The organism is Flavobacterium sp. 5 (assembly GCF_002813295.1).
Lineage (GTDB): Bacteria > Bacteroidota > Bacteroidia > Flavobacteriales > Flavobacteriaceae > Flavobacterium.
The window spans coordinates 2,364,531-2,422,201 of sequence record NZ_PHUE01000001.1; the positions used below are offsets into that span (position 1 = coordinate 2,364,531).

Here is a 57,671-nt window from a genome sequence, read left to right on the forward strand (position 1 = left end):
AGTTTGTATAGTCTTTTGATTTAGCAGAACATAAAAAATATTGATTTATAGGAGGTTTAAAATTAAACATATAAGTCATTTAAGTTTTTATATGTTCTTTATCGCAAAAATCTTATATGTTATTCTTTTAAAATTTAAACAGGCTTTTTTGCACTAATAAAAAAAATATAAAATGAAATTCAACACTAAAGTAATTCATGGAGGTCAACATCATGATCCAAGTACAGGTGCGGTAATGCCTCCTGTTTATCAAACTTCTACATTTGTACAAACTAGCCCTGGAAAACCTTTGAACCCGGATTATGAGTATAGCAGAGCGGCAAATCCAACACGAACGGCTCTGGAAAATGCATTGGCAAGTATCGAAAATGGAACACGAGGATTGGCTTTCTCATCTGGACTGGCGGCAACAGATTGTCTTTTACGATCTTTTAAAGCGGGTGATGAGATCATTGCTATGGATGATTTATACGGAGGAACGTATCGCATGTTTACCCGTATATATAAAGATTCGGGAATAAAATTTCATTTTGTTGATATGAATGATTTGGATAATTTTAAGTCGTTGATAAATACTAATACAAAATTGGTCTGGGTTGAAACGCCAACCAATCCGTTAATGAAACTAGCCGATATTCAGGAAATAGCAAAAATTACAAAAGCGAATAATATTCTTTTTGCTGTAGATAATACGTTTGCAACAGCTTATTTACAAAAACCATTAGATTTAGGAGCTGATATAGTAATGCACTCGGCAACCAAATATTTGGGAGGACATTCAGATGTAATTGCTGGTGCTTTAATTGTAAAAGATGAAGCATTGGGAGACCAATTACATTTTCAACAATTTGCCACAGGAGCAACACTTGGACCAATGGATAGTTTTTTGGTGCTGAGAGGAATTAAAACATTGCATTTGCGAGTACAAAGGCATTGTGAAAATGGAACTAAAGTGGTAGAATTCTTGAACAGTCATCCGAAGATTAAAACAGTTTATTATCCTGGATTACCAACTCATCCGTATCATGAAATTGCAAAAAAGCAAATGAGCGGATTTGGAGGGATGGTTTCTTTTACCTTTGTATCTGGTGAAAAAGAAGAGGCTGTACAATTTTTAGAAAAACTAAAAGTATTTACGCTTGCAGAATCACTAGGAGGTGTAGAATCTTTAGCCAATCATCCAGCTTTAATGACGCATGCGTCGATTCCAGAAGATAAAAGGAAAGAAGGAGGAATTACCGATGATTTAGTTCGTTTGAGTGTTGGTATTGAAGATGCCGAAGATTTAATTGCCGACTTAGATCAAGCATTAGCATAAAACTAAAAACTCCAACTTCTATCTTAGTAAAAGTTGGAGTTTTTTTTATAAAAGGAATTGTTTGTTTTTAATGGTCAAAATAGAAAATATATCCTAATCCAATAAAAGTTAACCAATCGTTGTTTTTGTTTTCTTTAAATAAATCTTCATTAGGATTTAGTCCATCAACCCAGTCCGAACTGAAGTATTGAGCTCTAATGTCAAATACAAGATCAGACATTTTATTGAGTTTGTAACGGGTTCCAATATTTAAAGCTCCAGAAAAGACTACTTTGCTTTCATTAGAATAGCCATGAGGATGTCCGTCAGATGGGATTAAATATTTGGCAGGAGTAGTTGTTATATTTCCAAGTTCTCCCAATTCAGAAGTTGCAGTAGCAGTATAATAACTAACTTGTGGTCCCAAACTGATGTAGGGTTCAAAACTTCCTACTGTATTCTCAAAATCGTGAATATTTATAAAGTTATATTCAAGTTGGAAACCTAAATTAATCAACTGAGTTGAACCTCGCATTGCTTTCAGTTGTTTAGATCCGATAGTATTTTTCTCAATCCATTGTCCGTAATGCTTCAAATTGGTTTTACTATACGAAAATTCATTTCTTATTTTGAAATGTTCTGCTAGATAGTCATTTACATAGTCAGTATAGGAAAAGTTCATATAGTCAACAAAAGAAACTCCAAATCCCATATTATTTAAATTGGTTTTTGAATCGTTACGTTGTCCATAATCAGAACGGAATTCAATTCGCCCAGCTATTACTCCTATCTCATGAGTAATTCCTGTTTGAGAAAAGGAACTAAATGGTAGAACAGTTAGTAATAAGAAAGCGATTATTTTTAGTTTAGTCATAGTAGGTGGCATTATCGAGACTTGACAAAGATATAAAAACTACTAAGATAGAAATTATTAAAAAATAAAAAATAAAAAAAAGTGTATATCTTTATAATTATTATCAATACTATATCGATTTCGTAAATACATTGTTTCATATATATGATTTTTTATAAATGACTAATAAAAAGATAATTTTACTCTAAAAAGGCATTAAAAAAGTTAAAATATTTGAATAAGATGTATATTTGCAAAACTAACGGAAGCGTTTATCTAACGTTTATAATTTTATAATTATGTCAAAAAGTATTACAGATTTTATCGAATTAGTTGCCAAAAAAAATCCAAACGAGCTGGAATTTATGCAAGCTGTTACCGAAGTTGCTGAAACAGTTATTCCTTTTATCGAAGAAAATAAAAAATATCAAAACAAAATGCTCTTGGAAAGAATGGTCGAGTCAGATCGTATCATTATGTTCCGTGTAGTCTGGACAGACGACAAAGGTGATACACAAGTAAATAGAGGATACCGTATTCAAATGAATTCGGCTATCGGACCATATAAAGGAGGAATTCGTTTTCATCCATCTGTTAATTTAAGTATTTTGAAGTTTTTAGCTTTCGAGCAAACCTTCAAAAACAGTTTGACTACATTACCAATGGGTGGTGGAAAAGGTGGAGCCGATTTTGATCCGAAAGGAAAATCAGATAACGAAGTAATGCGTTTTTGTCAAGCTTTCATGACCGAATTATCAAAACATATTGGAGCTGATACCGATGTACCGGCTGGAGATATTGGAGTAGGAGGTAGAGAAGTAGGATATATGTTTGGTCAGTTCAAGAGATTGAGAAACGAATTTACAGGAGTTTTAACCGGTAAAGGAATTTCTTTTGGAGGATCATTAATTCGTCCAGAAGCTACAGGATACGGTGATGTATATTTTGCACAAAGTATGTTGGCTACCAAAGGAGAAAGCTTCGAGGGGAAAACAGTAGTGATCTCTGGGTCTGGAAACGTAGCTCAATATGCAGCCGAAAAAGCAACTCAATTGGGTGGTAAAGTAGTAACTCTATCAGATTCTGCTGGATATATCTATGATGCAGACGGAATTGATGCTGAGAAATTGGCATACGTAATGGAAATTAAAAATGAGTTAAGAGGAAGAATTAGCGATTACCTTGCTAAATATCCAAATGCAAAATATGTAGCTGGTAAACGTCCATGGGAAGTAAAATGTGATGTTGCCTTGCCGTGTGCAACTCAAAACGAGTTAGACGAAGACGAAGCTAAAACACTTGTTGCTAATGGTTGTATCTGTGTTGCCGAAGGAGCAAACATGCCATCAACACCAGAAGCCGTTCACGTTTTCCAAAAAGCTAAAATTTTATTTGCACCAGGAAAAGCCTCAAATGCAGGTGGAGTAGCAACTTCAGGACTTGAAATGTCTCAAAACTCATTACGTTTGAGTTGGACTTCGGAAGAAGTTGACGAAAGATTAAAAGCAATCATGGCAGCAATTCACGCTTCATGTGTAAAATATGGTACAGATGCTACGGGTTTTACCGACTACGTAAGAGGCGCTAATATCGCTGGATTCGTAAAAGTTGCCGATGCAATGCTAGCTCAAGGAGTAGTATAATATACTCTAATCCTAATTCAAAATGCCTTTATCGTCAATGATAAAGGCATTTTTTTTGCTCTAAGAATTATAATTTGGGCAAAACCCCCACTAGAAAAAGGGCTATCAATAGCAGCGGGTATAGGCCCTTTTCTCTAGTGGCGGTCGGGCTATACGCGCTACTTCGGTAGCTTGCTCCTATCCCTTTCGCGGGCAAAACCATTAAAATAGAGTGTCTAACCATAATAATAGAGGTGCTTCGTACCAACAACAGAGGTACGAAGCACTAATAATAGAGTTGCGGATCACCTATAGTGTTGGTACTATGAACCAATTCTATTGGTGTTTATCACCAGTAAAACAACTAATAATGAGTTGCCAAAGACTATAATGATGAAATTGTCTATTATATGAATTGTAATTTTTGCAAAAACGTTGGTTTATAGGGAGGTCTACTCCTGTTTTTAGGGAGGTAACGTACCGTTTTGTGGGAGATGTGCAGTGTATAATAGGTGAATTTTACTCGTACTTGATGCTGTAAGGCAAAAAAACGGGACTACTATTACAAGGAGTAACACTAGACAAAGCTTCAATTATTTACCATTGAGAAATGTTATCAATTGCTACAACTTGCTACAGACAAAAGTTTATTTAAAGATTTTTTCACACTTTAGCATACAACAAAAAACAATTTTATAACGCCAATCTACCCACATCTGGGTGCATACCAGCATTTATATAGGGGAAAACAGTAAGGAACCCTCAAAACCCCGAAAAAAATAGATAAAAAATTAATTTCTTTTAGATTATATTGATATATCAATTATATTTGTATCAAATAATTAAAATATGGATATTAATAACCCCACCGGAACTGTACTTTATCTAATCGAACAAGCAATTAAGGAGTATAGAAAAGTATCACAAAAAAACATTACGAAAGTTGTAAAAGATATTACAGTTGATCAATGTCTAATTTTGATAATCCTTAACGAGGATGGCAAAATTCCTCAAAATGTATTAGCAAATCTTATATTTAAAGACAATGCGTCTATTACTAGAATGATAGAATTAATGGTTAAAAAAGAGTATTTAAACAGAACTATTCATAAAGAAGATAGAAGGAAATTTAATCTCGAAATAACTGAAAAAGGAAAAACTACAATCGAATTATTATCGCCAATTATCCAAATAAACAGAAAAACAGCACTAAATGGTTTGTCATTGGAAGAAATTGATTTACTCAATAAAACTTTAAATAAAATAATTACTAATTGTAAAATCTAAAAAAATGAAAATAGTATTGAATCTATTATTAGTTAGCATTATTAGCTGTTTCAACTTAAAAGCAAATGCTCAGGATTTAACGGAACGAAATAGACAAATAGTTGAAATAGCCGATAACATTAATAAATATTACATTTTCGAAGATGTGGCAAATCAACTTTCAAAAAAATTAAAGTCAGAAATAGAACTTAAAACTTTTGACAATCTTACGGATAAAGAATTTGCAAAATCTCTTTCCTCTTATTTAACCAAAAATGGAAATGATTTGCACTTCAATGTGTTATATCGTCCCAATGAAGAAGATGAAAAAAAAGTAAATGAAAAAGAATTGCTGCAAAAATATGATTCCATTAATAGACAATGGAATTATGGTTTTGAAAAAGTTATAAGATTAGATGGAAATATTGGCTATATCGAATATACTGGATTTCCTGAAGGAAATAAATCTGCTCAACAAATTTTAGATGCAACAATGAACTTTGTTTCAAATACTAATGCATTAATTATAGACTTAAGAAACAATCAAGGTGGTGATGGCAAAATGGTCGAACTTTTTTTAAGTTACTTTTTCGATCAAAAAATAAAATTAAATGAGACGTATACAAGATATAATGACGAGACTACAAACTATTACACAACTAAAAAAGTCAATGGTAAAAAGTATTTAGATAAACCCGTATATATTCTTGTAAACAACAAAACTATTTCTGCGGCGGAGGCATTAGCCTATAATTTACAACAAAATAAAATTGCAAAAATAATTGGAGATAAAACTTATGGAGCAGCAAATCCTGTAAAAGTATTTTTTATTGGCAAAAAATATCAATTATTCATCCCAATATCAATTGAAAAAAATGCTATCACAAAAACCAATTGGGAACATATAGGTATTGATGCAGATATAAAAATAAGTTCAGAAAAAGCATTCATAAAAGCTCAAATTATAGCACTTGAAAATGTGTTGAAGTCAAATACTAAAACGGAATTAACTGTAAATGAAATTAAAGAAAGGGTTTTAAAGTTAGAATCACAATTGTAGAAATTTTTTAGCTACAGCTAACAACAGTTTCATAAGATTTGGGCATTTGGCTTACTATTAAATTGGTTTTGTACTAGGATTTTAAGCTATTAACAGAAAAATAAATCTTAATTTAGTCCCAAACTTCGTAGCGTCAGAACGTCGTGCGACATACTAAAAACCAACAGAATGAGAGTAAAATCAGTGAGTCAAAACATATTTATCGTTTATTACATGTTTTTGATTATGGTAACAATCTCTTGTAATAAGCAAAGCCAATCAACAGAAACAAATAATATTGTACACGATAAAAACAGTGTTCAACACCTTGATAAAGGAATCAACGCCGTAAGATTAAAATACACAACAGGAGTTCGTTCAATTTTAGAGGATAGTAAAGGAAATGTTTGGTTTGGTAGTTACAACGAAGGAGTGTGTTTGCTTCATAATGGGAAGTTCCAATATTTTACAACAAAAAACGGTTTAAGTGACAATCAGGTTAGGAATATTTATGAAGATAAAAATGGTCTAATTTGGTTTGAATGTGGCAGAGGTTTGAGTACTTATGATGGTAAAGACATAAATATATACAAAGAACGAAATTACAATTCAAAGAACGAGTGGAAGTTAAATAAAAGGGATATTTGGTTTAAAGGTGATGAAATTGAGGGGTACAATAAACTTGAAAAGTATCCCGGGGTGTATCAATATGAAGGACAAAAGCTTTCCTATCGCCTGTTTCCTGTTACACCTAAACCTGGAGATGGGTTTAAATATTACATTTCAACACCCTTTGTCAAAGGTAAAAATGGAATTGTTTGGTTTGGAGCTTACGGTGCGGTAATAGGATATAATGGTTCAGATTTTAAAATATTGGATAATGAATATCTTCAATTTAACTCAGAAACTAACTATTTGCATGTTCGAAGCCTATTTGAAGACAGTAAGGGAAATCTTTGGATTGGTAACAATGGAATGGGCGTTTTGAAATATGATGGAAAAAAAGTCGTCAATTTCACTGCACAACACAAATTAAAGAAAGAGTATACGAAAGGTAATTCTCTTGAAAAGGTTTTTTCGATTGGAGAAGATACTACAGGAAACATTTGGTTTGGTACTGTAGGGTCTGGTGTTTGGAAATATGATGGTAAGTCCGTGAAAAATTTCACTAAAGAGGATGGACTTGAAAGCAATCACATTTGGACTATATATAAAAGCAAACAAGGAGAATTGTGGTTTGGAGGAGCAAATCCAAGTGGTGTATATCGATTCAATGGAAAGTCTTTTGAAAGAAAATATTAACTAGAAGTACGAACGTACAGCCGTTTGCCGTGATTAGTGTTTTAGGCTAAATTTAAAGATGGTTTTGTGGTTGGGAAATTTACTTCGTCCATTCACTATCGATTCGGGTAGGCATAATGAAAAAACCACGCATCTTTAATACCCAATCAAATTCTATTGTAAAATTCAAAAATCCTTATTTCTTTCCTTTGTACTATATTTGTAAATCAAATGTTGTTCCATGTCAAAAAGACTTCTATACCTACTTTTTTTATTCGTAGTACAAACCACTTTTGCGCAAAGTAATTTGTCTTGGCAGGGATATTTTTCTTATACCCAAATCAAAGCCCTTTCCGAATCACCCAAATCAATTTATGCAGCTTCTGAAAATGCCCTGTTTTCTAAAAATAATAGTACCAACATTATAAAAACCACCACTACAATAGATGGACTTGCTGGTGAAACTATTACGGCATTGTATTATAGTTCAACATTCAATAAAACAATTGTTGGATATCAAAATGGTTTATTAACGGTTATTAATGAAGCCGATGGATCGATGCTCAAAGTAGTCGATATTATCAATAAAAATTTACCAACCAACATAAAGCAAATCAATGGCTTTATGGAGTACAACGGAATTGTGTATGTCTCCACCGATTTTGGGATAGTACAATTTAACTTAGCTACTTTAAAATTTGGTGACACCTATTTCATTGGCGACAATGGAGCTGAAATCAAAGTATCCCAAAGTGCCATTTACAATGGATTTATTTATGCAGCCACCTCCAGCGGTATTCGAAAAGCAGACATAACCAATCCTAATTTAATAGATTACAAACAATGGCAAGTGACCAATACAGGTGATTGGTCAGGAATTGCAGCATTGGAAACTGATTTGTATGCTGTAAATGTGGGGGGCTATGTTCATAAATATGATTCGGGATCAAGTACTTTTAATGGTTTTTTATCATTGCCTGAGGCTACTACCAATTTTCGATCCACTCCCGATTATTTGATTATAACAACACCCAGTAGCGTTTTCATATATAACAAACAAATGGTTTTGGAGCGTCAAATAAATAAAGACCAAATTCTAGGCATGCGATCTGAGTTTAGTTGTGCTACTATAATAGGTTCAATTGTTTTTATAGGCACCACTGAAAATGGATTGATTACGACTTCACTTTCATCAGCTTCAACATTTGATAACATAACACCAATGGGGCCTTCATTAAATAATGTTTTCGCTCTGCAAGCCTCATCAACACAGCTTTGGGCAGTTTATGGAGATTATGATATTTTTTATAATCCGTATCCATTGGATGATTTAGGAATTAGTAAATATTCAACATCCGGATGGTTAAATATTCCTTTTGATGAAGTACTTGGAGCCAAATCTATATCCCAAATTGCAATTAATCCAACGAACGAAAAAGAGGTGTATGCTAGTTCCTTTTTCTCTGGATTGTTAAAAATACAAAACGACGTACCAACAATTTTATACGATCAAACTAATAGTAATTTAGAGTCTTTAGTTCTTAGTCCGCCAGATCCCAATTATATTGATATACGAATCAATGGAGCAGCTTTTGATAAATCTGGTAATTTATGGGTAACTAATTGCAGAGTTGTAAATGGCTTACATATGTTAAGTCCCAGCGGACAATGGAAAAGTTATGCGATGGATAAGATTTTGACAACATATAGAAATAATGATTTTGGCCGAATGGTTATCGATAAATATGGTACAAAATGGATGTCAACTAATATAAATGGTGTAATAGGTTTTAATGAAAGTAGCAACACATTCAAAAAAATCACTTTCGGTACAGATCAGGGAAATTTACCAATACAAGATGTTCGGGCTCTTGCCGTGGATACTAAAAATCAACTTTGGATTGGAACCCCAAAAGGATTGAGAGTTTTGTCTAATGTTAATGACTTTCAAACGGAAAGTCAGTTAACAACCGAAAGTATTATTATTCTGGAGGATAATCTAGCTCAAGAATTACTTTACGAACAATTTATAACCGATATCGAAGTAAATGGTGCCAACGAAAAATGGATTGCAACTGCAGATGCTGGTGTATTTTTGGTCTCTGCAAATGGTCAGGAAACCAAGTATCATTTCACAATAGACAATTCACCTTTGCCTAGTAATGTCATAAACGATATTAGCATCAATAGTAGTACTGGTGAAGTTTTTATAGCGACTTCCAAAGGTTTAATTTCATTCAAAGGTATTGCTACATCAGCAAGCGATGATTTAAGCAATGTATATGTATACCCAAATCCTGTTCGCCCGGAATATTCCGGAACAGTAAAAATAAATGGATTGCTCAACAAGGCCAATGTGAAAATAACCGATGTTGCGGGCAATCTAGTGTTCGAAGCTACATCCGAGGGCGGAACTTTAGAATGGGACACAACTGCTTTTGGCAAATACAAAGTGGCTTCTGGTGTGTATATGATTTTTATATCAGCTCAAGACGGTAGTGAAACCAAAGTCAAAAAAGTAATGATTATTAGATAGCTTGTTTATAGTTTTTATGACCTGAAACTATAAACTTTAAATAAAAAAAATGCAAGTAAAAACTAAAGCAATCGTTATTTCGGCTTTAAAATTTCAAGAAAAAAGCTTAATTGTAAAATGTTTTACGCTTTCTAATGGTTTGAAATCTTATATCGTCCGTGATGCTTTTTCTTCTCGAAAAGGGAGCTCAAAAATGGCTTATTTTCAGCCTTTGACCATTATAGAAATTGAAGCGGTTCATAAAAACAAGGGAACTTTAGAAAATTTCAAAGAAGTAAAAATTGCTTCACCTTTTCATTCTATACATTCGGATATTTTTAAGAGTACAATGGTTTTGTTCCTCTCCGAAATTTTGCACCATTCAATCCATGAAGAAGAAAAAAACGAATCGCTGTTCACCTTTTTAGAAACCGCTTTGCATTGGTTAGACGAACATGATGAAATTTCAAATTTTCATTTGATTTTTATGTTGGAAGCAACTAAATATCTCGGTTTTTATCCTGATACTTCCGATACGGATATGCCATTTTTTGAAATGACTGAGGGTGTTTTTACTCCTTTTCATGCTGTTAGTTCTCTTTCTGAACATGAAACTAATTTGTTTAAAAAATTAATTAATTTAAAATTTGACAATGATGAAAAAGTTTTTCATGTTATTGAGAGACAAATACTACTCAAAATTTTAATTGATTATTATAGCTTTCATCTCGATGGTTTCAAACGACCAAAATCTTTAGATGTTTTAAAAGAGGTTTTCTCTTGATTTTCAAGTAATTAAAATTAACAAAGTATTAACACAATTAATAACGGAACAATCGTTCCGTTATTATACATTTGTACTATCAAATTGTAATAATCATTAAAAAATAATAAAATGAACAAATTATCAAACAAGATTGCCATTGTTACCGGAGGAAATAGTGGAATTGGTTATGCAACAGCCAAAGATTTTAAAGAAAATGGTGCACAAGTTATCATTACAGGAAGAAATGAACAAGCGACAAATAAAGCAGCTCAAGAATTAGGAGTTACTGGAATTGTTTCTGATCAATCCGATTTGAAATCAATCGATAGTTTGGTTGATGAGGTAAAATCAAAATTTGGAAAAATTGATATCGTTTTTTTAAATGCAGGATTGGCTGCTTTTGCTCCTCTTGACCAAGCTTCAGAAGAACATTATGATTCAATAATGAATGTAAATGTAAAAGGAGTTTATTTTACATTGCAAAAATTACTTCCAATATTAAACGACGGTGGGTCTGTTGTGTTAAACACATCAATTAATGCATCTGTCGGAATGCCAAATTCTAGTGTATATGCAGCAAGTAAAGGAGCTTTGTTGTCTTTAAATCGCGTTTTTGCTACCGAATTGGCTCCAAGAAAAATTAGAATTAATGCTATTTCTCCTGGTCCAGTAGAAACTCCACTTTATGGGAAATTAGGATTAACTCAAGAGGAAGTGAATGGATTTGGTAAAGTTTTAGGCGAAAAAATTCTTTTAAATCGTTTTGCTCAACCAGAAGAAATTGCAAAATCGGTTACTTTCTTAGCTTCTTCAGATGCTTCATTTATCACAGGAACAGAATTGGTTGTTGATGGAGGATTGATTGTTAACGCAGTAGTTTAATTATTTTTTTAATTAAATTTGGAACAATCGTTCCGAATAACTAGCTTTGTATATAAATTATACAAAGCTTTTTTTATGGCACGTACTAAGCAGTTTAACGAGGAAGAAATTCTTGATAAAGCAATTTCGCTTTTTTGGGATAAAGGGTATAATGGCGCTTCGGCACAAGACTTAGTCAATCATTTAGGACTTAGCCGTTCGAGCATTTATGATACATTTAGCGATAAGCATACACTTTTTATAAAAGCATTACAACAATATCGCAAGCAAAATGGTGATGGTTTGAAAGAAGTATTAGTGAATTCAAAAGATATAAAAGAAACAATTAGAGCAATTTTTAAACAAGCCGTTTTAGAAACGTTGCAAGCTTCAGAAAATAAAGGTTGTTTTATGGTAAATACAACGACTGAATTGGCTATTCACGATAAAGAAATAGCGAAAATTGTAAACGATAATCGTAACGAGGTACAAGGTTTTTTCTTTGAAGCTCTTCAAAAAGGGCAGGAAATTGGAACTATATCGAAAGATAAGGATGCTTTAGCTTTGGCCCGATTTATTTTTAATAGTTATTCGGGTATTCGAGTATCTGCAAGATCTTCAGGAATGGATAAAGCGTCTTTGGATGATATTGTAAAAGTGACACTTTCGGTTTTAGATTAAAATAATAAATAAACAACGATTTGGTTTTTTGAATGGTTTTTAGATAAAATAATTAAAAGAACATTTACAAATGATTTTTTATCAAAATTCATTACTTTCGCACCACGATTAAGAAAAGGATAAAATGAGCACAAAATTTACTGAATACAAAGGACTTGACTTGCCAACAGTAGCGTCAGAAGTACTTGATTTTTGGAAGAAAGAAAATATATTTGAAAAGAGTGTAACCACTCGCAAAGGAGCTGAACCTTTCGTGTTTTTTGAAGGACCACCTTCGGCAAATGGATTGCCTGGAATTCACCACGTGATGGCACGTGCAATTAAAGATATTTTTTGCAGATATAAAACTCAAAAAGGATTTCAAGTAAAGCGTAAAGCTGGTTGGGATACTCACGGATTGCCTGTAGAATTAGGTACCGAGAAAGAACTTGGAATTACCAAAGAAGACATAGGAAAATCAATTACGGTTGAAGAGTATAACGAAGCGTGTAAAAAAACCGTTATGCGTTATACCGACGTATGGAATGATTTGACCGAAAAAATGGGATATTGGGTAGATATGGAAGATCCATATATTACTTATAAATCCAAATACATGGAGTCTGTTTGGTGGCTTTTGAAACAAATCTATAATAAAGATTTGATGTACAAAGGGTATACTATTCAGCCATATTCTCCAAAAGCAGGAACGGGATTGTCTTCTCACGAAGTAAATCAGCCAGGTTCTTACCGTGATGTGACTGATACTACAATTGTAGCTCAGTTTAAAGCGACAACTGATTCATTACCCAATTTTTTACAAGGTTTTGGAGATATTCATATTTTGGCTTGGACGACTACGCCTTGGACTTTGCCATCGAATACTGCGTTGACAGTTGGACCAAAAATTGATTATGTTTTAGTAGAAACTTTCAATCAATATACGTTCCGTCCTGTCAAAGTAATTTTGGCTAAAAATTTAGTTGGAAAACAATTCGGGAAAGGGTTTTTTGCAAGTACAGAAGCAGCTGATTTTGAAAATTTCAAAGAAGGAGATAAAAAAATACCGTATCAAATAGTTGCGGAAGCAAAAGGAGCTGATTTAGTTGGTATTCGTTACGAACAATTATTGCCTTTTACATTACCATATCAAAATCCAGAAAATGCATTTAGAGTAATTTCAGGGGATTTTGTTACTACTGAAGATGGAACAGGAATTGTACATACCGCTCCAACATTTGGTGCAGATGATGCTAAAGTAGCGAAAGAAGCTACTCCAGAAGTTCCTCCAATGTTGGTTTTAGACGAAAACGGAACTCCAGTTCCTTTAGTAAATCTACAAGGAAAATTCATCAATGGTTTAGGAGTTTACTCTGGAAAATATGTTAAGAATGAATATTATACAGCTGCCGATGGTGATGCACCAGAACGTTCTGTAGATGTTGAAATTGCTATTCAGTTAAAAGAAGAAAATAAAGCATTCAAAGTAGAGAAATATGTACACAGTTATCCACATTGCTGGAGAACTGATACGCCTATTTTATACTATCCTTTGGATTCTTGGTTTATAAAAATTACCGAGGTTAGAGATAGAATGTTCGATTTGAACGAAACTATCAACTGGAAACCAAAATCAACTGGAGAAGGACGTTTTGGAAATTGGTTAAAAAATGCCAACGACTGGAATTTATCGCGTTCTCGCTTTTGGGGGATCCCATTGCCAATCTGGAGAAACGAAGAAGGAACAGAAGAAATGCTGATTGGTTCTGTTGAAGAATTATACAACGAAATCGAAAAATCTATTGCAGCAGGTTTTCAAAAAGAAAATCCTTTCAAAGGTTTTGAAATTGGAAACATGGCTGAATCAAATTATGATTTAGTTGATTTGCATAAAAATGTAGTTGATGGAATCACTTTGGTTTCAGCATCAGGAAAACCAATGAAACGCGAATCTGATTTGATTGATGTTTGGTTTGATTCTGGAGCAATGCCTTACGCACAATGGCACTACCCTTTCGAAAACAAAGAAAAAATTGATGAGAACAAAGATTTCCCAGCCAATTTTATTGCGGAAGGAGTAGACCAAACTCGTGGTTGGTTTTATACTTTACACGCTATTGGAACTTTGGTTTTTGATAAAATTGCCTATAAAAACGTAGTTTCAAACGGATTAGTTTTAGATAAAAATGGACAAAAAATGTCTAAACGTCTAGGTAATGCTGCCGATCCTTTTGAAACATTAAAAGAATATGGTCCTGATGCCACACGTTGGTATATGATATCCAATGCAAATCCTTGGGACAATTTAAAATTCGATTTAGAAGGAATTGCTGAGGTTCGCCGTAAGTTCTTTGGAACATTATACAATACGTATTCATTCTTTAGTTTATACGCTAATATCGATGGTTTCAAATATGAGGAAGCTGAAATTCCTGTAAACGAAAGACCAGAAATTGACCAGTGGATTATATCTGAATTAAATACTTTAATAAAAGTAGTTGATGAAGCCTATGCTGATTACGAACCTACAAAAGCGGCTCGTGCTATTTCTGAATTCGTTCAGGAAAATTTAAGTAACTGGTACGTTCGTTTGTGTCGTCGTCGTTTTTGGAAAGGGGAGTACGCACAAGATAAAATTGCAGCGTATCAAACACTTTATACCTGTTTATTAACTATCACTAAATTGAGTGCCCCTATTGCGCCGTTCTTTATGGATGCGCTTTACAGAGACCTTACAAAGGCTACAGAAACCGAAAAATTTGAGTCTGTTCACTTAGCTCAATTCCCAGTTTCAGTTGAAAAGTATGTTAATAAAATGTTAGAGAGCAAAATGCAGAAAGCGCAGACTATCTCTTCTCTAGTTTTATCACTACGTAAAAAAGAAATGATTAAGGTACGTCAACCACTACAAAAGGTAATGATTCCAGTACTTGACGAGAATCAGAAGCTAGAAATTGAAGCGGTTTCAGACTTAATTAAAGCCGAAGTTAACGTAAAAGAAATCGTACTTTTAGATGATGCTTCAGGTATTTTGATCAAGCAGATTAAACCAAATTTCAAGGCATTGGGACCTCGTTTTGGAAAAGATATGGGATTGATTTCCAAAGAGATACAAAATTTAACTACAGAACAAATCTCACAATTTGATAAAGAAGGCACGTTAACCATTGTAATTGCGGGAAATAGTGTAATTTTATCATTAGAAGATGTAGAAATATCGTCACAAGATATCGAGGGTTGGCTGGTTGCCAATTCAAATGGAATAACGGTTGCGTTGGATATTACAATCTCTCCTGAGTTGAAACAAGAAGGTATCGCGAGAGAATTAGTTAATAGAATTCAAAACATCCGTAAAGATGCTGGATTTGAAGTGACAGATAAAATTAAAGTTCATTTGCAAAAGAATGATACTTTGGAAATAGCAGTTAACGCCAATAAAGACTACATTAAATCGGAAACACTGACAGAAATGCTTGTTTTTGAGGATATTATGGAGAATGGCACGGAAATTGACTTTGATGGAATAACAACAAGTATAATAATTACAAAAAATTAGTATTATGGTAGATGAAGTTGCAAGATACTCTGACGCTGATTTAGCAGAGTTCAAGGAAATCATTCAGAATAAAATCGTAAAGGCTCAAGCCGATTTAGATTTGATTAAGAGCGCCTACATGAATGACCTTAACAACGGTACGGATGATACTTCCCCAACGTTTAAAGCATTTGAAGAAGGTAGTGAAATTATGTCGAAAGAAGCTAACTCACAACTTGCAATTCGTCAAGAAAAGTTTATACGAGATTTGAAGAGTGCATTATTTAGAGTAGAAAATAAAACGTACGGTGTCTGTAGAGTTACCGGAAAATTAATTGGAAAAGAAAGACTAAAAATTGTTCCTCATGCTACAATGAGCATCGAGGCAAAAAATCTACAAAGATAAAAGTCTTTATACCACAATAATTAACGCTCCTTTAGGAGCGTTTTTTTTTCTTAATTTATTACTTTTACGCCGTTAAAATTTTTATAGATGTCATTAGTCAAAGCATACTTTCTTATTATTCTTATATTGTTGGTCGATCAGGTCTCTAAAATATATGTGAAAACAAATTTTATTTTAGGAGAAGAGGTTCATGTATTCAATTGGTTCCAGATTCATTTTATTGAAAATGAAGGTATGGCTTGGGGAACTAAAATTCCAGGAGCTTATGGAAAATTAATTCTAACTGTCTTTAGACTTTTTGCCGTAACGGGAATTGGCTATTGGTTATGGGATGCAGTAGAAAGAAAGAAAAGTTCCAATTATCTTGTTGTTGCTATTGCCTTGATATTTGCAGGAGCATTAGGAAACATTATTGATTCTGTATTTTATGGCGTTATATTTGATGACAGTCATCAACAATTGGCGACTATATTTGCAAAAGAACCTTATGGGACCTGGTTAAACGGACAGGTAGTCGATATGTTTTATTTTCCTTTCGTAAGGGATTATCCAATGCCGGAATGGGTTCCTTATTTTGGAGGTCGTAACTTTACCTTTTTTAACGCAATCTTCAATGTAGCCGATATGGCTATTTCTACAGGAGTTGGAATTTTAATAGTATTCAATAAAAAAGCATTTCAGAAATAATTGATTTTGCTTTCAAATAAAATGAAAAGAGGCTGTCCTAATAGGCAGCCTCTTTTCGTTTTATTTATTATGACCAGGAGCGTAATTTTTGGCGCTTTTTTGACCGGTCATTTTTTTGGCTTGTCCGGGAGGTACCTTTTTAGTTTTAGTGGTACCATTATTGGTTGCTACTCCAACACTGCAGTTTGCTAAAGTTAAAGCAAACAATACAATCATTATTTGTGTAGTTAAACGTGGGGCTTTAAATATTTTCATAATTTAATAATAGGTTAAGTCACAAAAGTACTAAATCCAATTTAGAGTAAAAGCTAAAAAGTAAAAACTCCACTTGGAGTAACACAATAATCCAGTAAAATATCACTCTCAAAAACATCCGAAATTAATTCTTCGGGGTCAAAGAACGAAAGTCCAATTTTAATAGTTTCGGGTTTGCATTCACTCAAGAATTTATCATAAAAACCTTTGCCATAACCCACACGGTTTCCTTTTTTGTCAAAAGCTAAAAGAGGGACAAAAACCACATCGATTTTTTTTGAAGGAACTTCAATGCCGTCAATGGGTTCGGGAATGTTGTATTCGTTTTTTTGTATTCGGGTATTATCTGTCAAAAGAAAATGAGTCATGCCTCTGGTCTCAAAATCACTTTTTGAAATCAAAATTTCTTTATCTTTTCCAGACAATAAATGGAGGATGAATTCAGTATCGACTTCTTTGTGCTCAACGATAGGTAAAAAAATATGAAAATACGTTTTATCCCAAATAGGAAGTGGTAGTACCCCATTTGCAATAGCCAAACTTTTTTCTTCTATTTCAATTTCTGAGAGTTCTTTTCGTAACTCTTTATACTTCGTCCGTAATGCTTTTTTTAACATAAAGTGATTTTTCTAAATCTGTTATAAAAGTACTCAAATGATCTACTTCTACATGATCCATAATCACAATTTTATACCATGAATTATCATCATTATGTTTTTGTGGTACTAAATCAAATTTCCTGGCTAAAGTTTTTTTGATGAATTGCGACTGGATAGTGACAATATTCATAAACGGTTCTCTAAAATAAGCGACTTTCAATTCGTCCAGTCGATCGCATAACCACTGCGTTCTCATTTGTAAAACCCGTATTTTTTCGCACCAGCCAAATGGACCATAGGCGAATAAAATCATCCAAACGGCAACGGCATTAGACCCAGATCGGCTGCCGCAAAGCGTTAGATCCATGCCTTCGATATATTCAGCCTCTTTGGTCAAAACGTTTTCTATTAATCCTTTTCTGCATAAAAAAATTCCTGTGCCATAAGGGGCTTGTAGCATTTTGTGAGCATCAATTGTTATCGAACTGATTTTTGGATTTTCAAAATTAAGCTCTGATTCTCGGTTGCTAAACGGGTAGATAAAACCGCCATAGGCAGCATCAAGATGTACTTTATAAATAAGGTGGTGTTTTTCTAAAATTTGAACATAATCATTACTATCGTCAATAGCCCCAAACATGGTGGTTCCCATATTTGAGATTACAATGAAATATTTCTTCCCGTGCTTTTTGGCTTTAATGATGATGTTTTCCAACTGGAAAGTATCAATTTCTCTGGTTTGAAAATCAACTGGAACTTTCAGCCAATCTAACATTAATACATTAGCAGCTTTTGGAATGGAGTAGTGCGTATCTTCGGAAGCTAAAATTGCTATTTCATAAGAATTCGCACCCAATTTATAACAGAAGTAATTTCGGTACATCCAAATGGCTTGAATATTAGCTTCGGTTCCGCCTGGAGAAATATACCCATCGTAGGATTTGGGTTGCGCTTTAAAAACATCAACGGCTAGTACATCCAGAACTTCCCGTTCCATTTCTTGTGTGCCTTTAAAGGCTTTTTCGGAAATGCCTAATGTATGGCATCCTATATGGTTGGGATTGGCAACATAGGTTTTTAATGTTGGAGCATCTGCCAAGAAAGAGGCTTCCTCATAATACACTTTACTGTCTAGTTTTGAGGCAGGATATCCTAATGAAGTGTCTAGTGTAAAATTAACGTTCTCCTGTAAAGCGTTCTCAATTCGGGCTTGTCTATCTTTTTGTGATAACTTTTTCCAATACAACATAATGACTCATTTTTTATTCAAAAATAAGGGTATTGAATGTTGAAAAATATGATAAATGTTAGGTTTTATTCTTCTTCCTGTTCGCTTTCTCCAGTATTCGAAAGATGATAAATGGCGTCTCCTTGATACACTATCGGAGAGTGATTTGCATTAAGAACATACCCATCATTTGGCGCTTTTATTTTGCGTTCAAATTTCCCGAAGGGATCGGTTATCATTCCTAGTATAGCTCCTTTTTTCACAAATTGCCCCACCATATTGTGGTCTATTAGCAAACCAGAACATTTGGCTCTTAACCATCCTGATTTTTCGATGTAAATGGTTTGTTTTTTTTGTGGAGGAGCATAGTGTTTTGGGTCTAACATATCCAAATGTTTTAAAAGGCGTTTGACTCCATTAATACCTTCCTGAGCTACTTCATGATTAATATCCAAAGATTTTCCTCCTTCAAAAAGCAACATTTTTACATTTATTTTTTCACTGGCACTTCTAAAGGAACCAGCGATGTTTTTTGAGAATAAAGTAAAGGGCGCATTAAAGGCATCGGCGAGTAATTTTACACTCGGATTATTTGGTGTAAGTCTAATTTGAGGAGCATTGAAGCGACTGGCACCTCCGGCATGAAAATCGACTGCATAATCCACAAGAGGCATAATATCGGTAATAATATGATAAGCAAACCGACTGGCCAATGATCCTTTTCTGCTTCCGGGAAACACACGATTCAGGTCCCTTCCGTCAGGAAAATCTCTGGATCTATTAATAAAGCCGTAGATGTTTACGATAGGAATACAAATGATAGTCCCTTTTTTGGGTTTATTTATTTTTTTACTAATGAGCTGTCTTACGATCTCGACACCATTAAACTCATCTCCATGAATTCCGCCCGAAAAAAGAACGACGGGTCCCTCAATTTTGGAACGTTTTACAATAATTGGAATCGTGAGTTTTGTAGTGGTATGCAGTCGGGCAATTTCTAATTGAATGTTTTTACTTTCGCCAGGCAAAACGCTTTCGCCAAAAATCACTAATGGTCTTGAATCTTTCATAGTATAAAATCTAAATATAGAAATTTGTATTGCACCTATTGCTCGAGTCGTAATTCATAAACAACGTCTAGTTAGATTTTCTTTTTGGTTATGCCAGTTCTTGGAAAAAAGCCAATCATATCGTCTGCTTTTCTTGAAAAGCTACTTCCGTTAGAAAAATTGCTTTTGTATTTGGCATATTGATAATCCCGCAAAGCATCGGTATAATTATCATAGTCGCCTAGTATTTTAATATTAATGAGCTGGCTTTCGATAGCTTTTATTTTCGAAAGCATTTGCGTGGCTTGCCAACGATTTTGATAGTCAAGATCAAACTCATTCCAGTCTACCTCTGGAGACCTTAGTTGAGGCATATTTTCATGGTACGTTTTTACTTTGTCTATGAGTAATTTGTTTTTCTCTTTTACGCGGCCAAATTTTCGATGTTCGGAAGGACTCAAATTGACTGACATGCCGGCTAAGGCTGTTGTCAAAACTGCTAGCGCCTGATCTATATCCTGAATTTGTTGTTCCGAAAAATGAACTTTACATAAGTTATCTAATGGCATACTGTATTTGTTTTGAGTATTTTAGATAAAAATATAAATAATTATTTAAAAAATTAATAATAAAGTATAAAATTTTATTTATTGTATCTAAAATTTTATTTATGCTTATTAAAATTTAAAGCTTAGTATATAAATATTTAAATAAAATTATTAAAATTTTAAATAGAGTTATTAAAATTTTATAGGTGTTTATTGAAATTTATAATTTTATAGATAAAATTTTAATTGGAAGTATTAAAATTTTAATAGTTATGTATAAAATTTTAATGATTAAGTTAAAAAAATGGCAGTATTTACAGGAATACCCTATTTGAAATAGTTTTCAGATTTTTTTGGAAAGATGATTATTTCAAAGATTTAAAGTCTATTTTGAATTTTTACTTAATAGGCTGTATTTGTTTTATGCCGATTTTAAAGTTAAATTTGTTTGAATTAAATTGTGACTGTTATGGAAGAAATCGCGAATGCATTAGAACTTAAAAATGAGTTGGATACTTTGCGTCCAATTGATAAAGAGAAGGAAGCGATTATAATGCAAAAATTCCGTTTGGATTGGAATTACCATTCTAATCATTTGGAAGGAAATGTACTTACTTACGGAGAAACAAAAGCTTTAATTTTGTTTGGTATTACCGCACAAGGCAAACCATTAAAAGACACTTTAGAAATCACAGGACATAACGATGCAATAAATTGGGTAATAGATTTAGTCAAGATGGAGCGTCCTTTGACAGAAAGTTTTATTAGAGATTTACATTCCCTTTTATTGCAAGACTCTTATAAAGAATCCAAAAATGCAGACGGGACAATTGTTCCAAGAAAAATTAGTGCAGGAAAATATAAAACAACCAGCAATCACGTAGAAACGGTAACTGGCGAAATTTTTTATTTTGCTACTCCAGAGGAAACACCTGCAAAGATGTATGATTTGTTGAATTGGTATAATGAAAAAATAAAGGAAGAGAACGTTAATCCAATTCTTGTAGCTGCTGAATTTCATTATCGTTTTATTAGAATTCATCCTTTTGATGATGGAAACGGAAGAACAGCCCGAATAGTGATGAATTTTATATTGATGCAATTTGGTTTTCCTCCAGTAATTATAAAAACCGAAGACAAAGCCAATTATTTTGCAGCTTTGCAGCTTGCCGATGCTGGAAATATTGAAGCTTTTGTTACTTATATTGCAAAAAATTTGGTTTATTCTCTCCAAATAATGATCTCTGGAGCAAAAGGAGAAAGTATTGAAGAGGAAGATGATTTGGATAAAGAGATTGCGTTGCTGGAGCAGAAAATAAAAAAAATTGATATAATTAAAGAAAAAACAAAAAGTGACTATTTATCAGATTTATTCCAAATCTCGTTTTCAAATCTCATTAATAAATTTGAATTTCAAATGAAAAAATTTGAAAAAATTTATTCTGAGTATCATTTTGATTTTGATTTTGATGGAGGGAAATATAAAAATCTGAAAGATTTTGATTTAGAAAAAATCAATACGGCTTTGAACAGGAATTACTTAGATATAAACTATAGATATCTTCATTTTAAAAAGGAAGGATTAGAAAATATCTATTTTGAAAGTAATATTTCAGTGATTTTTTTTAAAGATATTTACCATATAAAGTTAAATGAAAAAGACATATTAGAAAATCCTTATGGAACTCAATTAACCGATTCTGAAATAGATAAAATAGTAAAATCAGAAGTAAAACGTCATAAAGAATTCATCGAACAAAAAATAGCTGAACAAGAAAACAAATAATCAGTGAAAATCTGTAAAATCCGTTCAATCTGTGGCTAATTTTCAATCTCAATTGCAATTGCAAAAATCAATATCAATTTTTCAAATGTCAACTAAAAACTGAACACTGAATACTAAAAATGACCAACCCTAATTTAGCCCTGCAAATACAAACCCTGCCCGATGGTCCTGGTGTATATCAATATTACGATAAGGAAGGGAAGATTTTGTATGTGGGTAAAGCCAAAAATCTCAAAAAAAGAGTTTCTTCTTATTTTAATAAAATCCATGATACGGCCAAAACCAATGTGCTGGTTAAGAAAATTGTAACCATCAAGCATATCGTTGTTCCTACCGAAACAGATGCTCTTTTATTAGAAAACAATCTTATAAAAACACTAATGCCAAGGTACAATGTCTTGTTGAAAGACGACAAAAGTTATCCTTGGATTTGCATCAAAAAAGAACCTTTTTCACGAATATTTTCTACCCGAAGAATGGTCAAAGATGGCTCTGAATATTTTGGCCCCTACACGAGTTTTAAGACCGTACATACCATTCTGGATTTAATAAAAGAGTTGTATCCGCTACGAACTTGTAACTATGATTTGAGCAAAAGCAATATTGATAGTGGGAAATTTAAAGTGTGTTTAGAGTTTCATATTGGGAATTGCAAAGGGCCATGTGAAGGGTATGAAACGTTGGAAGAGTATCAAAAACAGGTTAATGCTATCCGCGAAATTTTGAAAGGAAATTTCAAGGAGAGTATGAAAGATTTTAAACGTTTGATGATAAGCTTCGCGCAAGACATGAAGTTTGAGGAAGCGCAAAAAATCAAAGAAAAGATTGAGATATTAGAAAATTATCAATCACGTTCGACCATTGTAAATCCAAAGATTACCAATATTGATGTCTTCTCTATAGTATCGGATGAAAGTGCGGCTTTTGTCAATTTTCTACAAATTTCGCACGGATCAATTATTCGTTCCCATACAATGGAAATCAAGAAAAAGCTGGAAGAGTCTGATGAAGAATTATTAGAATTAGCCATAATAGAATTGCGGGAACGTTTCCAATTACTGTCCAAAGAAGTGATTGTTCCTTTTGAATTAGATTTGGGTGAAAAAATTAAAGTTACAGTTCCTCAATTAGGCGACAAAAAACAAATATTAGATTTGTCTATTCGTAACGCTAAATTTTATAGAATAGAGCAACTCAAACAATTGCAAATTGTAGATCCAGATCGCCATACCAATAGGATCATGGCGCAGATGAAAAGCGATTTGCGTTTGCCTGTAGAACCAAGACATATAGAATGTTTTGATAACTCCAACATTCAAGGGACTAATCCTGTTGCAGCTTGTGTTGTTTTTAAAGATGGAAAGGCAAGCAAAAAAGATTACAGACATTTTAATGTAAAAACCGTCGAAGGACCCGATGATTTTGCCTCGATGGAAGAAATAGTGTATCGCCGTTATAAAAGATTGCTGGATGAAAACGAACCGTTGCCAAATTTAATTATTATAGATGGTGGAAAGGGGCAGTTGTCATCGGCACTCAAAAGTATAGATGCTTTGGGATTGCGCGGAAAAATAGCCATTATAGGAATTGCCAAAAGGCTGGAAGAGTTATTTTACCCTGGAGATTCTATTCCGTTATATTTGGATAAAAAATCGGAAACCTTGAAAATTATTCAACAATTACGGAATGAGGCTCACCGTTTTGGGATTACATTTCACCGGGATAAGAGAAGTAAAGCAGCACTAAATTCTTCGATTGAAAGCATTCCAGGAATTGGCGAAAAAACGATGTTGACTTTAATTCAGCATTTTAAAAGTGTTAAAAGATTAAAATTAGCTACAGAAAAAGAAATTTCTGATGTTATCGGAGTATCAAAAGCCAAAAAAATTACCGACTTTTACAAAACACAAAATTGATATTTCCTCAAAAGACAGGAAAAATCAATAAACAAAGTAATTTGCCCTTTATGTATTATAGAATACTGTTTTTTATTCTTTTATTTTTCACTTGTTTGAATTCATTTTCTCAAGACACCACCCTCAAAAGACCTAAAATTGGTTTGGTGTTAAGTGGAGGTGGCGCCAAAGGATTTGCACATATAGGAGTTTTAAATGTATTGGAAGATGCCGGAATAAAAATAGACTACATTGGAGGAACCAGTATGGGAGCTGTTATAGGCGGACTTTATGCTATAGGATATAATGCCAAACAAATTGATTCTATTATTAATGTCACCAATTTTAGTAATGTTATTAATGATTTTATCCCTCGATCTTCCAAGAATTTTTATGAAAAGCGAAATGACGAGTTGTACGCTTTAGTACTTCCATTTAATAAATTCAGTATCGGTACGCCCGAGGCATTGTCTAAAGGAATGTATAATTTCAATTTATTGAGTCGTTTGACATTTCCTGTCCGACATGTTCGTGATTTTAATGAATTGCCTATTCCTTTTGTATGTATCGGAACCAATATTGCTTTGGGAGAACAAGTAGTTTTTGATAAAGGAGTCTTGGCTCAAGCCTTAACAGGTAGTTCTTCTTTGCCTTCTATATTTGCACCAGTAATCATTGATAATAATCTTATTATTGATGGTGGAGTGATTAATAATTACCCTATCAATGAAGTTCGAAAAATGGGAGCCGACATAATAATAGGAGTAGATGTTCAATCAGGATTATTGAACAAAGATGAATTAAGAAGCGCTTCAAAAGTTTTCTTTCAAATTACCAATCTGCAAATGATTGAGAGAATGAAAACAAATGCGAACCTAACCGAAGTCTATATAAAACCCGATGTAAAAAATTACGGTGTAGTATCCTTTGAAAAAGCATCAGAGATTATCAAAAAAGGGGAAGATGCTACTTTTGCAGTATACGAAAAAATAGATCTTTTGGTTGATAAGGAAAATCCTTATCACAAACCCAAATTAAAATTTCAATCCGATAGTTTGTCTATTGTTGATATTAAAATAAATGAACTCAAAAATTATTCTAGGGATTATATTATAGGTAAACTAAATTTCAAACCCAAGTCCAAAATAAGTTTCAAAGACTTGGAAACTGGGATAAACAACCTGAATGCCACTCAGAATTTTAGTAACGTAAGTTATTATTTTGACAAGAATGGCGCATACGATGATTTGATCCTTACTTTAACCGAAAGCCCAATAAAAACAAATCTAAAATTTGCTCTGCATTATGATGGTTTGTATAAAAGTGCTGTTTTAGCAAACATAACCAATAAGAAAACATTTTTCAAAAATGACTTTTTATCGGCCGATATAGCTTTAGGAGATAATATAAGGTATTATTTTGACTACTATATTGATAATGGATTCCAGTTGAGCTATGGTTTCAAATCACAACTGAATCAATTTAATAAAAACATACCTGTTAGTGTAATAACCTATAATAGTGATGCTTCAAATTCGGTAAATATTGATTATTTAGATATCTCAAATCAAATATATATTCAATCAGTATTTGCACAAAAATTCCTTATAGGTGTTGGAGCTGAATTTGAGTATCTTGATATTACCTCAGAGACACTTGAGGTAGATCCAATCATAACAAAGAGTACATACGGTAGTGTTTTTGGTTATATCAAATACGACTCCTATGATAATAAATACTTCCCTAAAAAAGGATGGTATTTTTCTGGGAACCCGCAATTTTATATGTTTTCTTCAGAGAGTGATAGAAATTTTGCTCCTTTTTCTGTTGTTAAAAGTGAAGCAGGCATAGCCAAAACAATTTTTAAAAATGTAACAGTAAAGTTTCAAGCCGAGGCAGGAATGACAATAGGTGACAAAAATACACCCTATTTTAATTTTATTTTGGGAGGATACGGATTTAATAATTCAAATAATATCAAATACTTTTATGGGTATGATTTTTTAAGTATTGCGGGTAATAGCTATTTGGAATCGACCCTTACAGTCGACTTTGAGCTTTTTAAAAAGAATCATCTTAATCTTTCTGCAAATTATGCCAATCTAGGCGATAATCTTTACAGCACGTTAGATTGGATTTCCTTACCCAAATATTCAGGATATGCATTGGGTTACGGATTGGAAACCATTATAGGGCCAGTTGAAGTAAAATATTCCTGGTCGCCAGAAATTTCCAATTCTTATCTTTGGTTTTCTGTTGGATTTATATTTTAATTTGGATTTATTGTTAAATAAAATTACGATATTTGTAATTATGAAAACAAATTGGACAGGTTTATTAGAGTATCTTCAATTCTTAATCAAAAGAAATCCGGAGTGATTTCGGCCATTGTCAAAGAATTGAATACTTAATTGTGTATATCAAAGTTTTGCTTTTAAAAAGTAATCCCATTTGACGCTACGGTTTTTAACGAATTGTATTATTATCTAATTTAAATTGTTATGCCAATATATCATAAACTAGGAAATATTCCTCCTAAAAGACACACCCAGTTTGAAAAACCAAATGGAGGTTTGTATTATGAACAACTCTTTGGGACAGAGGGTTTTCATGGAAATTCTTCGCTTTCGTATCATATTCACAGACCAACTCAGGTCAAAGAAATTATAAAATCATATTCGGTTGAACCTAAAATAGCGATTGGAAAAAACATCAAATCATTATTATTAAAAGGTTTCGAATTAAAACCCGAAGATGATTTCTTAGATAGCCGTAAGCCGATGTTGGTCAATAGAGACTGCACCATCGGATTAGCGGCTCCCAGAAAATCATTGACTTCTTATTTCTATAAAAATGCCGATGCCGATGAAATGATTTTCATTCACAAAGGCAAAGGAAAACTCCGCACGATGCTTGGGAATATTCCCTTCGAATATGGGGATTACTTAATCATACCCCGCGGAATTATTTACCAAATAGAATTTGACACCGAAGATAATCGCTTATTTTATGTAGAGTCATTTGCACCTTTTTATACCCCAAAAAGATACAAAAATGCATCAGGACAACACTTGGAACATTCTCCATTTTGCGAACGCGATTTTATTTTGCCAAACGAATTAGAATCTCATGACGAAAAAGGAGATTTTTTAATCAAAATAAAAAAAGAAGGAATGATTCATGAAGTGGTTTATGCTTCACATCCTTTTGACGTTGTTGGCTGGGACGGCTACAATTTTCCTTATGGATTTTCGATTCATAATTTCGAACCTATAACTGGGCGTGTACATCAACCACCACCAGTACACCAAACTTTCGAAACGGCAACTTTTGTCGTTTGTTCATTCTGCCCAAGACTTTACGATTATCATCCAAAAGCAATTCCAGCACCTTACAATCATAGCAATATAGATAGTGACGAAGTGTTGTATTATGTAGATGGCGATTTTATGAGCCGTAACAATATCGAACAGGGTCATATTACATTGCACCCAAAAGGAATCCCTCACGGACCCGCACCAGGTGCAATGGAACGAAGCATCGGACATAAAGAAACTCAGGAATTGGCTGTAATGGTCGACACCTTCCATCCACTTATGGTAACCGAAGAAGCAATGGGATTAGACGATGGTCAGTATTATAAATCCTGGACAGAATAGTCATTGCGAGGTACGGGTGCCATCTCACTAAGAATATCACATTAGCATATCAAATAATTTATGGAGCTATTTCCTGCTATTCGTTGCAATCTTTTTTATTGCAGAAAAAGCAATAAAAAAGGATTTCCACTGCTATCAGGGCTAGGGCTTTAGAGTAATAAATAACATTTTCGGAATCACAGAAAAAATCCGAATCAAAAAAATAAACATCATGTCAAAAGAAATAAAATCAGTAGAATACGGTTTAGAAAAAATCTTCGAAGGAGCACAAGATTTCCTTCCATTATTAGGAACCGATTATGTAGAATTCTACGTAGGCAACGCAAAACAATCGGCACATTATTATAAGACAGCTTTTGGTTATCAATCATTGGCGTATGCGGGATTAGAAACAGGAGTAAAAGACAAAGCATCATATGTTTTAAAACAAGACAAAATTCGAATTGTTTTGACTACTCCTTTAACACAAGATTCTCCTATTCACGACCATTTAAAAAAACATGGAGACGGAGTAAAAGTCGCTGCACTTTGGGTAGAAGATGCAAGAAGTGCTTATGAAGAAACTATGAAACGTGGGGCTCGTTCCTTTATGGAGCCTACTGTAGAGCAAGATGAGTTTGGAGAAGTAGTACGCTCAGGTATTTACACGTATGGAGAAACAGTTCACATTTTTGTAGAACGAAAAAATTATAAAGGAGTTTTCCTGCCAGGTTACAAAGAATGGAAATCCGATTATAATCCAGAACCAACTGGTCTAAAATATATTGATCATATGGTTGGGAATGTAGGTTGGAACGAAATGAATACTTGGGTAAAATTCTACGAAGATGTAATGGGATTTGTAAATTTCTTATCGTTTGATGACAAACAAATTAACACCGAATATTCGGCATTAATGAGTAAAGTAATGTCAAACGGAAATGGAAGAATCAAATTTCCTATCAACGAACCCGCCGAAGGAAAGAAAAAATCACAAATCGAGGAGTACTTAGATTTCTACGGAGGTCCTGGAATTCAGCACATCGCCATCGCTACAGATGATATTATAAAAACAGTTTCGGAGTTAAAAGCACGAGGAGTAGAGTTTTTATCAGCTCCTCCTCATGCTTATTATGAAGCAATTCCAGAAAGATTGGGAGTACACATGGATATGATGAAGGAAGATTTGAATGAAATAGAAAAACTGGCCATTATGGTAGATGCCGATGAAGATGGTTATTTGTTGCAGATTTTCACTAAACCAGTTCAGGATCGTCCGACGTTATTTTTTGAAATAATTCAAAGAATGGGAGCCAAAGGATTTGGTGCAGGGAACTTTAAAGCACTTTTTGAGTCAATTGAGCGTGAACAAGAATTGCGAGGTACTCTATAAAAATGAATTTTTTTTGCATTATCAAAAAAAATAATAGTTAAAGAACCCTTAAAGTTGCAAATGTTGTGTTAAACTCAAGTTTTTACTAAAAATAATTCGATTTATGCAATAACTTTGCACCTGTAAACAACGAAGGGGTGGTTTCCTTCTAAGTTTCATATAAATTTTCATAATTTATAGTTTTTTGGTTAGTTAATAGCATAAAAACTCAGTCATTAATTTGACTGAGTTTTTTTGTTTTAATACATTTGAGATTATTTTTTTATAATTAATCGAATCCGATGAAAAAAATTATAATTTTCTTGATAGTGATCATCACTTTGGGTTTCGATACACAAAATAAGGAAGCCTTTGCAGGAGGCGAATTCCTAAAGTTCAGGTTGCATTATGGTCTGATAAATGCAGGTTATGCAACCATCGAAGTTAAAGATGAAATCCTAAACAATCAAGCTGTTTATCATGTTATTGGTAAAGGCTGGTCTACAGGTATGACCAAATTCTTTTTTGGAGTTGAAGATGATTACGAAAGTTATATAGATAAGGTAACTAGAAATCCCTATCGGTTTGTTCGAAAAATTAATGAAGGAGGATATACCAAAAATCAGGAAGGATTCTTTAATCAACGAACGAATAGAATCTTGGTAAAAGATTATAAGCATAAAACTGAAAAAGCTTTTGATTTCCCCAATAATGCCCAAGATATTCTTTCTTCATTTTATTATCTGCGAAATTATCCTAATATCAATAAAATAAAAGCAGGTGAATCTGTCGTTATTGATATGTTTTTTGACGATGAGATTACAAAATTTAAGTTAAAATTCATAGGAAGAGAAGATATTAAAACTAAATTTGGAGTCGTTTCTACAATGATTTTTAAGCCTTTGGTGCAATCTGGCCGTATATTTAAGGAACAGGAAAGTTTAACAATATGGATTTCAGACGACTACAATAAGATACCCATTAGGATAAAAGCAACGCTTTTGGTAGGATCAGTCAAAGCGGATTTGGAAGAATACAAAGGATTGAATAATCCGTTTAAATTAAAAGCAAAATGACTATAAATGATACCACTGCATCAATTTTAGATGAAATTGATCAAAAATTCCAACAGATTAATCAAAAAACTGAAACACATCTTGAAGGATTACTTTGGTCAAAACCAATAACATACTGGGATTATATACAAACTGATGCGTTGTTGAATTTGCAAATTCAAAGAACAACATTACCAGATGAAATGGTTTTTATCATGTATCATCAAGTTAATGAATTGCTTTTTAAAATGATACTTTGGGAGATGCATCAAATTTCCTATTCAGAGAAATTGACTACTGATTTTTTTACAGAAAGGTTAATGAGAATTAGTCGTTACTTTGATATGCTTACCACTTCGTTTGATATTATGGGTGATGGAATGGAAGTTGAGCAATACATGAAGTTTAGAAATACACTTACTCCTGCAAGTGGTTTTCAAAGTGCACAATATAGAATGATAGAGATTGCTTCGACGGATTTAATCAATCTTATTGATTACCGTTTTCGAGCAACTATTGATAGAAATACACCTTATGAGCATGCCTTAGATCATATGTATTGGCAAGCAGCAGGAAAGGATCATCAAACAGGTGAGAAATCATATTTGCTGCTTGAGTTTGAACGTAAATATAAAGCAATATTTATTGCACAAATGAAAGAATATAACACGATAAACCTTTGGCAAAAATTCAAACAATTACCAGATTCTGATCGTGAAAATCCAGAATTAATTAAGGCAATGCGTCATTATGATCATACCGTAAATATTACTTGGGTTATGGGACATTTGAATGCTGCCAGAAAGTATATTGACAACGGCAAAGGAGATGGTGAGGCTACTGGTGGAAGTGATTGGAAAAAATACATGCATCCCAGATATCAAAGAAGGATTTTTTTTCCAGAGCTTTGGAGTGAGGAAGAGTTGGCTAATTGGGGTGTAGAAAAATAAAGATAAAAAGAGAGAACTTGAAGAAGATAATTGTAATTGTAGCAGTGCTTTTTTCCTTAATTTCTTGTAATAAAGATAAGGAAGTTGTAGAAAATCAAGTGATTCCAAAATCTAAAAAGAGTGATTTTGGATTTAAATATTCTGATTTTAATGTTGTACTGGATTCTGTGAAATCTGGAGATACTTTTGGAAGCATTTTGCAAAATCAAAATATTGGAGACAAAAAAGTTTACGATATCGTATCACAAGTGAAAGACACTTTTGATGTTCGTACAATTAGAATAAACAAACATTATATATTACTTCGTTCCAAGAATAAAACCAATTCCTTAAATGTTTTCATCTACCAACCCGATGCATTGCATTATTATGTAATTGATTTAAGAGATTCAATCGCAAAGGCTTCTAAAAAAACAAAACCTTTAACTTTAAAACGCAGAACCATTGGTGGTGTGTTAAAAGGGTCCTTGTCCGAAACATTAGACGCCGCAAATGTGGAAGGAGCATTAGCTAGTAAAATTTCTAAAATCTTTGCTTGGTCTATCGATTTCTTTAAGGTTAAAAAGGGAGATCGTTTTGGTTTAACTTTTACCGAACGTTATATCAATGACTCTATTTATGACGGAGTAGACAGTTTGCAAGCAGCTTTTTTTGAATATAAAGGCAAAATTATTTATGCTTTTCCATTCGAACAAAATCAAGGATCAGGCAATTTTGATTATTATGATGAAGATGGAAAAACATTGAAAAATTTCTTCCTTAAAACGCCAATCAAATTTAGTCGTATTACATCTCATTTTAGTTCCAATCGTTTTCATCCTGTGCAGCAAATTTGGAAAGCACATAAAGGAACTGATTATGCGGCGCCTTATGGAACACCAATTTCAACTACAGCAGCAGGGACTGTAGAACAAACTGGTTATACTGCTGGTAATGGTAACTTTGTAAAAGTAAAACACAATAAAGTGTATTCTACTCAATACTTACACATGTCTCGAATATTAGTAAGGAGAGGACAACATGTGAATCAAGGCCAAACTATAGGATTGGTTGGAAGTACAGGATTGGCAACGGGGCCACACGTATGTTATCGTTTTTGGAAAAATGGAGTTCAAGTCGATGCTTTACGACTTAAATTACCTAATGGAGAACCTATGAATCCAAAAAATAAAGAGCGATTTTTAAAGAAAATAGAACCTTTAAAATTCGAGTTGGATAGTGTGTCTAATTTATAAAAATAATCTTTTTGAACTTATTTAGACCGAGTTAATTTATTTCTATATTTTGATATTATATTGTTATATAATTGCCTGATTTTAGTCCATTCAAACTTAATTCAGTAAATTTGCGCAACATAAAAAAACAAGAATAAAATGGCTTTAAATACAATAAACCCAACCGATACTTCTGCTTGGAAAAAATTACAGGCACACTATACTGAAATACAAAAGGCTTCAATGACAGCAATGTTTCAGGCCGACTCATCCAGAACAGAAAAGTTTCATTTGAAGTGGAATGATTTCCTGATAGATTATTCTAAAAATAGAATTAGTCAGGAAACAATCGATTTGTTACTTGAATTGGCAAACGAAACTGGTTTGAAAAGTGCTATTGCTGATTATTTTGGAGGAGCAATTATCAACCAAACAGAGAATAGAGCGGTTTTGCATACAGCTTTGAGAGCTAAAGAATCGGCTGTAATCAATGTAGATGGTGTAAATGTAATGCCAGAAGTATATGAAGTAAAAAATAAAGTAAAAGCGTTCACAAACGAAGTTACTTCGGGTCAAAGAACCGGATATACTGGAAAAGCATTTACAGACATAGTAAATATAGGTATTGGTGGATCTGATTTAGGACCAGTAATGGCTGTTGAAGCTTTACAATATTATAAAAATCATTTAAACGTACATTTTGCATCTAATGTTGATGGTGATCACGTAAATGAAATTATCAAAAAGTTAAATCCTGAAACTACTTTATTCGTAATTGTTTCTAAAACATTTACAACTCAAGAAACTTTAACGAATTCCGAAACAATTAAAGCTTGGTTTTTAAAATCGGCTAAGCAAGAAGATGTTGCTAAGCATTTTGTAGCTGTTTCTACTAATATTCAAAAAGTAACTGAGTTTGGAATTAATCCAGAAAACGTATTCCCAATGTGGGACTGGGTTGGAGGGCGTTTTTCTTTATGGAGTGCTGTAGGTCTTTCAATAAGTTTAGCAGTTGGTTTTGATAATTTTAATGATTTGTTGGCTGGCGCTAATGAAATGGATGAACATTTTAAAACAGCTGATTTTGACAAAAACATACCTGTAACATTAGCATTGTTAAGCGTTTGGTATAACAACTTCTTTGGTGCCGAAAGTGAAGCTTTAATTCCTTACACACAATATTTACAAAAATTAGCTCCTTATTTACAACAAGGGACAATGGAAAGTAATGGTAAAAGTGTAGGGCGTGATGGAAAACCAGTAAATTATGAAACGGGGACTATTATTTGGGGCGAACCAGGAACAAATGCTCAACATGCCTTTTTTCAATTAATTCATCAAGGGACAAAATTGATTCCAACTGATTTTATTGGATTTGTAAAACCTTTATATGGAGATGAAGATCATCATGATAAATTAATGTCAAACTTTTTTGCTCAAACAGAAGCTTTGATGAATGGTAAATCTCAGGAACAAGTTCAAGCAGAATTTGATAAACAAGGATTAAGTGCTGAAAAAGCAAGTGCTCTTTTGCCTTTTAAAGTGTTTTCAGGAAATAAACCTACTAACACAATTTTGATTCAAAAACTGACACCAAAATCATTAGGATCTTTAATTGCTATGTATGAGCATAAGATTTTTGTGCAAGGTTTTATTTGGAACATCTTCAGTTTTGATCAATGGGGAGTTGAACTTGGAAAACAATTGGCCAATTCAATACTTGATGAAATCAATACAAAGCAAGTTAAAAATCACGATAGTTCTACTAAATTTTTATTGAATCATTTTTTAGATAATAAATAAATTTCGTTTAGAATTTCACAATAATGAAAAACTCTGATTTTGATAATCAGAGTTTTTTTTTGGATTAAATTAAGATTGTTTTTGATTGTATTGAGTGATAAACTATGATTTGAGTATAAAAAAGGAATATTAAATTCTTTTTTTTTTAGATTAAAAATGCATAAATCGTTAAAACATTAACGATAAAATTATAATATGCTCTTTATGTATCTTGGAGTTGTTAAAAGCACAATTAATTAAATATTTCTTAACATTAATTAGTTTAAATGTTATAATTTTGCCAAAAATATTTAAACTAACAAGAATGAAAACAATGAAAAATTGGTTACTCTCTGGATTACTGTTTTTGATAGCTTCAACTGTATTTTCTCAAGGAAAAATCACGGGAACTATCACAGATGGACAAAGCCCGTTACCTGGTGCAAATGTTGCTATTAAAGGTGCATCAGCAAGTGCTTCGACAGGTTTTGATGGTAAATTTACTATTGATTCGAATGTAAACTCTGGGCAATTAATTATTTCTTACATTGGTTTTGCAAACCAAACAATTGATTTTTCTACTTCAGGCAATGGAACTACAAATTTAGGGAATATTGTTTTGATTAGTAATTCTAATGAATTGAACGAAATTGTAGTTAAATCTTCTGTTGTGGATATTGCAAAAGATAGAAAAACGCCAGTTGCAGTTTCAACAATTAAAGCATCTGAAATTCAACAAAAATTAGGAACTCAAGAGTTTCCTGAGATTTTAAAGAATACCCCTTCAGTATATGCTGTAAAAGGAGGTGGTGGATTTGGAGATTCAAGAATTTCTATTCGTGGATTTAGCCAAAATAACATTGCAGTTATGATTAATGGTGTTCCAGTTAATGACATGGAAACTAGTGCTGTTTATTGGAGTAACTGGGCAGGTCTTTCAGACGTAACTTCTGCGATGCAAGTACAAAGAGGTTTAGGTTCTTCAAAATTAGCAATAGCATCTGTTGGAGGTACAATAAATGTAGTGACTAAATCTTCAGATCGCAAAGAAGGTGGTTCTATTGGGTCTTCTTTCGGAAATGCAAATTATTTAAAAACACAAGCATCTTATTCTACTGGTAAATTAGATAATGGACTTTCAGCTTCTATTTTATACAGTCATACTCAAGGAGATGGTTATGTAGACGGAACTGATTTTGAAGGAGACAATTACTTTATTGCTTTGGGTTATGCTACGAAAAACAATAAACATGATATTCAATTTACTTTTACAGGTGCTCCACAATGGCACAATCAAAGAAATTCAAGTATTACAATTGCTCAGTATCAAAAATATGGAACTGATGAAGATCCAAATACTCGTTACAACTCAGATTGGGGTTATTTGAATGGAGAAAAATTTAATATGACTAGAAACTATTACCACAAGCCTGTTGGTTCTATTAACTGGGATTATAACATCAATGAAACTTCTAAATTATCTACTGTTGTTTATGGCTCTTGGGGCCGTGGTGGTGGTTCAAGAGGTACAGGAGGCGTTAGAGGATTAACATATACTGCTGATGCTTTTAGAACTGCTAATGGTTTGGTAGATTTTGATAAAATTCAAGCATACAACTCAGGACAAACAGTTAATATTTCTGGTGTTGATAGAACAAGAACAACAATACCAGATGTTGATGGTAAATATCAAAATAGTGCAGATATAGGTAGAAAAGGTGCAGGTACTACAGCTTCTCCTTATGTTTACAATAGTACTTCAGGGATTTCACAAATTTCATCAATTAACTCTCATGACTGGTATGGTGGTGTAATTAATTTTGATAAAAAATTCACTCAAAATTTAACTTGGGATATTGGTCTTGATGCAAGAACATATACTGGAATTCATTATCAAAACTTAAATAATTTATTAGGTGCAGATGAGTATTTTGACAATTATGACGTTAATAATCCAAATAGAATTTTAACAAATACCTATACATTGAGTCCTTCTGGAAATCCATTTGTAAATGCAAAAAAAGGAGATAAAATAAATTTCAACAATGATGGAAAGGTAAATTGGTATGGTTTATTTACTCAGTTAGAATATTCTAAGGATAACTTGACTGCTTTTATACAAGGAGCAATTTCTCAACAAGGTTTCAAAAGAGTTGACTATTTCAAATATAAAACTACAGATCCGCTTTCTTCTACAGATTATGAAAATATTCTTGGAGGTAATGTAAAAGGAGGAGTAAACTATAACATTAATGAGCAACATAATGTTTTTGCTAATGCTGGTTATTATTCAAAACAACCTTTCTTTAATGCGGTTTATCCTGGTCAAGCGTCTATAGTGAATCCTTATTTGGTAAACGAAAAAATCATGAGTGTTGAGGGAGGATATGGTTTCCGTTCTAAAATTTTTACAGCCAATGTGAATGTTTACTATACAACTTGGGACGATAGAAATTTAAGAATAAACGATTCTAATACTACAGGTAATCCTGGTGGATATTTTGATTTTACAGGAATCAATGAAACACACATGGGTGTTGAATTTGAAGGAAACTCAAAAGTTACGGATAAGTTTAAAGTAAATGGAATGTTTTCTTTTGGAAACTGGGAATATAGCGGAAATGCTAATTCAACATTATACAATAATAGTAACGCAGAATTAAGCAAAAGTTTTTTATATTTAGATAAAGTAAAAGTTGGAGATGCTGCTCAAATGACAGCTTCTTTAGGTGCTTCTTATGAAGTGTTAAAAAGAGTTACTTTGGATGCTAATTATAATTATAATAATAATTTATATGCAGCAATTTCTCCAGATAAATTCACAAAAGAAGATAATAAAGGTTCTTTAGAATTACCTTCTTATGGATTAGTAGATGCGGGTTTCTCATATAAAATGCTTGTAGGAGATAAAAAAGATAAATCAGTTAATTTTAGAATAAACGTGAATAACGTTTTTGATAAAGTTTATATTGCTGAGTCTAGATCTAATTTTTTTGCAGATGACAATTTACCTGTTGCATCAGGAGAACTAGCAGGTTCAAAAGGAACTTATGCTTCTAACGGACAGATTTACGATGGAATAGCTACTGTTAACCAAGTTTTCTTCGGATTTGGAAGAACTTGGAACTTTACTTTGAATTATGATTTCTAATATTTAGAATCTAAATAAATATTAATAACGGCGTTGACTTTTAGTTAAATGCCGTTTTTTTATGCCCTTTTTTGTTATATTTGTTTAAATTAAAAAACTTTTTATGTACACTATTTTACAAAAAGCACACTCTGGTTGGGCTTATATTGCACTCTTAGTTCTAGTTATTTCGGTTATAAATGCTATATTGGGAATGTCTTCCAAAAAAGAATTTACAGCTAAAGACCGAAAAATTGCTTTATTTGGATTAATTGGAACACATGTTCAATTGCTTTTTGGTTTAATTTTGTATTTTGTGTCTCCACTAGGATTAGCTTCTTTCGGACAAATGTCAGATAAAGCATTGCGTTTAACTTCATTAGAGCACCCATTAATTAATGTAATTGCAATTACTTTGATTACTATCGGTTGGTCAAAACATAAAAGAGCAACAACAAGTGAATCAAAATTTAAAGGCTTTGCCATATTTTACGGTTTAGGATTAGTACTTATTTTAAGTAGAATCCCTTGGTCATTGTGGTTATAACCCATTTTTAAAAGTCCTGAAAAGGACTTTTTTTTACCCATAATTTTTTTGCGCATCAAAGTTTCACCTAATAAACTCTAAATGAAAAAAATAATCACACTTTTATGTTTACTAGCCAATATCGGGATAGTAAGTAGTCAAAGTTCTATTATTAACAGCAAAAAATTTTCCATAAATAAAGACACTGTAAAGAAATCTACTAAAGTTGTAGAAAAAGTTGTTGAACCAGTTGCTATCGCCCCAGATACTGTAATTGTTGAAACTGGAAAATTTGTATTTTTTAAAAAAGATGCCCATGCTTCTTATTACCATGATAAATTTAATGGTAAAAAAACGGCTAGCGGAAAGCGATTTGATAACAAAAAGTTAACCGCAGCACATCGAAAATTTCCTTTTGGAACCAAACTCCGAATTACTAATGAAGCCAATGGTAAATCTGTAATAGTAGAGGTGATTGATAGAGGTCCTTTTGCAAGAGGAAGAGAAATCGATTTAAGTAAAAAAGCTTTTATGGACATTACTTCTAATAAAAATAGTGGAGCAGTAATTGTGAAAATCGAAGAATTACAAAAATAATTATTTTTAGTGCAGAGCTTGGTTAAAAGTAATTAGCTCACTCTGCACTAATTATTTTTAACTCAAATCACCAATTTTTATAAGGATTGTTATTTAGATAAGAATTGTAATATCTTTTATCGTTCGTTACTTCTTCACCAAGCCAAATCGGTTTTTCAAAGAATTCTGTTTCAGATTGTAATTCAATTTCAGCCATAGTCAGGCCTTCATTTTCACCATAAAATTCATCAATTTCTACAATGTGATTCCCCGATTTTACTTCAAATCGGATTTTGTCAATCACACCAGCTTCACATAAAAGCAATAGTTTTTCGGCCTCATCAACTGAGATTTCTTTTTCCCATTCAAAACGAGATAAACCAGAATTATTCGAAATTCCTTTTATAGTCAAAAATCCTTTGTCTCCTTTTATTCGTACTCGAACTGTTCTTTCAGGAACGGAACTTAAATAGCCTTGTTTTATTCTATTTTGAGCAAAAGCTTCGGCTTTGAATGCATCTGAAGTCACCAAAAATTTTCGTTCTATTTCAATCATTTTCCATTATTATTTTTATTAATCTAAGGAGCTTTATCCAGCTGTCCACTATATCTTTTTCTTTTTAAAGAAAAAAGAAAAAGGATGTCGTTTCCATCTGGGCTAGTAAGTCCATCAAAGATATTCATTTATTTTTTAACACTTTTGTCATCTCATTTCTTTAAAACGTTTCTAAATTTGTGACATGCTCGAACCAATTCCAAATAGAAAGATAATACACATCGACATGGATGCATTCTATGCTTCGGTAGAGCAAATGGACAATCCCGAATTGCGAGGGAAGCCTGTTGCAGTAGGTGGTGCAGAGAATCGAGGGGTGGTTTCGGCAGCAAGTTACGAGGCTAGAAAATTTGGAGTTCGCAGTGCTATAAGTGGTGTTTTGGCTAAAAAAAATTGTCCGGAACTTATCTTTGTAAAACCGCGCTTTGATCGGTACAAAGAAATCTCAAAAAAAATACACAAAATTTTTCGTGATTATACGGATTTGGTTGAGCCATTATCGCTGGACGAAGCCTATTTGGATGTAACCAAAAATAAAAAAGGAAATCCCAGCGCCACTTTATTGGCTGAAGAAATTAGATTACGAATATTTAATGAAGTAGGTTTAACAGCTTCAGCTGGAATTTCGGTTAATAAATTTGTTGCCAAAATTGCGAGTGATTATAATAAACCTAATGGTCAAAAAACGGTTAATCCAGATGAAGTAATTGCTTTCTTAGAACAATTACCGATTCAAAAATTTTATGGAGTAGGGAAAGTTACTGCTGAAAAAATGTTTCAACTTGGAATTTTTACAGGTTTGGATCTTAAAAGCAGACCAATAGAATTTCTCGAAAAACATTTTGGTAAATCCGGAAGTTTCTATTATAATGTAGTGAGAGGTGTACACAACAGTGAAGTAAAATCTAATCGAATAGCTAAATCGGTAGCTGCTGAATATACTTTTGATAGTAATCTATCTTCCGAAATATTCATGTTGGAAAAGCTTGAAAAAATTGCAGCTGAATTGGAACGACGTTTGAAAAAACATCAAATTTCAGGAAAAACAATCACTCTTAAAATTAAATATAGTGATTTTACTCAACAAACACGAAGTAAAACTATACCCTATTTCATTGCAGATAAATCATTGATTTTGGAAACTGTCAGGGAGTTATTGTATCAAGAAAGAATGAAAGATTCAGTACGATTGTTGGGGATTTCATTAAGCAATTTAAATACCGAAATGAAGAAAACAATAGTGGTGCAACTCAAATTTGATTTCTAATTTAGTGGCGAGTTTTCTTTTGCTTTTACTGTTGTTGCTCAATATAACTTATTTGCTCTTTTATTTCCTGTGGTATTTCTTCAAGAAGAACATCATTTATTTCTTCATAATGTCTACCATCTTCATAGCCTATGGAAACACATACGGATAGTGTTTGTCTCGCCAGTCCTTTGAAAGTTCCTTTAATCGGAGTGCAATCATGAAAATTTCTGCCTACAGCAAGTTTTACGTGATTGTCCATTGTCCATATATTATTGGTTGGATCTAGTCCAAGCCAGCCTTGTGTTGGAGTGTAAATTTCGACCCATGCATGAGTAGCACCTTCACCTCTTAGACCACTTTCGTTAGGACAGATATAGCCACTTACATATCTTGAAGGGATACCGATAGTTCTTAAAAGCTGAAGCAAGACATGTGCGAAATCCTGGCAAACTCCTTTTTTTAGATCTAAAATTTCGTCAATTGTAGTTTCTATATTAGTAATTCCTTTAGTGTAGGTAAAGTTGTTAAATATATATTGATTGCATAATTGGGCAATGGTTATGATCGACATGTTTTCTATGGCTATCGTTTCCAAAATGTTATGAATCTCTTGTTGCTTTATAATTGTTTCTGGGTAGCTAAGTCTTAGTAAGGTTATGTCTTTGCTTTTTTCTTCTTCAATATCTTTTACGGAGGTGTCGTCAATTGCGGGAATTTTGCGAGGATGGTTTACTCGAACTGTCATTCGAGATTCAATAATCATTTCTTGATGTGCTTCTAAATTGTTGAAATTAGCAAAACGATTACCATAATAGTCACGAAAATATTCTACTTCGGGATCATTAGTAATAAAAAGTTGATAGTCAAGAACTTCTTGATTGTCAAAATTATGTGGAAATAAACGAATTTCGTTTATGCTTTCTTTTATAGGCCAGCTGTATTGGTATTTTGTGATGTGTACGATTTTGAATATTGCCATATAGCTAGGTGTAAGAAAAAAATAATTTAGAAAAATCGATAGAAAATTGAGTTAACTGTTTTTTTGTTGTTTCTAAAACATCTTCTAATTGTTCGTTTGTTAGGTGTTGGTAATCTGTGTAGACTACATAACTTTTTAATCTCCCAAATTGATTGTATAGCGTCTTGGCTTCACTTATTTCGCTGTCTTTTACAAGGCAATCCAAATATTTATTGATTAAGTCTAAAGTAAAAATTACTGAATGTGCAAAATCATAGTTAAAAACAACATGTTCAACGACTTTTCTATTATGTTTAATGTTGCTATAGCTTTTAAGGTATAATTCATAACCTGATAAGGAAAGCAAGAGTCTTTTCCAGTACATTGTGTCTTCATTTCCGTCCAAATTGTAATTAATCGGGATGAAATAGGCTTGTGTCATGGATATGGTCTGTAAACATCGTTCGATTAGTTTTCCAATACTCGAAAAACTCCAGCCTAGTCCTCTTGGCATGGTAACATGGAAGATTCCATTATAAAGTAGTAGTTCTTTATTGAGTTTGTTTACAACTTTTAAGGCATCAGAAGTTTCCAGTTTTTGAGGAAGATCGTCGGAATTCATATAATGATAGAGCGAATTGATGTGTTCCCAAAGTTCTTTGGTAATTTTATCTTGAGATCCTCTGGCATTTTCACGTGCTTTTATGACTAAATTTTTGACTGAATTGTGATTTAAACTATCACAAATTATATACTTCAAAACAAAGTTGGTGTCATATTGAACTTCATTTATTTGTTCATGAGTCAAATCAGTATAGTAATTTAATAAAGGCTTGTAACCTTGGCAATCATCAGTTTCTTTGTCAAATGATAGAATGTAGCTTGTGTTAAGAGTAAGTAACATGCCATCTGTTCTTTCCATATATCTATTGAGCCAGAACATTCCGTCTGCAACTCGACTTAGCATGTTTGCTTTCATTAGAATCGATTTTTAAAATTGAGATATGTAGAATTTGTTTTTTGAAAATCGCATGAGTGTATTTTCTTCTGATTTGCTATTTTTAAATCAGAAGAAATTAAAGTATATACCAATTCTTTATTTGTAACCTGAGTCCAATTGAATTGGGGATAATAGCAAAAAATCCAAATCTTTGTCTTTAGCGTAGAGCAGGAACTATGTTTCTAGAAATGCCAAATGTTTCTGCTCCTAAAAATAATTGAACTCAGATTGTTTTAGCATTTGTATATAATTGGCTCCACTATAGTTTCGATGATCGATTCGATAATGGGAGCCTGAGCTTCAAAACGAATTGATTTTTCTTTGTTTGTCGAAGTGTTTGAAACGATTCTTGTCATAGTTGTTTTCATTTGAATTGATTTAAAAATTAATAAAATAGAATTTGATTTTTTTTACAAGTTGCATGATTTTGTTTTCTACTATAATGAGTTTTGGTGCTTCTAAATTGGGACCTTTTGCTGCTTTAATAGATTTTATTTTGCTTTTTTTTTTATTTGTTGGTTTGATTTCTATAATAGATCCATCGAAAGGGTCTGCCATGGGATCAAAAACTATGGTTTGTGATGTTGTAGGATTTGGTACTTCCTCTTTTATAATTTCTTCTTGGGTTATAGTTTTTGCGTCGTTTAAATGTTCTAAAACCATTTCGGGTAAAAAGGCAAACTTTGTACTATTGTTTTTTTCTGTGTTTATTTTATTCTTTTCCATTTTGATTCATTTTAAATATTTAAAATGAAATTACTTTATGATCCAAGTGTCTTTACTTCCTCCTCCTTGAGAAGAGTTTACGACCAATGAACCTTCGGTTAGTGCGACTCGAGTTAGTCCTCCAGGCACAATTTCTACTCCATTGGGTCCGCATAAAGCATAAGGTCTTAGATCAACATGGCGTAATTTCAATTGGCCATCGATTAAACAAGGGACTGTGCTGAGTTGAATTATAGGTTGTGCTATAAAATTTCTAGGGTTTGCGAGAATGGCTATTTTGCCATTCTCAAGTTCTTCTTGGGAAGCTTTATTTCCCATTATCATTCCGTATCCGCCGCTTCCATTGGTTTCTTTGATCACCATGTTTTCCATATTGGCAAATACTAATTCTCTTTCCTCTTTGTTTTCCATTTGGTATGTTGGAACATTTTTAAGTATGGGTTCTTCGTTGAGATAATATTTGATCATGTCAGGAACGTAGGCATAGACCGCTTTGTCATCGGCAACACCATTGCCAACTGCATTTACTAGAGCTACATTGCCGTGACGATAGGCGCTAATAAGACCAGGTACGCCCAGAGAGCTGTCCGGTTTAAAAACTAATGGATCAAGATAATCGTCGTCTAAACGGCGATAAATAACATCTACTTGCTGTAACCCGGAAGTAGTTTTCATGAACACTTTGTTATTGTTGACGACTAAATCCCTTCCTTCTACAAGTGGAATTCCCATTTGTCGGGCTAAAAAAGTATGTTCATAGTATGCCGAATTATAAACGCCAGGCGTAAGTAGAACCACGTTTGGCTTAGATACATTTCGCGGAGAAAGCGAAACCAATATGTTGTGAAATATATTTGGATAATTTCCAACCGTATTTACTTTATTGGTGGCAAGCATGTCGGGAAAAATACGTTTTGTAATTTCTCGGTTCTCCAGCATATAGCTCACACCACTTGGGCATCTTAGATTGTCTTCAAGGACATAGAATTCTCCTTTTGCTCCACGTATTAAATCAATCCCAGCAATATGCACATGAATGCTATGTGGTACTTTTATTCCTTGAACTTCTTGTATATAATGTGGACATGACGCTATTAATGAGGCGGGGATTATGCCGTCTTTTATAATGTGTTGTCCATTGTACACATCTTCCAAAAATAAATTAAGAGCTTTTAATCGTTGTTTGATTCCGGTTTCTACTTCACTCCATTCGGCTTTGGTTATTATTCGGGGAATGATGTCAAACGGAAAAATTCTTTCTATTCCTTGATTATTATCGCTATAAACAGTAAATGTTATGCCTTGGTTCATAAACAAATCTGATGCCTGCAATTGTTTGTCGTTTAGGCTTTCTGGATTCAGGTTTTGTAATGTATGAAGAACATGTGCGTAGGAATCTCTTACTCCTTCGTTAGAGAACATTTCATCCCAACCTTTTGGGTCTAATATTGGCATCAGTTTCATCATATTCCTCTAATATTAAATAATTAATAGTATCGTGTAATATGGCCTTTTTGGCGTGTGTTCGACACTAAATTATTAAATTATTATCACCGAAATCGACGTTGTTGTGATTATTTTTTAATTTATATGATTTTCTTTTTTAGCTAATCTTTTTTTATCAATTCTAATTTTTTTGTTTAGATTTTTTTTTGATTTCGTATTCGTTGGCTTTCAGTATTGATAACATTCTGGATGTCAATATAGAATGTTTTGTTTTGTGGATGTTTTATTCTGAGTTGATGAAATTGAGTTTTGTCTAAACAAAAGACCATCAGCAATGATGGTCTTTTGTTTCCTGTGTTAGGTTGTATATACTTAGGTATACGTTCTCTTGTTTGAGTTTTGAGCAAAAAAAAAAGACCATCATTTCTGATAGTCTTTTTTGCTCCCCCTCTTGGGCTCGAACCAAGGACCCTCTGATTAACAGTCAGATGCTCTAACCAACTGAGCTAAGGAGGAATCACCTTAAAGGTATGTATGTTTGCTAAAAAAAGTTTGCTCCCCCTCTTGGGCTCGAACCAAGGACCCTCTGATTAACAGTCAGATGCTCTAACCAACTGAGCTAAGGAGGAAGTTGTTGCTCTTTTTAGCGAGTGCAAATATAGGATTAAATTTAAATGTAGCAAACAAAAAAAGCAAAAATAACAATCTTTTTTATTTGCCTACAATCGCTTTATAAATATCATTTCCATTAGCAAAAAGTAACAGGCTGATAAGCAATACAAAACCAACCATTTGTGCGTTCTCTAAGAATTTGTCACTTGGTTTTTTTCCGCTCACAATTTCAAACAATAAAAACATTACGTGACCACCGTCAAGTGCTGGAATAGGCAATAAGTTCATTACGCCAAGCATTATTGATAAAATGGCTGTGATGCTCCAAAAAACTTCCCAGCTCCAAGAACTTGGAAAAATATTATAGATAGCTGCAAAACCACCCACTTGTTTGTAAGCTTTGGTCTCAGGATTGAAAATCATTTTTAATTGTTTTCCGTATCCTACCAATTGATCTTTCCCTTTTTGGATCCCGAAAGGAATAGATTCCATGAAACCGTATTTTTGATGTGTAATTTTATAATAGCCTAATTTTTCTAAAGAATCAAGGCCTAAACCACCAAGCTGAACTCCTAATTTGCCTTCATTATTTACTTTAACATTTATAGCCACTTGTTTTTGATCTCTCAAAATCATAGCTGAAACCGTTTTGTTCTTGTTGTTTTGTAAAATTACTTTGGCTTGGTCAAGATATTTTGTTGGCTGACCATTTAGTGATATAAGAATATCTTTTGCTTTTAAATCTTTGTTGGAAGAATCATCTGAGATCTTTCCTATAACAAATGGAATTCGAATAGTGGCTAATGGTTCTTTTTCAACTTTAGACAATTGATCAACAAAATCATGGGGCATTTTTATAGTCTGTTCAACACCATTTCTGTCAATCACAACTTCTTTGGCTAAAATTACTTTACCACTAATTTCTTTGTCAAAACGAATGATTTTTTCTCCATCAACAGCTACTATTTTGTCACCAGATTTGAATCCGGCATTTATCATGGCTTGGTTTTCTATCAAAAGACCATCTTTCATATCAGCGTTTGCAATATAAGAATCACCATAAACAAAGGCCATACCTATATATATAATGAAAGCAAGTATAAAGTTTACCGTTACACCACCCAACATAATAATTAAACGTTGCCAAGCTGGTTTAGAACGAAATTCCCAAGGTTGTGCAGGCAAAGCCATTTGTTCCTTGTCCATACTTTCGTCAATCATTCCAGATATTTTTACGTATCCACCAAGTGGCAACCATCCAATACCGTAAACAGTTTCACCAATTTGTTTTTTAAACAGTGAATATTTTACGTCAAAAAACAAATAAAATTTCTCGACTCTGGTTTTGAATAATTTAGCAGGAATGAAATGTCCTAATTCGTGAAGTATAATAAGTAATGATAAGCTCAATAAAAATTGAGAAAGCTTGATAACTATTTCCATTTTTTAATTTTCGGTTCTTTAATGACGGACAAAAGTACTATTTTCTATTTTATTAATTACGCAATATTAACGCGTATCGTTTTAAAACTTTGTTAATTAATACGATTTTCATTTTTAATTTGCAGTTTGTACAATAACTTTACTACCTATAAATCATGTTTTATTACTCTTTTACTTAAAACATTAATTTCGTTGTATTTATGTCTTCACAATTATTTTCTCCACTACAAATAAAAAGTATTACGTTTAAAAACAGAATTGCAATTTCTCCAATGTGTCAATATTCCGCTGAAGAAGGTTTTGCTAATAATTGGCATTTAGTACATCTTGGTAGTCGAGCTACAGGAGGTGCAGGTCTAATCATTCAGGAAGCGACAGCTGTTTCCCCAGAAGCCAGAATTTCTCCAGCCGATTTGGGTCTGTGGAGTGATGATCACATCAAAAAGCTGAAAAAAATTACCAAGTTTATCATCAGTCAAGGTTCAGTTGCAGGTATACAACTAGCACATGCTGGCCGAAAAGCTAGTGTTTCAGCACCTTGGTATGGCAACAAAAAATTAGCTCAAAATCACGGAGGTTGGGAAACAGTAGCTCCAAGCGCTATCGGATATCATGAAAACGAGCTAATCCCTACAGCATTAGATAAAGAAGGAATTCAAAAAGTGATAGACGATTTTAAATTAGCTACCCGCAGAGCAGTTCTTGCAGGATATCAAGTATTAGAAATTCATGGTGCGCATGGTTATTTATTGCACCAATTTTTGTCGCCTCTAACGAATTTAAGGAACGATGAATATGGAGGAAGTTTTGAAAACAGGATCCGATTTACACTTGAAGTTTTAAAAGCAGTACAATCGGAATGGCCAAAAGATTTCCCGTTATTAGTGAGAATTTCTGCTACTGATTGGGCAGAAGGTGGATGGAATGTTGAAGAATCAATTGAATTGTCAAAAATTTTAAAAGAAAAAGGAGTTGACTTAATAGATGTTTCTTCGGGTGGATTGGTATCACATCAACAAATTCCTTTAGGACCTAATTACCAAGTTCCTTTTGCAGAACAAATAAAAAAAGAAACCAATATATTGACAGGAGCTGTTGGCTTGATTACCACTTCTCAACAAGCCGAAGATATTGTAGCGAGTGGTAAAGCTGATATAGTTTTATTTGCTAGAGAATCGCTTAGAAATTCGAATTTAGGTTTTGATTTCGCACACGAATTGGGAGTTGATGTAGAATGGCCGAGACAATATGAACGAGCCAAAATAAAATAAAAATAACAATGCAAAAAATTAAAACAGCACTATTATCTTATGGAATGTCAGGAAAAGTTTTCCACGCTCCTTTCTTAGAATTTCATCAAGGATTTGAATTGGTTGGTTCTTGGGAAAGAAGTAAGCAATTAATTCAATTGGATTATCCAAACGTAAAAAGTTTTGCTACTCTGGAAGAAGTACTTCAAAGCGATGTTGATTTGGTAATTGTTAATACACCAGTTGGAACCCATTTTGAATATGCTAAGCTAGTTTTACTTGCCGGAAAAAATGCTGTTGTTGAAAAAGCTTTTACAACTACTGTTGGCGAAGCTCGAGAATTAGCAAACCTTGCTAAAGAAAAAGGATTAAAACTTTCAGTATTTCAAAATAGAAGATGGGACAGCGATCTTAAAACAGTACAACAAATAGTTTCCAGTAAAGTTCTAGGAGAATTGGTAGAAGCCGAAATTCATTTTGATCGTTATAATCCAATTTTGAGCCCAAAAACACATAAAGAGACGGCCAATTCTGGTGCTGGAATTCTAAAGGATTTAGGACCACATATAATTGATCAGGCATTGTATTTATTTGGATTTCCCAAAAGTGTTTTTGCTGATATTCGAATAACCAGAGAAAATTCTTTAGTGGACGATTGGTTTGATATTTTGTTGTTTTACACAGATTTTAGAGTGCGATTAAAAGCTAGTTTTTTTGTGAGAGAAGCTAATCCAGCGTATGTTATTCATGGAAAAAAAGGTTCGTTCTTGAAACCTCGAGGTGATGTTCAGGAAGATGAATTGAAATTGGGTAAAAAACCAAATTTAGATTCTTGGGGAACAGAGCCAAAAGAACTTGAGGGTTTTTTACACACCGAAATTGACGGCGAAATTATAAAGAAAAAAGTACCAACACTTCAAGGAAATTATTATTCTTTTTTTGAAGGTGTATATCAGTCAATTGCTAACGGCTTACCAGAGCCTGTGTCAGCCGAAGATGGAACTCATGTGATGCAGATTATTGAGGCATCCATTCAAAGTTCTGAAGATAAAAGAGGTATTGATTTATAAACAATAACGTTATAACTCAGGAAGCTTATAGTAATAATGACTTTAAATAAATTCATTTGTTATCTTTGCAAAACACTAAATAGCGATAATTTTGCAGTACTTCAATTTTATAGGTTGGTATAAAGCCAAAGGAAAATACAAGAAAAACTATCGAGATGCCAAAGCATCCTATTTGCTTAGGATTCGTTTAGCGGTTTCGATGTTTTATTTTGCTATGGGTTTGTGTTTTGCTACTTGGGCAAGCAGAATTCCAACTATAAAATCAGCACTCAATTTAAGTGACGGTCAATTGGGAACTATTCTTTTTGCTTTGCCTGTAGGACAGTTAACAATGATGTATTTTTCGGGTAAATTAGTTACTCGTTTTGGCAGTCATCGTATTTTGCCCTTTGCTATTTTGATGTATGCAGTAAGTTTAACGAATTTGGGTCTAGCCCAAAATGCTTGGCAATTAGCTCTTGGATTATATGCCTTTGGAATTTTTGGTAACCTTACTAATATAGCTGTAAATACTCAAGGCGTTTATACTGAAGGTCTTTTTAAAAGAACCATTATGTCTTCCTTTCATGGAATGTGGAGTTTAGCTGGATTTACTGGAGCATTAGTAGGTTTAGGAATGTTAGCATTACAACTCACTACATATATTCATTTCTTAATAGTTGCTTTTATTGCATTTTTGTTGATTGCCTTTAATTTCAAACTCTTAATTAAAGCCAAAGAGACAATTAAAGTACAGAAAAAAAAGGGACTCAGTAAGCCAGATCAAACTTTAGTCTTACTAGGTGTTATCGGTTTTTGTAGTATGGCCAGTGAAGGAATTATGTTTGATTGGAGTGGCGTTTTCTTTAAAGATATTGTAAAAGCTCCTGGGGCTTTAATAATTCTGGGCTACACTTCTTTTATGATTATGATGGCAAGTGGTCGCTTTTTTGGTGACAAATTAATCAATAGATATGGACGAAAAAAGGTAATGCAAATCAGTGGAGTTATGATTTCATCAGGTTTCTTTACTGCTGTTGCTTTTCCTTATATCATACCTTCAATGCTTGCTTTTATGGTTATAGGATTGGGAGTTTCTACCGTAGTTCCTACTTTGTATAGTATAGCAGGTAAACATCCAACAATACCTACTGGCGAAGCTTTGACGACTGTTTCAAGTGTTAGTTTTCTTGGATTTTTGATGGGGCCACCTGTTATTGGTCATATTGCCGAACTATCAAGTTTGCGTTTTTCTTTTGCCTTTATTGGGATTTTTGGTGTTCTCATCGCTTTTATGGTAGGTCGTATCAAAGTGATTAGCGAATAATCACAAAATATAAGTATTTACTTCTTTTTTTAAATAGTTTTTTTCTTATGTTTGCCTCCGATTTCAATGGAGAGTTGTTTCTATTGGATTGATATTTTAAACGCCACAGTTGATTTAGGACTTTACATTATTATTTTTCCAAACCTTTTTTATCCTTTTTTTTAAACGAATTTAATCTTTGGGTTAGTTGTGTTTTGTCACGGCTCATTCCATTTGTTTGTAAAATAGGTATGCGGAAATTTTTGTTAGGAATGCTTTTTTTATGGAATGTGACTTTTATTTTAGCCCAAAAACCAATAGGTGTTAAAGGGAAAGTTATTGATTCTAAAACACAAAAACCATTAGAGAATGTAGTGGTTTCAATTGAAAATACCCAGCTGATGCAACTTACTTCGGGCGATGGTGTTTTTGCTTTTTATTCAGTCACGTTGGGAAATCAATTACTGCTTTTACATAGTCAGGGTTTTAAGGATATATTGCTTTCTATTGTAATTACTAAAGACCAAATGCTTGATTTAGGAGCAATTCCAATGGAAGACAACCAAATGGTTGAACAACAAACAGGTTTAATCACACTTCTTGAAAGTGATTTGAGTGATGACAATAGCGGTTCCGAAAGTACTTCGGGACTTTTACAATCTTCCAGAGATGCTTTTCAGCAAGCAGCAGCTTTCAATTGGGGACAAGCTCGTTTTAGAATCCGGGGCTTGGATAGCCAGTATGCAACTACAACCATTAACGGCGTTACGATGAACAAACTCTTTGATGGCAGGCCACAATGGGGTGATTGGAGTGGGTTGAATAATGCAGTTCGGAATCAGGAATTTACAGTTGGTTCTTTTCCTTCGGATTATGTTTTTGGAGGGATTTTGGGCACTCAGCAAATCAATACTCGTGCTTCCATTTACAGACCAGGGACAATACTTTCTTTTTCAGGAACTAATACTAATTATTCTTGGCGAACTACTGGAACTTATGCTTCTGGAATGAATAATAAAGGCTGGGCATTTGTAATTTCGGCAGGAACCCGATGGGCAGAGGAAGCGTATTTTGATGGAACCAATTATAATGCGGTTGCTGGTTTTATTAGTGTTGAAAAGAAAATAAATGAACATCACTCATTGAATTTCTCCGGATTTTACACACCCAACTCCAGAGCTAAAAACTCGCCAAATACTGCTGAAGTAACTCAGTTAACAAACGAACAATACAATTCGTATTGGGGTTGGCATGATGGTAAAAAACGAAATGCAAGAGTAAAAACTATCGAAGAACCAATCTTGATGCTGAATCATTTTTATACAATCAATGATTACACTACTTTAAATTCTAGTTTGACTTATCAATTTGGCAAAATCACAAACAGTAATATTGATTATCAAAATGCCAATAGCCCAGATCCGACTTATTATAGAAAAATGCCAAGCTATTACAGTTCTCTTTATGCAAAAGATAATGGAGAATTTTCGGGAGAGTTTACTCCTGATTATGAGAATGCAGAGAAAAGCAAGGATCAATTTCTAACTCACAATCAAATTGATTGGAACGCTTTATATTATGCAAATCAATCTCCAGTTCTGGATGCGAATGGTAATATAATTGAATACTCTCCTGGGAAGAGTCACTATGTTTTGTATGAAGACCGTACAGATGACCAAACAATAACAGCCAATTCTACTTTTAATACACAAATAAACGACAATCTTTATTTGACTGCTGGAGGCTTTTTTAGCAATTTAAAATCACATAACTATCAGCAATTGACTGATTTATTAGGCGGTTCATATTTTGAAGATATTGATGTGTTTTACAATGGAGATCAAGCACAATCAGATTTGAATCATCCCAATAGACAAGTAGCGGAAGGCGAGGCTTACGGATACAATTTTAATTATTTTGCCAATACTTTAAACCTTTTCACCAACTTTAAATTCACGTATGACAAGGTTGATTTTTATTTGGCGCAAAATTTTATAAGATCCAATTATCAAAGGGAAGGTTTGTACCAAAACGGAATTTATGCAACCAATTCTTTTGGAAAAAGTGAGAAAGTTCATTTTGATAATTTTGGTTTCAAAGGAGGTATCTTGTTTAAAATTTCGGGGAGACAACAATTAAGTTTCAATGCAGCATATCTTTCCAATGCGCCAACAATCAGAAATACATTTCCTAATTCCCGTTTAAACAATTCGGTTGTTGCTGGTTTAGAAAATGAAACCATAAATAGTTTGGATGTAAGTTACTTTTTTCGAACTCCAAAATGGCAAACCCGCCTTTCTCTTTTTTATGCCGGTATAAAGAATATAACTCAAACGTCTTTCTTTTATGCTGAAGGAATATTTGATGATGGAGCGGGATATGCCAACACTGATGCTTTCGTAAGTCAGACATTAACGCATTTGGATAAGCAAAATTTGGGAGCCGAATTCAGTTTGCAACACCAGTTAACCACGACAATAATGGCTAGTTTTTCGGCAGCGTATGGGCAATATACGTATGTTAGCGATCCCAATGTTACCATAACCAATGATGCACAAGCTACCATTGAAAACCCCAATCCAGTTTTTGGTTTTGGAAGAGCTACTTTAAAAAATTATCATCAGGCAGGAATGCCACAACAGGCTTATGCTTTAGGAATTGAATATAGAGATCCCAAATATTGGTGGCTTGGCACCAATATCAATTATTTGGCTAATAGTTTTATTGATATTTCTCCAATTTCAAGAACTGCAACTTTTTATAAAAATCCTGAAAGTGGTTTTAATTTTCCAGAAGCTTCTGAAGAAAGAGCTAGAGAATTATTGACGCAAGAAAAATTTGAACCTGTTGCATTATTAAACATTTCGGGAGGAAAATCTTGGAAGATAAAAGGAAAGAATATCGGACTTTTTGCGACGCTAAATAATGTTCTGGACTTGAAGTATAAAACAGGAGGATATGAGCAAGCGAGAAATGCCAATTTTAGACAACTCAATCAAGACGTTTCCAGTGGAACACCCAATTTCGGGAATAAATATTTTTATGGTTACGGGCGGACTTATTTTGTGAACCTGTATATCAATTTATAAATTTTTAAGTAAAAGATTATGAAGTTAAAAATCAGCATTATTGTATTAGGAATTTTCTTGACTTTAGGGAGTTGTGTAGAGGAATTTAATGTGCCAAAATTAACATGTACACAGCCCGATTTAAAAGTAAATCGAACTGTTGAAGAGGTTAGGCTAAGTACAGGTTCGATTGTGACACAATATAAATACGATGATATTATTGAAGGTTATGTCGTTTCCAGTGATGAAGGCGGGAACTTTTTCAAGACCATTTCGTTTCAAACATTGGCAACAGATACAACTCCATCGATAGGGTTTAGCGTTCCTGTTGATGCTTCGAATACGTACGTTGATTTTAAATTGGGAAACAAAGTATATATTAAAATGAAAGATCAGTTTACGGATTTCTATTATGGAGGTATGCGTATTGGAGGTATTTATGTTAACACTTATAATGAAGGAGGGGTGGGTAGAATTTCGGCAAATGATTATAAAAAAATCCTAAATTCCTCTTGTACAATAGTAGATGAAGAATTACTGGTTCGCCCAATTTCTATAACCGATTTATTGAACGATTCAAACATCAATACATTAGTAGAATTGTCGGGAGTGCAATTTGCAAATGACGCTATTGGCCGTCATTATTATGAAGAATCAAATGATATTGGGGGAGGCACTAATTGGAGTCTGAAAGATAAATTGGGAAATCAAGTGTTGTTTAGGACGAGTAGTTTTGCTGATTTTGCAGATAAAATTGTACCTGATGGAAGTGGAAAGGTAAGAGGCGTTTTGACCAAGTTTGGTTCAGACTATCAGTTATTAGCAAGATCTGAAAAAGACGTAACACTTACAGGAACTGCCGCTGTACCATTCTTTGCCGAAAATTTTCAAAGTGTAGAAACCAATACGAAACTAAATCTTCCAGGATGGGCAAATATGGTACAAAAAGGAACGTTGTTTTGGAAAGGGACTGTGTATTCAGGCAATGGTTATGCCGAGTTTGCTATTAGCGGAACCAAAGTAGTATCTAATATTGCTTGGTTAATTTCTCCCCAAATTGATATGGATTTGCATACAAATGAAGTATTAACTTTTCGAACAGCTCAGCATCATTTGGATGTTGATTCTCCTTTAAATTCGCTTGAAATTTATATTTCTAATGATTTTGATGGCTTGAATATTACTAAAGCAACTTGGATTCCTCTTACAGTTGTTTTGCCTAAGCAAGCTACACCTTGGTATCAGTTTGTGGGTTCTGGAGGAATAGATTTATCATCGTATACTGGGAAAATAAATATTGCTTTTAAATATACAGGATCGGGGAAAAACCTTGCTTTGGATGGTGCGTTTCAAGTCGATGATGTTCAGATTTTTGGAGATAAATAGGTTATATACAAAGAAGACCTTACAGGTTTTAAAATCTGTAAGGTCAACTACAATCATTAGCTTTATTAACTAATAACTAACAACTAACTATTTCTTTTCAATAATGCTTATCGCATAACCACCACCTGGAGCGCTTAGTTGCGAAAGTTTGGATTTATTAGTTACTTCTATTTTTCGAACCGTATAGGCTTGCGGGTTTGTTTTGTAATTAGCATCTTTTCCATCAGCATAAATAGTAGCAGTGTATTTTTTTCCTTTTTCTAAAAATGCAAAATTGATGTTAGAAGTACGAGAATCATATCCATTTACGTTTCCTATAAACCAGTTATTGGTTCCTTTTGCTTTTCTGGCAACGGTAATATATTGACCTGGCTCAGCTTCTAAGTAGTTGCTTTCTGTCCAATCCACAGCTACATCTTTGATAAATTGAAAAGCATCAAGGAATCTATTATAATTTTCAGGTAAATCGGCAGCCATTTGCAAAGGACTGTAAAGTGTAACATATAAGGCAAGTTGATTTGCTATAGTGCTGTTTACGTGAGACTTATTGTTTGGGCTAAATTTACTTAAATCCATTTCAAAAATACCTGGTGTATAATCCATTGGTCCACCAATTAATCTAGTAAAAGGTAATAATGTTACATGGTTTGGTTTTGAACCGCCAAATGCTTGATATTCGGTTCCTCTAGCCGCTTCGTTACCAATAAGGTTAGGATAGGTTCTACAAATACCTGTTGGTCTAACAGCTTCATGGGCATTGAGCATGATTTTATACTCGGCTGCTTTTTCTATTGCATATTGGTAATGATTTATCATAAATTGGTTGTAATGATTGTCACCATTTGATATAATACTACCTACATAACCACTTTTTACGGCATCATACCCATTGTCTTTCATGAACTGGTATGCTTTATCTATGTGACGTTCATAGTTACGAACTGATCCAGATGTTTCATGGTGCATAATCATTTTTACACCTTTGGATTTTGCATATTCATGTAATCCTTGCACATCAAAATCTGGGTAAGGAGTTACAAAATCAAAAACATAGTCTTTGTAGTGACCAAACCAGTCTTCCCAACCTTCGTTCCAACCTTCGACTAATACGGCATCAAAACCATTAGCGGCGGCAAAATCAATATATTTTTTCACATTTGCATTGTTTGCACCATGCGTCGCGTTTGGTTTAGCTTTAGAAAAATCGGTAACACCTAATTGTACAGACGGAAATTCATCGGTGTATGACCATGAACTTTTTCCAGTAATCATTTCCCACCAAACACCAACATATTTAACTGGCTTAATCCATGATGTATCTTCTATTTTGCAAGGATCATTTAAATTTAAAGTCATTTTTGAAGCTAAAATTTCTCTAGCATCATCGCTAATAATAATCGTACGCCAAGGTGAATGTGAAGGAGCTTGAATATATCCTTTGTCTCCTTTTTCATCTGGAGTTAACCAAGATTCGAAAATCATATTCTTATCATCCAAATTCAAGTGCATACAAGAATAATTAATCAATGCTGCTTCATGTAAATTGATGTATAAACCATCATTAGTTTTCAGCATAAGTGACGTTTGTACCCCAGTTGGTGAAAAAGAAGTTTGAGATAAATTCGCTGTTTTTGCTTTCTCAGAATAACCTCTTATTTCAGATAATTTAGAAGTCGTATAATCATATTCCTGAGTGTCATAATCTCCAGGAATCCAAAAAGCAGTATGATCTCCTGTCATTGCAAATTGTGTTCTCTCTTCTTTTATAACAAAATAGACCAAGTTTTTTTGAGTTGGAAATTCATATCGAAAACCTAAGCCATCATTAAACAATCGAAAACGAATGATAATTTGTCTGTCTGTTCCTTTTTGATTAAGTGTTACTGCAAGTTCATTGTATTGATTGCGAATGGATTCTACTTCTCCCCAAACTGGTTTCCAAGTTTCATCAAATGAAGTGGTTTTACTATCTGTTAGGGTAAAATCATTCAGTAAAGACTTTTTGTCATCTTTAAGTTCCAGGCCTAATTTACTTGGCTTTATAACTGTTTTTCCTTTGTAGACTAAACTATAATTTGGAGTTCCATCATTTTGTAACGCAAACACCATAGTAAAATTTCCATTAGGAGATTTCAATTGTTGTGAAATGGCACACTGGAATGCCATAAAGCAAAATAAAGCAGTATAAAGTAAATGTTTCATAGTTGAAATTTATTTTTTTGTTGGAAATAACTTTTACGAAATCGATTTATTTTACGAGTCAAAAAATATCGTTTCCGAAAAGTAAAAGTATATGCTTTGTCGTTCGGAAAATTTTAGTTTTTGAAAAAAGTAGATTGTTTTTTTAAAATTACAAAATAAATATCTAAAAATCAATTAGTTGTTGTTTTTAAATCTTTTAAAAAAGTAGTTTATTAAGTAGTATAAATTTGTAAAACTTCTTAGATGAAGAAATTTTATTTATTGTTATTTCCAATTTGTATTACTCTTTCTTCAAATTCATCTCTTGGACCAGCTGATTTATTTTTGAGTTGAGAACGGTAATTGTAAATGGTAGAAATAGAATATCGAAGAAAGACTGAAATTTTAGCACTGTCTTTTATTCCCAGACGAATGAGTGCAAATATTCTTAATTCGGTATTAAGCTGTTCACCTTCCTTTGGATGGATGGTTTCATCTGGAATCAACAAGGAATTAAAATCAGTTATAAAATCGGGAAACAATTGTAAAAAGGTTTTGTCAAAATTAGCATAAAACTCTTTTAGTTCTTTTTCGATATAGTCTTTTGATTTTACAGTACTAACAAGATCATTTATTTTTCCGGTTGTTGCCAGTACATTTAGCTTCCGTTGGTATTCATCAAGTTTTCCTAAATAATCTGAGCATTGATCCATGTAGCGGCCAATATAAATTTCTTTTAAAAAATTAGCTTCTGATAAGGTATTGTTCGACAGATTTAATTTTTCATTAAAAGTATTTAATTCAGCATTCAATTCTGAAAGTTTATCATTAGCGGAACTCAGCTCTTTTTTTGCAGAAGCTAATTTTTTCATCTGCTTAAAAAGAAGAAATAAAAGCACTAATAAAATAAGAGCAAAGAAACTAGCACTAATTAAAAAAACAACTAATTGGAATCTATTGGTTTCATTTTGCTGCTGATATGACTGACTAATGATTGGGAGCATTTTTGATATTTCATAAGTTCTCAAACGGGCGTTGCATACAACAGCA

Annotated in this window: 46 protein-coding genes and 2 tRNA genes (2 of these 48 cut by a window edge); 31 read left to right on the top strand and 17 right to left on the bottom strand. The window is 33.2% G+C overall.

Going from position 1 to position 57,671, the window contains the following annotated elements:
- Positions 1 to 11: the 3' portion of a DinB family protein gene (locus tag CLU82_RS09615; protein WP_100842890.1), read on the top strand. It extends 445 nt beyond the left edge of the window; the window shows 11 of its 456 coding nt (coding positions 446-456); the start codon falls outside the window, past its left edge; its stop codon occupies positions 9 to 11.
- Between the two features lie 161 nt (positions 12 to 172).
- Entirely contained in the window at positions 173 to 1,318 is a 1,146-nt protein-coding gene (locus tag CLU82_RS09620; RefSeq protein WP_100842891.1) for a cystathionine gamma-synthase, read from the top strand.
- Positions 1,319 to 1,385: 67 nt separating this feature from the next.
- Here the strand turns inward: CLU82_RS09620 and CLU82_RS09625 are convergent, their stop codons facing one another.
- Entirely contained in the window at positions 1,386 to 2,171 is a 786-nt protein-coding gene (locus CLU82_RS09625) for a glutamate dehydrogenase (protein ID WP_100844998.1), read from the bottom strand.
- 278 nt (positions 2,172 to 2,449) lie between these two features.
- Between CLU82_RS09625 and gdhA the strand changes: the two genes are divergently transcribed.
- The 11 genes from gdhA to CLU82_RS09680 all read left to right on the top strand — a co-directional run bounded on the left by gdhA (position 2,450) and on the right by CLU82_RS09680 (position 16,788).
- A complete protein-coding gene (gene gdhA, locus CLU82_RS09630) occupies positions 2,450 to 3,793 on the top strand; it encodes an NADP-specific glutamate dehydrogenase (RefSeq protein ID WP_100842892.1) in 1,344 nt (447 codons plus the stop codon).
- Positions 3,794 to 4,621: 828 nt separating this feature from the next.
- Entirely contained in the window at positions 4,622 to 5,059 is a 438-nt protein-coding gene (locus tag CLU82_RS09635) for a MarR family winged helix-turn-helix transcriptional regulator (RefSeq protein WP_100842893.1), read from the top strand.
- Between the two features lie 4 nt (positions 5,060 to 5,063).
- A complete protein-coding gene (locus CLU82_RS09640) occupies positions 5,064 to 6,098 on the top strand; it encodes a S41 family peptidase (protein WP_100842894.1) in 1,035 nt (344 codons plus the stop codon).
- A 168-nt stretch (positions 6,099 to 6,266) separates the two neighbouring features.
- On the top strand, positions 6,267 to 7,379 hold the full coding sequence (locus CLU82_RS09645) for a two-component regulator propeller domain-containing protein (protein WP_100842895.1): 1,113 nt from the start codon (positions 6,267 to 6,269) through the stop codon (positions 7,377 to 7,379).
- Between the two features lie 220 nt (positions 7,380 to 7,599).
- Positions 7,600 to 9,894, top strand: a complete 2,295-nt coding sequence (locus CLU82_RS09650; protein ID WP_100842896.1) for a T9SS type A sorting domain-containing protein — start codon at positions 7,600 to 7,602, stop codon at positions 9,892 to 9,894.
- Positions 9,895 to 9,943: 49 nt separating this feature from the next.
- Entirely contained in the window at positions 9,944 to 10,657 is a 714-nt protein-coding gene (gene recO / locus CLU82_RS09655; RefSeq protein WP_100842897.1) for a DNA repair protein RecO, read from the top strand.
- Positions 10,658 to 10,768: 111 nt separating this feature from the next.
- On the top strand, positions 10,769 to 11,521 hold the full coding sequence (locus tag CLU82_RS09660; protein ID WP_100842898.1) for a glucose 1-dehydrogenase: 753 nt from the start codon (positions 10,769 to 10,771) through the stop codon (positions 11,519 to 11,521).
- A 75-nt stretch (positions 11,522 to 11,596) separates the two neighbouring features.
- Complete coding sequence (locus CLU82_RS09665) at positions 11,597 to 12,181, top strand: TetR/AcrR family transcriptional regulator (RefSeq protein ID WP_100842899.1); 585 nt, start codon at positions 11,597 to 11,599, stop codon at positions 12,179 to 12,181.
- Between the two features lie 124 nt (positions 12,182 to 12,305).
- Positions 12,306 to 15,716 carry an isoleucine--tRNA ligase gene (gene ileS, locus CLU82_RS09670; RefSeq protein ID WP_100842900.1) on the top strand — a complete coding sequence of 1,137 codons (3,411 nt, stop codon included), beginning with the start codon at positions 12,306 to 12,308 and terminating at the stop codon, positions 15,714 to 15,716.
- Positions 15,717 to 15,720: 4 nt separating this feature from the next.
- A complete protein-coding gene (locus CLU82_RS09675; protein WP_100842901.1) occupies positions 15,721 to 16,101 on the top strand; it encodes a TraR/DksA C4-type zinc finger protein in 381 nt (126 codons plus the stop codon).
- 87 nt (positions 16,102 to 16,188) lie between these two features.
- The gene (locus CLU82_RS09680) at positions 16,189 to 16,788 is read left to right on the top strand and encodes a lipoprotein signal peptidase (protein WP_100842902.1); all 600 of its coding nucleotides are present in this window, start codon (positions 16,189 to 16,191) and stop codon (positions 16,786 to 16,788) included.
- Between the two features lie 60 nt (positions 16,789 to 16,848).
- On the opposite strand, the gene CLU82_RS09685 is transcribed toward CLU82_RS09680, so the two are convergent.
- The 5 genes from CLU82_RS09685 to CLU82_RS09705 form a co-directional block, all read right to left on the bottom strand.
- Positions 16,849 to 17,043, bottom strand: a complete 195-nt coding sequence (locus tag CLU82_RS09685) for a hypothetical protein (RefSeq protein WP_100842903.1) — start codon at positions 17,041 to 17,043, stop codon at positions 16,849 to 16,851.
- A 53-nt stretch (positions 17,044 to 17,096) separates the two neighbouring features.
- On the bottom strand, positions 17,097 to 17,660 hold the full coding sequence (locus tag CLU82_RS09690) for a 5-formyltetrahydrofolate cyclo-ligase (RefSeq protein WP_100842904.1): 564 nt from the start codon (positions 17,658 to 17,660) through the stop codon (positions 17,097 to 17,099).
- Positions 17,629 to 18,891 (bottom strand): pyridoxal-dependent decarboxylase, encoded by a 1,263-nt coding sequence (locus CLU82_RS09695; RefSeq protein ID WP_100842905.1) that lies wholly within the window; start codon positions 18,889 to 18,891, stop codon positions 17,629 to 17,631. Before CLU82_RS09695 ends, CLU82_RS09690 begins: the two co-directional genes overlap by 32 nt.
- A 65-nt stretch (positions 18,892 to 18,956) precedes the next feature.
- Positions 18,957 to 19,940, bottom strand: a complete 984-nt coding sequence (locus CLU82_RS09700) for a succinylglutamate desuccinylase/aspartoacylase family protein (protein WP_100842906.1) — start codon at positions 19,938 to 19,940, stop codon at positions 18,957 to 18,959.
- A gap of 71 nt (positions 19,941 to 20,011) precedes the next feature.
- On the bottom strand, positions 20,012 to 20,488 hold the full coding sequence (locus CLU82_RS09705; RefSeq protein WP_100842907.1) for a hypothetical protein: 477 nt from the start codon (positions 20,486 to 20,488) through the stop codon (positions 20,012 to 20,014).
- Between the two features lie 448 nt (positions 20,489 to 20,936).
- Here CLU82_RS09705 and CLU82_RS09710 point away from each other — a divergent pair, with 448 nt between their 5' ends.
- The 12 genes from CLU82_RS09710 (at position 20,937) to CLU82_RS09765 (ending at position 38,412) form a co-directional block, all read left to right on the top strand.
- Positions 20,937 to 22,253 carry a Fic family protein gene (locus tag CLU82_RS09710; protein WP_100842908.1) on the top strand — a complete coding sequence of 439 codons (1,317 nt, stop codon included), beginning with the start codon at positions 20,937 to 20,939 and terminating at the stop codon, positions 22,251 to 22,253.
- A 119-nt stretch (positions 22,254 to 22,372) separates the two neighbouring features.
- A complete protein-coding gene (uvrC, locus tag CLU82_RS09715) occupies positions 22,373 to 24,169 on the top strand; it encodes an excinuclease ABC subunit UvrC (RefSeq protein ID WP_100842909.1) in 1,797 nt (598 codons plus the stop codon).
- Between the two features lie 95 nt (positions 24,170 to 24,264).
- The gene (locus CLU82_RS09720; protein ID WP_369829016.1) at positions 24,265 to 26,421 is read left to right on the top strand and encodes a patatin-like phospholipase family protein; all 2,157 of its coding nucleotides are present in this window, start codon (positions 24,265 to 24,267) and stop codon (positions 26,419 to 26,421) included.
- A gap of 228 nt (positions 26,422 to 26,649) precedes the next feature.
- Entirely contained in the window at positions 26,650 to 27,807 is a 1,158-nt protein-coding gene (locus CLU82_RS09725) for a homogentisate 1,2-dioxygenase (RefSeq protein WP_100842910.1), read from the top strand.
- Positions 27,808 to 28,018: 211 nt separating this feature from the next.
- Positions 28,019 to 29,179 (top strand): 4-hydroxyphenylpyruvate dioxygenase, encoded by a 1,161-nt coding sequence (hppD, locus tag CLU82_RS09730; RefSeq protein ID WP_100842911.1) that lies wholly within the window; start codon positions 28,019 to 28,021, stop codon positions 29,177 to 29,179.
- Between the two features lie 281 nt (positions 29,180 to 29,460).
- Positions 29,461 to 30,234, top strand: a complete 774-nt coding sequence (locus CLU82_RS09735) for a DUF3108 domain-containing protein (RefSeq protein WP_100842912.1) — start codon at positions 29,461 to 29,463, stop codon at positions 30,232 to 30,234.
- Positions 30,231 to 31,163: a tryptophan 2,3-dioxygenase family protein gene (locus CLU82_RS09740; RefSeq protein WP_100842913.1), complete on the top strand. Its 933-nt coding sequence runs from the start codon at positions 30,231 to 30,233 to the stop codon at positions 31,161 to 31,163. Before CLU82_RS09735 ends, CLU82_RS09740 begins: the two co-directional genes overlap by 4 nt.
- Positions 31,164 to 31,180: 17 nt before the next feature.
- The gene (locus CLU82_RS09745; RefSeq protein WP_100842914.1) at positions 31,181 to 32,398 is read left to right on the top strand and encodes a peptidoglycan DD-metalloendopeptidase family protein; all 1,218 of its coding nucleotides are present in this window, start codon (positions 31,181 to 31,183) and stop codon (positions 32,396 to 32,398) included.
- Positions 32,399 to 32,536: 138 nt separating this feature from the next.
- Positions 32,537 to 34,180, top strand: a complete 1,644-nt coding sequence (gene pgi, locus CLU82_RS09750; RefSeq protein WP_100842915.1) for a glucose-6-phosphate isomerase — start codon at positions 32,537 to 32,539, stop codon at positions 34,178 to 34,180.
- Between the two features lie 304 nt (positions 34,181 to 34,484).
- A complete protein-coding gene (locus CLU82_RS09755; RefSeq protein WP_100842916.1) occupies positions 34,485 to 37,310 on the top strand; it encodes a TonB-dependent receptor domain-containing protein in 2,826 nt (941 codons plus the stop codon).
- Positions 37,311 to 37,413: 103 nt separating this feature from the next.
- The gene (locus CLU82_RS09760) at positions 37,414 to 37,836 is read left to right on the top strand and encodes a hypothetical protein (protein ID WP_100842917.1); all 423 of its coding nucleotides are present in this window, start codon (positions 37,414 to 37,416) and stop codon (positions 37,834 to 37,836) included.
- A gap of 81 nt (positions 37,837 to 37,917) precedes the next feature.
- Positions 37,918 to 38,412: a septal ring lytic transglycosylase RlpA family protein gene (locus tag CLU82_RS09765; RefSeq protein ID WP_100842918.1), complete on the top strand. Its 495-nt coding sequence runs from the start codon at positions 37,918 to 37,920 to the stop codon at positions 38,410 to 38,412.
- A 67-nt stretch (positions 38,413 to 38,479) separates the two neighbouring features.
- On the opposite strand, the gene CLU82_RS09770 is transcribed toward CLU82_RS09765, so the two are convergent.
- Complete coding sequence (locus tag CLU82_RS09770; RefSeq protein WP_100842919.1) at positions 38,480 to 38,947, bottom strand: CYTH domain-containing protein; 468 nt, start codon at positions 38,945 to 38,947, stop codon at positions 38,480 to 38,482.
- 184 nt (positions 38,948 to 39,131) lie between these two features.
- On the opposite strand from CLU82_RS09770, the gene dinB reads away from it, so the two are divergent.
- The gene (gene dinB / locus CLU82_RS09775) at positions 39,132 to 40,214 is read left to right on the top strand and encodes a DNA polymerase IV (RefSeq protein WP_100842920.1); all 1,083 of its coding nucleotides are present in this window, start codon (positions 39,132 to 39,134) and stop codon (positions 40,212 to 40,214) included.
- A 25-nt stretch (positions 40,215 to 40,239) separates the two neighbouring features.
- Here dinB and CLU82_RS09780 read toward each other — a convergent pair whose 3' ends face one another.
- From CLU82_RS09780 to rseP, 8 genes are all read right to left on the bottom strand, one after another.
- The gene (locus tag CLU82_RS09780) at positions 40,240 to 41,175 is read right to left on the bottom strand and encodes a transglutaminase family protein (RefSeq protein ID WP_100842921.1); all 936 of its coding nucleotides are present in this window, start codon (positions 41,173 to 41,175) and stop codon (positions 40,240 to 40,242) included.
- Positions 41,176 to 41,179: 4 nt separating this feature from the next.
- Positions 41,180 to 42,133 (bottom strand): alpha-E domain-containing protein, encoded by a 954-nt coding sequence (locus CLU82_RS09785; RefSeq protein ID WP_100842922.1) that lies wholly within the window; start codon positions 42,131 to 42,133, stop codon positions 41,180 to 41,182.
- Positions 42,134 to 42,387: 254 nt separating this feature from the next.
- Positions 42,388 to 42,522 carry a hypothetical protein gene (locus CLU82_RS21085; RefSeq protein ID WP_255409705.1) on the bottom strand — a complete coding sequence of 45 codons (135 nt, stop codon included), beginning with the start codon at positions 42,520 to 42,522 and terminating at the stop codon, positions 42,388 to 42,390.
- A gap of 10 nt (positions 42,523 to 42,532) precedes the next feature.
- On the bottom strand, positions 42,533 to 42,880 hold the full coding sequence (locus CLU82_RS09790; RefSeq protein WP_100842923.1) for a hypothetical protein: 348 nt from the start codon (positions 42,878 to 42,880) through the stop codon (positions 42,533 to 42,535).
- 30 nt (positions 42,881 to 42,910) lie between these two features.
- A complete protein-coding gene (locus CLU82_RS09795; protein ID WP_100842924.1) occupies positions 42,911 to 44,347 on the bottom strand; it encodes a circularly permuted type 2 ATP-grasp protein in 1,437 nt (478 codons plus the stop codon).
- 421 nt (positions 44,348 to 44,768) lie between these two features.
- Positions 44,769 to 44,842, bottom strand: a tRNA-Asn gene (locus CLU82_RS09800).
- Between the two features lie 39 nt (positions 44,843 to 44,881).
- Positions 44,882 to 44,955 (bottom strand) — tRNA-Asn (locus tag CLU82_RS09805).
- Between the two features lie 82 nt (positions 44,956 to 45,037).
- Positions 45,038 to 46,381, bottom strand: a complete 1,344-nt coding sequence (rseP, locus tag CLU82_RS09810; protein WP_100842925.1) for an RIP metalloprotease RseP — start codon at positions 46,379 to 46,381, stop codon at positions 45,038 to 45,040.
- Positions 46,382 to 46,581: 200 nt separating this feature from the next.
- Between rseP and CLU82_RS09815 the strand changes: the two genes are divergently transcribed.
- The 5 genes from CLU82_RS09815 to CLU82_RS09835 all read left to right on the top strand — a co-directional run bounded on the left by CLU82_RS09815 (position 46,582) and on the right by CLU82_RS09835 (position 54,440).
- Positions 46,582 to 47,652, top strand: coding sequence for an NADH:flavin oxidoreductase/NADH oxidase (locus CLU82_RS09815; protein WP_100842926.1), 1,071 nt, complete (start codon positions 46,582 to 46,584; stop codon positions 47,650 to 47,652).
- An 8-nt stretch (positions 47,653 to 47,660) separates the two neighbouring features.
- Entirely contained in the window at positions 47,661 to 48,701 is a 1,041-nt protein-coding gene (locus CLU82_RS09820; RefSeq protein ID WP_100842927.1) for a Gfo/Idh/MocA family oxidoreductase, read from the top strand.
- 91 nt (positions 48,702 to 48,792) lie between these two features.
- Positions 48,793 to 50,007, top strand: coding sequence for an MFS transporter (locus tag CLU82_RS09825; RefSeq protein WP_100842928.1), 1,215 nt, complete (start codon positions 48,793 to 48,795; stop codon positions 50,005 to 50,007).
- Positions 50,008 to 50,237: 230 nt separating this feature from the next.
- A complete protein-coding gene (locus CLU82_RS09830) occupies positions 50,238 to 53,075 on the top strand; it encodes a carboxypeptidase-like regulatory domain-containing protein (protein ID WP_100842929.1) in 2,838 nt (945 codons plus the stop codon).
- Positions 53,076 to 53,093: 18 nt separating this feature from the next.
- The gene (locus CLU82_RS09835) at positions 53,094 to 54,440 is read left to right on the top strand and encodes a DUF5689 domain-containing protein (RefSeq protein ID WP_100842930.1); all 1,347 of its coding nucleotides are present in this window, start codon (positions 53,094 to 53,096) and stop codon (positions 54,438 to 54,440) included.
- A gap of 87 nt (positions 54,441 to 54,527) precedes the next feature.
- Here CLU82_RS09835 and CLU82_RS09840 read toward each other — a convergent pair whose 3' ends face one another.
- Positions 54,528 to 56,642, bottom strand: coding sequence for a glycoside hydrolase family 97 protein (locus CLU82_RS09840; RefSeq protein WP_100842931.1), 2,115 nt, complete (start codon positions 56,640 to 56,642; stop codon positions 54,528 to 54,530).
- Positions 56,643 to 56,896: 254 nt separating this feature from the next.
- A protein-coding gene (locus CLU82_RS09845; RefSeq protein WP_100842932.1) for a DUF6377 domain-containing protein crosses the window boundary here: on the bottom strand, positions 56,897 to 57,671 show its 3' end. 872 nt of this gene lie beyond the right edge of the window; 775 of the gene's 1,647 nt are visible here — the last part of the coding sequence; its start codon lies off the right edge, out of view — the gene reads right to left on this strand; the stop codon is at positions 56,897 to 56,899.

What these genes read in the sequence shown, in the direction of transcription:
- CLU82_RS09620 (WP_100842891.1), top strand. Translation starts at nt 173, where the DNA reads ATGAAATTCAACACTAAAGTAATTCATGGAGGTCAACATCATGATCCA.
- CLU82_RS09625 (WP_100844998.1), bottom strand. Translation starts at nt 2,171, where the DNA reads ATGACTAAACTAAAAATAATCGCTTTCTTATTACTAACTGTTCTACCA.
- gdhA (WP_100842892.1), top strand. Translation starts at nt 2,450, where the DNA reads ATGTCAAAAAGTATTACAGATTTTATCGAATTAGTTGCCAAAAAAAAT.
- CLU82_RS09635 (WP_100842893.1), top strand. Translation starts at nt 4,622, where the DNA reads ATGGATATTAATAACCCCACCGGAACTGTACTTTATCTAATCGAACAA.
- CLU82_RS09640 (WP_100842894.1), top strand. Translation starts at nt 5,064, where the DNA reads ATGAAAATAGTATTGAATCTATTATTAGTTAGCATTATTAGCTGTTTC.
- CLU82_RS09645 (WP_100842895.1), top strand. Translation starts at nt 6,267, where the DNA reads ATGAGAGTAAAATCAGTGAGTCAAAACATATTTATCGTTTATTACATG.
- CLU82_RS09650 (WP_100842896.1), top strand. Translation starts at nt 7,600, where the DNA reads ATGTCAAAAAGACTTCTATACCTACTTTTTTTATTCGTAGTACAAACC.
- recO (WP_100842897.1), top strand. Translation starts at nt 9,944, where the DNA reads ATGCAAGTAAAAACTAAAGCAATCGTTATTTCGGCTTTAAAATTTCAA.
- CLU82_RS09660 (WP_100842898.1), top strand. Translation starts at nt 10,769, where the DNA reads ATGAACAAATTATCAAACAAGATTGCCATTGTTACCGGAGGAAATAGT.
- CLU82_RS09665 (WP_100842899.1), top strand. Translation starts at nt 11,597, where the DNA reads ATGGCACGTACTAAGCAGTTTAACGAGGAAGAAATTCTTGATAAAGCA.
- ileS (WP_100842900.1), top strand. Translation starts at nt 12,306, where the DNA reads ATGAGCACAAAATTTACTGAATACAAAGGACTTGACTTGCCAACAGTA.
- CLU82_RS09675 (WP_100842901.1), top strand. Translation starts at nt 15,721, where the DNA reads ATGGTAGATGAAGTTGCAAGATACTCTGACGCTGATTTAGCAGAGTTC.
- CLU82_RS09680 (WP_100842902.1), top strand. Translation starts at nt 16,189, where the DNA reads ATGTCATTAGTCAAAGCATACTTTCTTATTATTCTTATATTGTTGGTC.
- CLU82_RS09685 (WP_100842903.1), bottom strand. Translation starts at nt 17,043, where the DNA reads ATGAAAATATTTAAAGCCCCACGTTTAACTACACAAATAATGATTGTA.
- CLU82_RS09690 (WP_100842904.1), bottom strand. Translation starts at nt 17,660, where the DNA reads ATGTTAAAAAAAGCATTACGGACGAAGTATAAAGAGTTACGAAAAGAA.
- CLU82_RS09695 (WP_100842905.1), bottom strand. Translation starts at nt 18,891, where the DNA reads ATGTTGTATTGGAAAAAGTTATCACAAAAAGATAGACAAGCCCGAATT.
- CLU82_RS09700 (WP_100842906.1), bottom strand. Translation starts at nt 19,940, where the DNA reads ATGAAAGATTCAAGACCATTAGTGATTTTTGGCGAAAGCGTTTTGCCT.
- CLU82_RS09705 (WP_100842907.1), bottom strand. Translation starts at nt 20,488, where the DNA reads ATGCCATTAGATAACTTATGTAAAGTTCATTTTTCGGAACAACAAATT.
- CLU82_RS09710 (WP_100842908.1), top strand. Translation starts at nt 20,937, where the DNA reads ATGGAAGAAATCGCGAATGCATTAGAACTTAAAAATGAGTTGGATACT.
- uvrC (WP_100842909.1), top strand. Translation starts at nt 22,373, where the DNA reads ATGACCAACCCTAATTTAGCCCTGCAAATACAAACCCTGCCCGATGGT.
- CLU82_RS09725 (WP_100842910.1), top strand. Translation starts at nt 26,650, where the DNA reads ATGCCAATATATCATAAACTAGGAAATATTCCTCCTAAAAGACACACC.
- hppD (WP_100842911.1), top strand. Translation starts at nt 28,019, where the DNA reads ATGTCAAAAGAAATAAAATCAGTAGAATACGGTTTAGAAAAAATCTTC.
- CLU82_RS09735 (WP_100842912.1), top strand. Translation starts at nt 29,461, where the DNA reads ATGAAAAAAATTATAATTTTCTTGATAGTGATCATCACTTTGGGTTTC.
- CLU82_RS09740 (WP_100842913.1), top strand. Translation starts at nt 30,231, where the DNA reads ATGACTATAAATGATACCACTGCATCAATTTTAGATGAAATTGATCAA.
- pgi (WP_100842915.1), top strand. Translation starts at nt 32,537, where the DNA reads ATGGCTTTAAATACAATAAACCCAACCGATACTTCTGCTTGGAAAAAA.
- CLU82_RS09755 (WP_100842916.1), top strand. Translation starts at nt 34,485, where the DNA reads ATGAAAACAATGAAAAATTGGTTACTCTCTGGATTACTGTTTTTGATA.
- CLU82_RS09760 (WP_100842917.1), top strand. Translation starts at nt 37,414, where the DNA reads ATGTACACTATTTTACAAAAAGCACACTCTGGTTGGGCTTATATTGCA.
- CLU82_RS09765 (WP_100842918.1), top strand. Translation starts at nt 37,918, where the DNA reads ATGAAAAAAATAATCACACTTTTATGTTTACTAGCCAATATCGGGATA.
- CLU82_RS09770 (WP_100842919.1), bottom strand. Translation starts at nt 38,947, where the DNA reads ATGATTGAAATAGAACGAAAATTTTTGGTGACTTCAGATGCATTCAAA.
- dinB (WP_100842920.1), top strand. Translation starts at nt 39,132, where the DNA reads ATGCTCGAACCAATTCCAAATAGAAAGATAATACACATCGACATGGAT.
- CLU82_RS09780 (WP_100842921.1), bottom strand. Translation starts at nt 41,175, where the DNA reads ATGGCAATATTCAAAATCGTACACATCACAAAATACCAATACAGCTGG.
- CLU82_RS09785 (WP_100842922.1), bottom strand. Translation starts at nt 42,133, where the DNA reads ATGAAAGCAAACATGCTAAGTCGAGTTGCAGACGGAATGTTCTGGCTC.
- CLU82_RS21085 (WP_255409705.1), bottom strand. Translation starts at nt 42,522, where the DNA reads ATGAAAACAACTATGACAAGAATCGTTTCAAACACTTCGACAAACAAA.
- CLU82_RS09790 (WP_100842923.1), bottom strand. Translation starts at nt 42,880, where the DNA reads ATGGAAAAGAATAAAATAAACACAGAAAAAAACAATAGTACAAAGTTT.
- CLU82_RS09795 (WP_100842924.1), bottom strand. Translation starts at nt 44,347, where the DNA reads ATGATGAAACTGATGCCAATATTAGACCCAAAAGGTTGGGATGAAATG.
- rseP (WP_100842925.1), bottom strand. Translation starts at nt 46,381, where the DNA reads ATGGAAATAGTTATCAAGCTTTCTCAATTTTTATTGAGCTTATCATTA.
- CLU82_RS09815 (WP_100842926.1), top strand. Translation starts at nt 46,582, where the DNA reads ATGTCTTCACAATTATTTTCTCCACTACAAATAAAAAGTATTACGTTT.
- CLU82_RS09820 (WP_100842927.1), top strand. Translation starts at nt 47,661, where the DNA reads ATGCAAAAAATTAAAACAGCACTATTATCTTATGGAATGTCAGGAAAA.
- CLU82_RS09830 (WP_100842929.1), top strand. Translation starts at nt 50,238, where the DNA reads ATGCGGAAATTTTTGTTAGGAATGCTTTTTTTATGGAATGTGACTTTT.
- CLU82_RS09835 (WP_100842930.1), top strand. Translation starts at nt 53,094, where the DNA reads ATGAAGTTAAAAATCAGCATTATTGTATTAGGAATTTTCTTGACTTTA.
- CLU82_RS09840 (WP_100842931.1), bottom strand. Translation starts at nt 56,642, where the DNA reads ATGAAACATTTACTTTATACTGCTTTATTTTGCTTTATGGCATTCCAG.